The 56,954-nt window shown below is 64.5% G+C and carries 47 protein-coding genes and 1 riboswitch (1 of these 48 running past the window's edge); of the genes, 23 read left to right on the forward strand and 24 right to left on the reverse strand.

All coding sequences use genetic code 11. From position 1 onward, the window contains the following. The 4 genes from NGM28_RS02435 to NGM28_RS02450 all read left to right on the forward strand — a co-directional run. The coding region (locus tag NGM28_RS02435; protein WP_252088562.1) for a DUF4225 domain-containing protein at positions 1-396 on the forward strand (396 nt) is incomplete at its 5' end. Continuing rightward, the gene (locus tag NGM28_RS02440) at positions 393-680 is read left to right on the forward strand and encodes a hypothetical protein (protein WP_252088563.1); all 288 of its coding nucleotides are present in this window, start codon (positions 393-395) and stop codon (positions 678-680) included. The genes NGM28_RS02435 and NGM28_RS02440, both read left to right, overlap by 4 nt. A 437-nt stretch (positions 681-1,117) precedes the next feature. Beyond that, positions 1,118-1,405 (forward strand): hypothetical protein, encoded by a 288-nt coding sequence (locus NGM28_RS02445; RefSeq protein ID WP_252088564.1) that lies wholly within the window; start codon positions 1,118-1,120, stop codon positions 1,403-1,405. Between the two features lie 204 nt (positions 1,406-1,609). Continuing rightward, a complete protein-coding gene (locus NGM28_RS02450; protein WP_252088565.1) occupies positions 1,610-1,897 on the forward strand; it encodes a hypothetical protein in 288 nt (95 codons plus the stop codon). Between the two features lie 122 nt (positions 1,898-2,019). Here the strand turns inward: NGM28_RS02450 and NGM28_RS02455 are convergent, their stop codons facing one another. Next, positions 2,020-2,460 (reverse strand): hypothetical protein, encoded by a 441-nt coding sequence (locus tag NGM28_RS02455; RefSeq protein ID WP_252088566.1) that lies wholly within the window; start codon positions 2,458-2,460, stop codon positions 2,020-2,022. Between the two features lie 740 nt (positions 2,461-3,200). On the opposite strand from NGM28_RS02455, the gene NGM28_RS02460 reads away from it, so the two are divergent. Continuing rightward, on the forward strand, positions 3,201-3,464 hold the full coding sequence (locus tag NGM28_RS02460; RefSeq protein WP_252088567.1) for a hypothetical protein: 264 nt from the start codon (positions 3,201-3,203) through the stop codon (positions 3,462-3,464). A 427-nt stretch (positions 3,465-3,891) separates the two neighbouring features. Here the strand turns inward: NGM28_RS02460 and NGM28_RS02465 are convergent, their stop codons facing one another. The 8 genes from NGM28_RS02465 to NGM28_RS02500 form a co-directional block, all read right to left on the reverse strand. Beyond that, the gene (locus NGM28_RS02465) at positions 3,892-4,836 is read right to left on the reverse strand and encodes a carbohydrate kinase family protein (RefSeq protein WP_252088568.1); all 945 of its coding nucleotides are present in this window, start codon (positions 4,834-4,836) and stop codon (positions 3,892-3,894) included. Positions 4,837-4,869: 33 nt separating this feature from the next. Further along, complete coding sequence (gene xylB, locus NGM28_RS02470; protein WP_252088569.1) at positions 4,870-6,360, reverse strand: xylulokinase; 1,491 nt, start codon at positions 6,358-6,360, stop codon at positions 4,870-4,872. A 16-nt stretch (positions 6,361-6,376) separates the two neighbouring features. Next, a complete protein-coding gene (locus tag NGM28_RS02475; RefSeq protein WP_252088570.1) occupies positions 6,377-7,852 on the reverse strand; it encodes a mannitol dehydrogenase family protein in 1,476 nt (491 codons plus the stop codon). Positions 7,853-7,995: 143 nt separating this feature from the next. Continuing rightward, positions 7,996-9,108, reverse strand: coding sequence for an ABC transporter ATP-binding protein (locus NGM28_RS02480; RefSeq protein ID WP_252088571.1), 1,113 nt, complete (start codon positions 9,106-9,108; stop codon positions 7,996-7,998). Between the two features lie 176 nt (positions 9,109-9,284). After that, entirely contained in the window at positions 9,285-10,118 is an 834-nt protein-coding gene (locus NGM28_RS02485) for a carbohydrate ABC transporter permease (protein WP_028692024.1), read from the reverse strand. Between the two features lie 10 nt (positions 10,119-10,128). Beyond that, on the reverse strand, positions 10,129-11,052 hold the full coding sequence (locus NGM28_RS02490) for a carbohydrate ABC transporter permease (protein ID WP_252088572.1): 924 nt from the start codon (positions 11,050-11,052) through the stop codon (positions 10,129-10,131). 70 nt (positions 11,053-11,122) lie between these two features. Continuing rightward, positions 11,123-12,433 (reverse strand): ABC transporter substrate-binding protein, encoded by a 1,311-nt coding sequence (locus NGM28_RS02495; RefSeq protein WP_240063188.1) that lies wholly within the window; start codon positions 12,431-12,433, stop codon positions 11,123-11,125. Between the two features lie 263 nt (positions 12,434-12,696). Further along, positions 12,697-13,602 carry an AraC family transcriptional regulator gene (locus NGM28_RS02500; RefSeq protein ID WP_252088573.1) on the reverse strand — a complete coding sequence of 302 codons (906 nt, stop codon included), beginning with the start codon at positions 13,600-13,602 and terminating at the stop codon, positions 12,697-12,699. Between the two features lie 440 nt (positions 13,603-14,042). On the opposite strand from NGM28_RS02500, the gene NGM28_RS02505 reads away from it, so the two are divergent. After that, on the forward strand, positions 14,043-14,345 hold the full coding sequence (locus NGM28_RS02505) for a DUF3077 domain-containing protein (RefSeq protein WP_252088574.1): 303 nt from the start codon (positions 14,043-14,045) through the stop codon (positions 14,343-14,345). A 76-nt stretch (positions 14,346-14,421) separates the two neighbouring features. Here the strand turns inward: NGM28_RS02505 and NGM28_RS28775 are convergent, their stop codons facing one another. Beyond that, complete coding sequence (locus NGM28_RS28775) at positions 14,422-15,147, reverse strand: CPBP family intramembrane glutamic endopeptidase (protein ID WP_252088575.1); 726 nt, start codon at positions 15,145-15,147, stop codon at positions 14,422-14,424. 190 nt (positions 15,148-15,337) lie between these two features. Between NGM28_RS28775 and NGM28_RS02515 the strand changes: the two genes are divergently transcribed. Continuing rightward, on the forward strand, positions 15,338-15,823 hold the full coding sequence (locus tag NGM28_RS02515) for an Hcp family type VI secretion system effector (RefSeq protein ID WP_252088576.1): 486 nt from the start codon (positions 15,338-15,340) through the stop codon (positions 15,821-15,823). Then, entirely contained in the window at positions 15,820-16,533 is a 714-nt protein-coding gene (locus tag NGM28_RS02520) for a DUF4225 domain-containing protein (RefSeq protein ID WP_240063193.1), read from the forward strand. Before NGM28_RS02515 ends, NGM28_RS02520 begins: the two co-directional genes overlap by 4 nt. Before the next feature lie 630 nt (positions 16,534-17,163). On the opposite strand, the gene NGM28_RS02525 is transcribed toward NGM28_RS02520, so the two are convergent. Further along, a complete protein-coding gene (locus NGM28_RS02525) occupies positions 17,164-17,643 on the reverse strand; it encodes a GNAT family N-acetyltransferase (RefSeq protein ID WP_248919532.1) in 480 nt (159 codons plus the stop codon). 128 nt (positions 17,644-17,771) lie between these two features. Between NGM28_RS02525 and NGM28_RS02530 the strand changes: the two genes are divergently transcribed. The 4 genes from NGM28_RS02530 to NGM28_RS02545 all read left to right on the forward strand — a co-directional run bounded on the left by NGM28_RS02530 (position 17,772) and on the right by NGM28_RS02545 (position 22,098). Beyond that, positions 17,772-18,401, forward strand: a complete 630-nt coding sequence (locus NGM28_RS02530) for a LysE family translocator (RefSeq protein WP_213660486.1) — start codon at positions 17,772-17,774, stop codon at positions 18,399-18,401. Between the two features lie 17 nt (positions 18,402-18,418). Continuing rightward, entirely contained in the window at positions 18,419-19,291 is an 873-nt protein-coding gene (locus tag NGM28_RS02535; RefSeq protein WP_240063195.1) for an alpha/beta fold hydrolase, read from the forward strand. 190 nt (positions 19,292-19,481) lie between these two features. After that, a complete protein-coding gene (locus NGM28_RS02540) occupies positions 19,482-20,600 on the forward strand; it encodes an HlyD family secretion protein (RefSeq protein WP_252088577.1) in 1,119 nt (372 codons plus the stop codon). Then, positions 20,590-22,098, forward strand: coding sequence for an MDR family MFS transporter (locus tag NGM28_RS02545; protein WP_252088578.1), 1,509 nt, complete (start codon positions 20,590-20,592; stop codon positions 22,096-22,098). The genes NGM28_RS02540 and NGM28_RS02545 overlap by 11 nt, the downstream gene beginning before the upstream one ends. Positions 22,099-22,102: 4 nt before the next feature. Here the strand turns inward: NGM28_RS02545 and NGM28_RS02550 are convergent, their stop codons facing one another. From NGM28_RS02550 to NGM28_RS02570, 5 genes are all read right to left on the reverse strand, one after another. Continuing rightward, positions 22,103-22,768 (reverse strand): M24 family metallopeptidase, encoded by a 666-nt coding sequence (locus tag NGM28_RS02550; RefSeq protein WP_240063198.1) that lies wholly within the window; start codon positions 22,766-22,768, stop codon positions 22,103-22,105. A 51-nt stretch (positions 22,769-22,819) separates the two neighbouring features. Continuing rightward, positions 22,820-23,428, reverse strand: a complete 609-nt coding sequence (locus NGM28_RS02555; RefSeq protein WP_240063199.1) for a TetR family transcriptional regulator C-terminal domain-containing protein — start codon at positions 23,426-23,428, stop codon at positions 22,820-22,822. A gap of 106 nt (positions 23,429-23,534) precedes the next feature. Next, on the reverse strand, positions 23,535-24,452 hold the full coding sequence (locus NGM28_RS02560; RefSeq protein ID WP_252088579.1) for a pyridoxal-phosphate dependent enzyme: 918 nt from the start codon (positions 24,450-24,452) through the stop codon (positions 23,535-23,537). A gap of 16 nt (positions 24,453-24,468) precedes the next feature. Next, positions 24,469-25,161 carry a helix-turn-helix transcriptional regulator gene (locus NGM28_RS02565; RefSeq protein WP_252088580.1) on the reverse strand — a complete coding sequence of 231 codons (693 nt, stop codon included), beginning with the start codon at positions 25,159-25,161 and terminating at the stop codon, positions 24,469-24,471. Positions 25,162-25,411: 250 nt separating this feature from the next. Further along, positions 25,412-27,115 carry an amidase gene (locus NGM28_RS02570; protein WP_252088581.1) on the reverse strand — a complete coding sequence of 568 codons (1,704 nt, stop codon included), beginning with the start codon at positions 27,113-27,115 and terminating at the stop codon, positions 25,412-25,414. A 163-nt stretch (positions 27,116-27,278) separates the two neighbouring features. Between NGM28_RS02570 and NGM28_RS02575 the strand changes: the two genes are divergently transcribed. After that, the gene (locus tag NGM28_RS02575) at positions 27,279-28,724 is read left to right on the forward strand and encodes a restriction endonuclease (RefSeq protein WP_252088582.1); all 1,446 of its coding nucleotides are present in this window, start codon (positions 27,279-27,281) and stop codon (positions 28,722-28,724) included. Between the two features lie 9 nt (positions 28,725-28,733). Here the strand turns inward: NGM28_RS02575 and yghU are convergent, their stop codons facing one another. The 3 genes from yghU to NGM28_RS02590 form a co-directional block, all read right to left on the reverse strand. After that, positions 28,734-29,579: a glutathione-dependent disulfide-bond oxidoreductase gene (gene yghU, locus NGM28_RS02580; RefSeq protein WP_252088583.1), complete on the reverse strand. Its 846-nt coding sequence runs from the start codon at positions 29,577-29,579 to the stop codon at positions 28,734-28,736. 206 nt (positions 29,580-29,785) lie between these two features. Further along, positions 29,786-31,912: a TonB-dependent receptor gene (locus NGM28_RS02585; RefSeq protein WP_252088584.1), complete on the reverse strand. Its 2,127-nt coding sequence runs from the start codon at positions 31,910-31,912 to the stop codon at positions 29,786-29,788. A 109-nt stretch (positions 31,913-32,021) separates the two neighbouring features. Beyond that, positions 32,022-32,226: riboswitch (cobalamin riboswitch) on the reverse strand. A 76-nt stretch (positions 32,227-32,302) separates the two neighbouring features. Beyond that, positions 32,303-33,676, reverse strand: coding sequence for an MFS transporter (locus NGM28_RS02590; protein ID WP_240063207.1), 1,374 nt, complete (start codon positions 33,674-33,676; stop codon positions 32,303-32,305). 536 nt (positions 33,677-34,212) lie between these two features. On the opposite strand from NGM28_RS02590, the gene quiC reads away from it, so the two are divergent. The 6 genes from quiC to NGM28_RS02620 all read left to right on the forward strand — a co-directional run bounded on the left by quiC (position 34,213) and on the right by NGM28_RS02620 (position 43,122). Further along, positions 34,213-36,120 (forward strand): 3-dehydroshikimate dehydratase QuiC, encoded by a 1,908-nt coding sequence (gene quiC, locus NGM28_RS02595; RefSeq protein ID WP_252088585.1) that lies wholly within the window; start codon positions 34,213-34,215, stop codon positions 36,118-36,120. A gap of 338 nt (positions 36,121-36,458) precedes the next feature. After that, a complete protein-coding gene (locus NGM28_RS02600; RefSeq protein WP_240063209.1) occupies positions 36,459-37,121 on the forward strand; it encodes a TetR/AcrR family transcriptional regulator in 663 nt (220 codons plus the stop codon). A gap of 260 nt (positions 37,122-37,381) precedes the next feature. After that, on the forward strand, positions 37,382-39,559 hold the full coding sequence (locus tag NGM28_RS02605; protein WP_252088586.1) for an iron-containing redox enzyme family protein: 2,178 nt from the start codon (positions 37,382-37,384) through the stop codon (positions 39,557-39,559). After that, positions 39,556-40,173, forward strand: coding sequence for a LysE family translocator (locus tag NGM28_RS02610; protein WP_252088587.1), 618 nt, complete (start codon positions 39,556-39,558; stop codon positions 40,171-40,173). Before NGM28_RS02605 ends, NGM28_RS02610 begins: the two co-directional genes overlap by 4 nt. Further along, a complete protein-coding gene (locus NGM28_RS02615) occupies positions 40,170-42,002 on the forward strand; it encodes a carbamoyltransferase family protein (protein WP_252088588.1) in 1,833 nt (610 codons plus the stop codon). The genes NGM28_RS02610 and NGM28_RS02615 overlap by 4 nt, the downstream gene beginning before the upstream one ends. Further along, positions 41,989-43,122 (forward strand): SGNH/GDSL hydrolase family protein, encoded by a 1,134-nt coding sequence (locus NGM28_RS02620; RefSeq protein WP_240063213.1) that lies wholly within the window; start codon positions 41,989-41,991, stop codon positions 43,120-43,122. The genes NGM28_RS02615 and NGM28_RS02620 overlap by 14 nt, the downstream gene beginning before the upstream one ends. A 185-nt stretch (positions 43,123-43,307) precedes the next feature. Here the strand turns inward: NGM28_RS02620 and NGM28_RS02625 are convergent, their stop codons facing one another. Then, a complete protein-coding gene (locus NGM28_RS02625) occupies positions 43,308-44,156 on the reverse strand; it encodes a shikimate dehydrogenase (RefSeq protein WP_252088589.1) in 849 nt (282 codons plus the stop codon). Further along, complete coding sequence (gene aroQ / locus NGM28_RS02630) at positions 44,153-44,602, reverse strand: type II 3-dehydroquinate dehydratase (protein ID WP_240063215.1); 450 nt, start codon at positions 44,600-44,602, stop codon at positions 44,153-44,155. The genes NGM28_RS02625 and aroQ overlap by 4 nt, the downstream gene beginning before the upstream one ends. Positions 44,603-44,921: 319 nt before the next feature. Between aroQ and NGM28_RS02635 the strand changes: the two genes are divergently transcribed. The 4 genes from NGM28_RS02635 (at position 44,922) to NGM28_RS02650 (ending at position 53,135) form a co-directional block, all read left to right on the forward strand. Then, positions 44,922-46,136, forward strand: a complete 1,215-nt coding sequence (locus NGM28_RS02635) for a TolC family protein (RefSeq protein ID WP_240063216.1) — start codon at positions 44,922-44,924, stop codon at positions 46,134-46,136. Between the two features lie 118 nt (positions 46,137-46,254). Continuing rightward, positions 46,255-47,472, forward strand: coding sequence for an efflux RND transporter periplasmic adaptor subunit (locus NGM28_RS02640; RefSeq protein ID WP_252088590.1), 1,218 nt, complete (start codon positions 46,255-46,257; stop codon positions 47,470-47,472). A 15-nt stretch (positions 47,473-47,487) separates the two neighbouring features. Continuing rightward, a complete protein-coding gene (locus tag NGM28_RS02645; protein ID WP_252088591.1) occupies positions 47,488-50,643 on the forward strand; it encodes an efflux RND transporter permease subunit in 3,156 nt (1,051 codons plus the stop codon). A 317-nt stretch (positions 50,644-50,960) separates the two neighbouring features. Continuing rightward, the gene (locus NGM28_RS02650; RefSeq protein WP_252088592.1) at positions 50,961-53,135 is read left to right on the forward strand and encodes an ATP-binding protein; all 2,175 of its coding nucleotides are present in this window, start codon (positions 50,961-50,963) and stop codon (positions 53,133-53,135) included. A gap of 168 nt (positions 53,136-53,303) precedes the next feature. Here NGM28_RS02650 and NGM28_RS02655 read toward each other — a convergent pair whose 3' ends face one another. The 3 genes from NGM28_RS02655 to NGM28_RS02665 form a co-directional block, all read right to left on the reverse strand. After that, positions 53,304-55,475 (reverse strand): GAF domain-containing hybrid sensor histidine kinase/response regulator, encoded by a 2,172-nt coding sequence (locus NGM28_RS02655; protein WP_252088593.1) that lies wholly within the window; start codon positions 55,473-55,475, stop codon positions 53,304-53,306. A 227-nt stretch (positions 55,476-55,702) separates the two neighbouring features. Next, positions 55,703-56,266, reverse strand: a complete 564-nt coding sequence (locus NGM28_RS02660; protein ID WP_240063221.1) for an NUDIX hydrolase — start codon at positions 56,264-56,266, stop codon at positions 55,703-55,705. Positions 56,267-56,268: 2 nt separating this feature from the next. Beyond that, positions 56,269-56,954 carry the 3' portion of a GntR family transcriptional regulator gene (locus NGM28_RS02665; RefSeq protein ID WP_240063222.1) on the reverse strand. The gene runs 67 nt beyond the window's last position, so the window shows 686 of its 753 coding nt (coding positions 68-753); the start codon falls outside the window, past its right edge — the gene reads right to left on this strand; the stop codon is at positions 56,269-56,271.

Below are 56,954 nucleotides of genomic sequence, written 5' to 3' on the forward strand. Positions count from 1 at the left end.
TCCGGTATTTGTTATGGGTCGCTTGGGTTGTTGTGCGCAACTTTAGGATCTCCAATGATTGCACATGGAGGAAACAACATATATGAGAATGCCAGGGGGTTGTATGAAGGTCGCGATGATGTCGAAGGGCCGGTAAAAAAAGGCTACCGTGAAATCTCGAAAAGTTTGGGGTATACCGAGCGTGAAGGCACGCTAGCCTACTTGGCCACCGATGCGACGCTGTCGCTGAGGGCGTTGCTTCGTCCTGTTTTAAAAGCGGATGCATGGAGGCTCTACAAATACTATTCCGTTGATAAAGAGATGGCGGTGAAGCAGATGAGTAGATCTGCAGTTTTTATGGAGGGGCTTACAAATGGTGCGACCGCATACCAATTTAATGAAGAACTCAAGAAGTGAGTGTATTCGAGTTTGTGCTCGTGGTTCTTGTGGATGTGCCGGTGACGTTATTGCTTCGGCGATATTTATTTTCTGAAACGAGTGGTGTGTTTCGGGAAGTGCTAGCCCTTTTGTATGGCTTTGTAATGGGGGTGTTTTATGTGCTGCTTTTAAAAAATGACAAAACGTTTTTCGTGGTGATCGATTATGGTGATAATTTCTATCGAGACCTGATAGTGCAAAATGTTGGTGTGTTTATTATGGTTTTCTTTCACGCATGGTCTGTTTCGGTGCGCTACAAATGATCGGGCCTTGTAGGCGGGCTGACTTAGATGGTGAACGTGATGTCGGCGCGTTGACGCTTGATCAACTTGCCGGAGAGTATGGTAAGTGAGTTTGATAATGTTTTTTGTTTTTTCGGTGCTTGATATTTTTGTAAGTCTCAAGTGTTTTCGGCGAATCAGTGTCGATACCCCTGTGTGGAGGGTTAATGTGTCAGTGCTTTACTGCGTATTTCTGATTGCAAATTATATGTCGTTAATGCTTGGTAGAGGGTGGCTTGTTGTAGGCGGGTCAGAGGGGTTGGGAAGTTATCAGTTAATTGTCTTTTTTGTTTCTTTTGTTATGACGATTTTTCATCTTAGACTAATTTAGCTCGGAGTGTTGGGGTGGGTGTCGTGTCTGCTTTGGAAAACCTTGCAAGTGGTGCAGTTGCTTATCGGTTTAGTGAAGAAGCTAAGAGGTGAGTGTCTTTGAGTTTGTACTGGTGATTCTGGTGGATGTGCCGGTGACGCTATTGCTTCGGCGGTATTTATACTCTGAAAAGAGTAGTGTGTTTCAGGAAGTGCTAGCTCATTTGCATGGTTTTATAACGGGGGTGTTTTATATGCTGGTTTTGAAGGAGGATAAGACATTTTTCGTAGGGATTGACTATGGAGACAATTTTTATCGAGATCTCATAGTGCTGAATGCTGGTACGCTGATCATGGTTTTTTTTCATGCATGGACTATTTCTGTCCGTCATAAGTGATTCGGCCTTGTCAATAAATTTTTCTATGGCGGTGGGGGCTGGCTCTGTAGCAGATTTTGGCTTTCACCTCGCGAGGTGTTGATTGATCCGAGACTTTGGCAAAGGTTATTGGGAGAAGTGGTGGTGCGGTAGGTGAGTAAGTTTAGTGGTGTTGTGGGGTGGAAATAGTGTGGCCGCCTATCAGTTTTTTGATGAATATAAGAAATGAGCGTATTTGAGTTTGTGCTGCTGATTCTGGTAGATGTACCAACGACCCTCCTGCTCAGACGCTATTTGTATACCGAGGCGAGAACTGCATTTCGAGATACACTGGCCTGTCTTCATGCATTCCTGGTAGGGGCGCTCTACGTGACGTTCTTGAAAGACAACGAAACATTTTTCGTGGTGATCGATTACGGCGACAATTTTTACCGAGATTTGATAGTGCTTAATGTTGGGGCTGTAAGTATGATTTTTTTTCATGCATGGTCTATTACGATACGTCACAAATGATTGTGTCTTTGTGCGTGCTCTATACGGGTTGGTACTGAACCTGTGTGGCCCTTCCCGCATTTAGGTAGACGGGCTTCTCGCGAGTAAACCTACCTTGTGGAGGGCTGTGCTCTGAGGGGGAGCTAACTCCAAGAAGCGGACATTTGACGTGGTGCCATTTCTTTGGGGATTAATTTGCGAGGCTTGCGGTCACGATAATCTCGATGCTGCGATGGCTTATCGTCCAGCACGTAAGCAGTCCCTTCTAGTCGCAGTAAAGCACTGAGCGGCGCCAAGGCATGCCATTTTAAGGAAGTATGCAATAAATGAGCGTATTTGAGTTTGCCCTGGCTATTGTCGTGGATGTGCCAATCACGTTGCTGATCAGACGCTACTTGTGCTCCACGAAAAGCAGTGTGCTCCTTGTGATGCTGGCCTATATTCATGCGATTGTAATAGGCGGCTTCTATGTCACGCTTTTGAAGGGTGATGACGTGTTTTTTGTGAAAATCGACTATGGGGATTATTTCTTTCGTGACTTGATATTTGTCAATGTTGGGGTTTTTGTCATGGTCATGTTTCATGGCTGGTCTGTTTCTTCGCGCTATAAATAATGTTGTGCCTGTGGTTATGCTTGGCTTGGGCTGTTGGTGGGATTAGTGAGAAGTATATGGGGTGAGTGTTTTTCAATTGGAAGCTGAGTGTGTGCAAGAAATGAATCTGCTTTTGTTAGTGCTTTTTCTATGTGTGATGTTGTAATCAGGTTCTCGTGCGTGATTTTCCTTACTGCGGCAATGGTGTTTTTCATGTTTGAGCCTTGACTTCGAGGATGGTTGACTGAGCCAGTATTTTGGCCGTGACAGGATAGTGAGGGTGTGGTGACATTTTTCAGTTTTTTGTGATCGTGTTTTTGGATGTACTTTTCACCCTTTGGTTGCGGCGCTCGGTGTTCCTAGTGGAGAGGCGAGGTGTTTGGCAGTTATGCAGCTATCTATTTGCTTCGATCGTTGGAGGGTTCTACCTTATCGTCATAAATAATAGTTCGGGGATCCATGTTGAACTTGATTATGGCGATCATTTCTTGCGTGAACTGATGACGCTCCAAGGCGTTTGTCTGGCGATGATTCTGTTCCATGTCTGGGCTACTCGTTTGCGCTGATCGTATGAGCGCAAGCAGGGTCGCTGATCGTAAAAAGCATTGTGACGAAAGGTTCCACGGCGATACATCTAGCGGTGGTGATTTGTAAGATGAGTAAGGCTGCTTGGGGCGAAGGCATTAAGCCAATACACTCACCGCAAATGATCTATGTAAAGAGTGCAGTAAGTGACTATGACAGGTTTGCTATTCTTCATTGGCTTTGATGTCTTGTTCACCCTTTGCTTCGCCAAGCTTGTGCTCCGCAGGAGAGTGCTGGCAACGCTCATGAGCTTTTTTAGTATTGTGATGATGGCTATTTATCTGAAGCTGTTTGGTGGCTCGGGTTGGATCAATTACTCGTTTGACTACGGTGATGGGTTTGAGCGGGAGCTGAATGTCGTGATAGCTATAAGTGTTGCTATGATTTTGTTTCACGCTTGGTTTGTATAGGCTTTTTCATGTAGGCTCTAAAACTAGTCAATGCCCGGGGGTGTGGAACGTCATGAGCGTTCCTGCATCAGGAGGCGTTCAGTTGTTCTGGCTAGTTTGGAAACTGACATGAAATGTGTGATTGCTTTGACGTTGGTGCTTGCAGGTTGCGGCGGCACGCCAAGTTTTTATCAATACAACCACGAACGACAGTTTAATTGTGACATGGACCCGAACCGGCAGATGTGCGCCAGCCCAAGGGATATCAGCAGCCATGGTGAGAAGCGGTAACAGGCCGCGCCAGGGGCGCTTCAATAGACCATGGATGGGTAGAAGGCTCCTGTTGCGAATCGACGGTGTAGCCGGGGCGGGCACCGTGTCGTCTGCATCGCGGCTAAAGCCGCTCCTACGGGGGGCGCTAACTGAGGGATCTGTGTTGCAGCCGTTTTCAGGGGATCGAGGGAAGTTCACGTTCAAAGGGCAAATCCGGGCCTACCCGGGAGCAGGTAATCGCAGCGGCTCGGATTGCATGGGCCAGTATTGCGTCGACCGTTTCCCGGTCGAGCAGCACCACCCCTGCGGGGCTGTCCGCGCCAAGGCGCGCCAGATAGGCGAGCACGGCCGCTTGGAAGGTGTCGCCTGCGCCCACGGTGTCGTGAACGGGTAGCGAGGTCTCCGCCGGGCGCTGCCATGATCCGTGGGCACAGTGCACGCTGGCTCCATCGCCACCGTGGGTGACGAACACCAACCTGCACCGTTCGTTCAGCCAGCCACGGGCTACATCGCGTGCTTCTCGGCCTGGATAGAGCAGGGCGAGGTCTTCCTCACTGGCCTTGATCACATGCGCATGGCCAGCAAAGGCTTCCACCTGCCGCCGCCACAATGCCACATCCGGCTGCGGATTGAGCCGCACATTCGGATCGAGGCTGATCAGCCGCCGGTCGCGCTCGCGTTCTACCAGCGCCATCAGCGTATCGGCCACGGGCTGCACCACCAGGGTGTACGAGCCCACATGCAACCCCCGCACGCGCTCATCCAACACCGGCAGATGCTCCAGCATCACCTGCCGATCCGCACACCCGTCACCGCGAAACTGATACTGCGCCGAGCCATTGGCATCCAGCCCGACCATGGCCAGGGTGGTCGGCGCATCGCTGGTTACCACATAGCGGCAGTCCACCCGTTCCTCTTCCAGCACCCGGCGCAGCCGGGCACCGAGGTAGTCGCTGGACAACCCGCCGAACAACGCCGACGCCACGCCCAGCCGGCGCAGGCCGACGGCCACGTTGAACGGCGATCCGCCGGCAATCGCGGTAAACCCCAGCTCGCTGCTGCGGCTGCTGTTTTCCAGGCTGAAGACATCGAACAGGGTCTCGCCACACACCAGGTACATGCAGTTCTCCAATCCAAAAGATGAGGCCGACGCTCAGCGCGCCGGCAGATGATCCCGATACCGCCGATAAGCAACCTCGTACGCAGCTTGCTGCACAGGGCGGGGCAGGGTGCGGGTGCTTTCGTCCAGCGCCACGCAGCGCTTGCACAATGTCTTGAGGCTGTCGCCCCGAGCAAACTGCCGGCCCAGGCTCCAGGCGGCCTGGATCGCGGCACCCAGGGCGGCGGCTTCGGTTTGTTGGGGGCACACCACCGGCAAACCGAGCAGGTCGGCCAGCACCTGGCGCCACAGCGGGCTTTTCGCCGCGCCGCCGACCAGGCGGATTTCGCTGCTTGGCAGGCCGCTGGCGCGCAGCAGGTCGAGGCCATGGCGCAGGCTGAAGCAGGTGCCTTCGAGCACGGCGCGGCAGAGGTTGGCGCGGGTCAGGTTGGCGCTGGTCATGCCGTGCAGGCTGGCCGTGGCTTCGGGCAAGGCGGGCACGCGTTCGCCGTCGAAGAAGGGCAGCATCAGCAGGCCGTCGGCGCCGATCGGGGCTTGGGCGGCGAGCTCAGTGAAACGGTCGAGGTCGAGTTCCAGCAGGTCGCGCACCAGGGCGCAGGCGCTGGTGAGGTTCATGGTGCAGATCAATGGCAGCCAGCCGCCGCTGGAGGCGCAGAAGGTCGCCACTTCACCCTGGGCGCTGACGTGGGGCTGGTCGGCGTAGGCGGCCAGGGTGCCGGAGGTGCCGAGGCTCAGGGTGATCATGCCGGGGGCGATATTGCCGGTGCCGATGGCGCCGAGCATGTTGTCGCCGCCGCCAGTGGCCACCCAGGTCTGCGGGCTCAGGCCGAGTGCGGTGGCGGCCTGTTCACGCAGGGTGCCGAGGCAATCGCCGGATTCGACCAGCTCAGGTAGCGCAGCCAAAAGACGCTCGCCCGGCTCGATGTGCTGGAGTACATCAGGCGCCCAGGTCCGTCGGCGCACATCGTAGTAGCCGGTGCCGGAGGCGTCGCCGGGTTCACTGCAGGCGCGGCCGGTCAGCCAGTAATTCAGGTAGTCGTGGGGCAGCAGGATATGGGCGAGGCGGGCGAACAGGTCGGGATGTTGGCGCTTGGTCCACAGCAGCTTGGACAGGGTATAGCCCGGCGCGATCACCAGCCCGAGGCGTTCGAGCGAGCCTTGCGCGCCGCCAAGGGCATCCAGCAGTGCCTGGTTCTCGGGCGCGCTCTCGGTGTCGCACCAGAGCTTGGCCGGGCGCAGCACCTGGCCCTGGGCGTCGAGCATCACCAGGCCGTGTTGCTGGCCGGACACCGCCAGTGCGCGGATCGCCCGGCCATCCACGCCGGCTTCTCGCAATGCCACGGCCACCGCCGCGCGCAGGGCGTGCAGCCAGTCGGCGGGGTCCTGTTCACGCCTGCCATCACGACCTTGGGGTGGTGCGTGGGCGGCGCTGCCCAGGCCGAGCACCTGGCCGCTGCCGGCGTCCAGCACCAGGGCCTTGGTGCCCTGGGTGCCGCAGTCGATGCCGAGGAACAATCCGTCCATTTCGAAACACTCCGTGTCAGTCGCCGAGGACCTGGCGCAGGGTTTCACTCACGCCGACTTCGCGCAAGCTGTCATACAGGCGCTCGAAGGCGCTGACGAAAGCCTTGGACGCGGGGATAGCGCTGCCGAAGATCGCCTCGTCGCCCAGCACCCGGGCGGCCAGGCCGTCGCGCTGCACCACCCGGGCCTGGCAGTCGGCGGCGCGGGGGTCGGGGATGCTGTAGCGGTTGCCGTGTTCGTCTTCGCCGCGCAGGTACAGGGCCCAGGCGGCCACCACCAGGGCCACGCGCTCCAGCGGCTTGCCGTCGGCGATCAGGCGGTTGGCGGTGGGCACGATGAACTTGGGGAACTTCGACGAGCCGTCGGAGCACACGCGCTCCAGCTGGTCGGCGATGGCGCGGTTGGCGAAGCGTTCGCTGAGGCTTTGCTTGTAGCGCTCAAGATCGATGCCGGGTACCGGGGCCAGTTGCGGGGTCACGTCCTGGTCCATGAAGGTGCGCATGTAGCGGCGCAGCAGCGGGTCGGCGAGGGTTTCGTGGACGAAGCGGTAGCCTTGCAAAAAGCCCAGGTAGGTGAGGGCCAGGTGGCTGCCGTTGAGCAGCTTGATCTTCATTTCTTCATAGGGGGTGACGTCGCGAGTGAACTGCACCCCGACCTTTTCCCAAGCCGGGCGGTCGGCGACGAAGTTGTCTTCCACCACCCATTGCAAAAACGGCTCGCACACCACCGGCCAGGCATCGTCGACGCCGTGGCGTTCGCGCAGTTGCTGGCGGTGGGCGGGGCTGGTCATCGGGGTGATGCGATCGACCATGGCGTTGGGGAAGCTGACGTGGCTGGCGATCCAGCCGGCCAGGTCGGGGTCGAGGCGCAGGGCGAAGGCCAGCAGGGCCTTGCGGGCGACGTCGCCGTTGTGCGGGAGGTTGTCGCAGGACATCACGGTGAACGGGCCGGTGCCGGCAGTGCGGCGGCGGCGCAGGGCTTCGCAGAGGTAGCCGAAGACGCTTTGCGGGGATTGCGGGTTGGCCAGGTCGTGCTGGATTTGCGGCAGGTCGGCGCGGAACTCGCCGGTGCTGTCGTCGATGCAGTAGCCGCCTTCAGTGATGGTCAGCGAGACGATGCGGATATTGGGTTCGGTCAGTTTGGCCAGCAGGGGTTCGGCGCCGTCCTCGGCCAGCAGCATGCCGTTGATGGCGGCGATCACGCGCACCTTGGTGTCGGGCTGGTCACCCAGTTCGAACAGGGTGTAGAGGTGGTCCTGGCCGGCCAGGGCGTCGCGCATGGCGCGGTCTTCGTAGCGCAAGCCGACGCCGCAGATGGCCCAGTCGAGGCCTTCGCCGCAGTTCATCAGGGCGTCGGTGTAGGCGGCCTGATGGGCGCGGTGGAAGCCGCCGACGCCGATGTGGACGATGCCCTGGCGTAGTTGGGCGAGGTCGTAGCTGGGGCGGGCGACGGTGGGGGGGAGGTGGTGGAGGTTGGGGTGGTTCAGTTTCATCCGGGGGCATCCCTTTTGAAGTCATGTGTGGATCGTGTGATGGCGTTGGGGGGCTTGGCGGGAGCCTTGTAGCGTTCTTGGGATCGAGCGCCGCTGGTGCGGCGCTCGATCTGATAGGCGCCAAAACCCTCCCGCCGAACACTTCAGGCCACTTGCTGCAAACGCTTGTCGAGCGCCTGTCCATTACTGTCGAACAGGTGGCAATGAGCGGGATCGAAGCTCAGCTCCAACACCTCGCCAAACCCCGGCGCAAAGTCCCCACGCACCCGCACGGTCAGCATCTCCCCGGAGGCGGCGCGCACATGGCAATAGCTGTCGCTACCCAGCCGTTCGCTGACATCGGCAGTCACTTGCAATGAGCCTTGGGTACCTTGCCCGGCTCGGTCGATGTTCAGGTGCTCGGGACGAATCCCCAGCGTCACCTGGCTACCGGTATGCAACTCCCCGGCACACAACGGCAAGGCGATACGGGCACCGCACTCAAGCGCGACCTCGCACTGGTTGCCCTGGTTGCGGCTCAGATGCCCACGCAAGAAGCCCATCTTCGGCGTCCCCAGAAACCCCGCGACAAACAGGTTGGCCGGGTGGTGATACAGCTCCAGCGGCGAGCCGACCTGCTCGATGCGTCCGCCATTGAGTACCACCACCTTGTCGGCCAATGTCATCGCTTCAACCTGGTCATGGGTCACGTAGATCATGGTCGCCGCCAGCTCCTGGTGCAGGCGCGCCAGCTCCAGGCGCATCTGCACGCGCAGGGCGGCGTCGAGGTTGGACAGCGGTTCGTCGAACAGGAAAATTTTCGGATTGCGCACGATCGCCCGGCCGATCGCCACCCGCTGGCGCTGGCCGCCGGAGAGCTGGCGGGGCTTGCGTTCGAGCAGCGGTTGCAGCTCGAGGATGCGCGCGGCGTTGTCGACCTTGGCGGTGACTTCCTGCTTGCCGACACCGGCCAGGTCCAGGGCGAATGACAGGTTCTTGCGCACGGTCATGTGCGGGTACAGGGCGTAGGTCTGGAACACCATGGCCAGGTCGCGCTTGGCCGGGGCGGTGTCGGTGATGTCGGCGCCGTCGAGGGTGATGCTGCCGCCGCTGGCCTCTTCGAGGCCGGCGATCAGGCGCAGCAGGGTGGACTTGCCGCAGCCGGAGGGGCCGACGAACACCACGAACTCGCGGTCGCGCACGTCCAGGTCGATGCCCTTGATGATGGCGTGGCCATCGAAGCCTTTGTGCAGGTTGCGGATTTTCAGGTCAGCCATGGGGGTGTCCTTCAGGGGAATGGGGTAAGGCCTTTGGGAATGTGTGAAGGCTGCTGATGCCGGGACCGCTTCGCGGTCCTTTCGCGGCGCAAGGCCGCTCCTACAGGAGATCGCGCGCCCCTGTAGGAGCGGCCTTGTGCCGCGAAAGGGCTGCAAAGCAGCCCCGGATAGCGGAGTCATTTCACAGCCCCAAACGAAAGCCCACGCACCAACTGCTTCTGGCTGATCCAGCCAAAGATCAGGATCGGCGCGCAGGCCAGGGTCGAGACGGCCGAGAGCTTGGCCCAGAACAGCCCTTCAGGGCTCGAATAGGAAGCCACCAACGCCGTTAGCGGCGCGGCGGCGGACGAGGTCAGGTTCAGTGACCAGAACGCCTCGTTCCAGCACAGGATCAACGACAGCAGCAAGGTCGAGGCCAGCCCGCCGCGGGCGATCGGCAACAGCACGCGGACGATCTCCTGCCAGGTGCCGGCGCCGTCCAGCCGCGCGGCCTCGAGGATGTCCACGGGGATGTCCTTGAAGTAGGTGTACACCATCCACACCACGATCGGCAGGTTGATCAGGGTGTAGACGATGATCAGCGCCAGGCGCGAATCCAGCAGGCCGAACTGCTTGGCCAGCAGGTAGATCGGCATCAAGACGCCCACCGGCGGCAGCATCTTGGTCGACAGCATCCACAGCAGCGTGCGTTTGGTGTGGCGGGTCTCGAAGAAGGCCATCGAGTAGGCCGCCGGCACCGCGATCAGCATGCACAGCAGGGTCGCCGAGAACGAAATCAGCACCGAGTTCCAGGCGTAGGCGAAGTAGTCGCTGCGCTCGTTGATGTGCAGGTAGTTCTCCAGCGTCGGCGCGAAGAGGAACTGCGGCGGCGTGGCGAAGGCGTCCAGCTCGGTCTTGAAGCTGGTCAGCAGCATCCAGAAAATCGGGAAGAAGATCACCAGGGCGATGGCCCAGCACAGCAGGCCGAGCAGCGCGTTCTTCAGGGTGCGGGTTTGCTTGAGTGTCAGCATGGCGGGCTCCTCAGCTGCGCGCGGTGAGGTTCTTGCCGATCATGCGGACCAGCACGATGGCGGCGATATTGGCGATCAGCACGGCGATCAGGCCACCGGCAGAGGCCATCCCGACGTCGAACTGCAGCAGCGCCTGGTTGTAGATCAGGTAGGCGAGGTTGGTGGATTCGTAACCCGGGCCGCCGCTGGTGGTGGTGAAGATCTCGGCGAACACCGAGAGCAAAAAGATCGTCTCGATCATCACCACCACGGCAATGGGCCGGGCCAGGTGCGGCAGGGTCAGGTGCCAGAAGATCGCCAAGGGGCCTGCGCCATCCAGGCGCGCGGCTTCCTTCTGTTCCTGGTCCAGCGACTGCATGGCGGTCATCAAAATCAGGATGGCGAACGGCAGCCACTGCCACGACACGATCAGGATGATCGACAGCAGCGGGTAGTGCGCCAGCCAGTCCACCGGCTGCGCGCCGAACAAGCGCCACACGGCGGCGAGGATGCCCGACACCGGGTGGAAGATCAGGTTCTTCCACAGCAGCGCGCTGACCGTGGGCATGATGAAGAACGGCGAGATCAGCAACACCCGCACCACGCCGCGGCCCCAGAACTCGCCGGCCTCCAGCAGCGCGGCAATCAGCACGCCGAGCACTACGCTGATCGCCAGCACGCTGCCGACCAGGGTCAGGGTGTTGAGGGCGCCGGGCATGAAGCCGGCGTCGGTGACGAAGAAGCTGAAGTTCTCAAGGCCGACGAACGCGTTTTCGCCGGGATACAGCAGGTTGTAGCGGATCAGCGAGAAATACAGGGTCATGCCCAGGGGCACGACCATCCACAACAGCAGCAGCGCCACCGAAGGGCTGACCAGGAACCAGCCGGGGCCGACGCGGCGTTTGCCGGGGCGCGCGGTGGCGAGGCTCGGGGTGTCGAGGGCCGATGTGTTCATGGCGACTCCGTGTGCAGCGCAAAGGGGTGGTCACCGCGCCGGGGTTCGGCGCGGTAGGCGGCGGTATGGGCTACTTGGGGTAACCGGCGCGCTTCATCTCGCGTTCGGTGGACTGCTGGGCCGAGGCCAGCACCTGGTCCACTTTCATCTGCCCGGTCAGCGCGGCGGCGAACAGCTTGCCGACCTGGGTGCCGATGGCCTGGAACTCGGGGATGGTCACCAGTTGAATGCCCACGTAGGGCACGGGCTTGAGGGTGGGATGGTTGGGGTCGACGCGTTTGAGCGATTCCAGCGTGACCTTGGCGAACGGCGCGGCGGCCAGGTACGCGTCGCTGTAGGTCGAGGCGCGGGTGCCGGGCGGCACGTTGGCCACGCCTTCCTGCTCGGCCACCAGCTTGCCGTAGGCTTCGGAGGTGGCCCAGGTGGCGAAGGTCCTGGCTGCGTCCTTGGCCTTGGAACTGGTGGGGATCGCCAGCGCCCAGGAATACAGCCAGGTGGCACCCTTGTCGGTGACTTCCCTGGGGGCGAAGGTGAAGCCGACCTGGTCGGCGACCTTGCTCTGGGTCTTGTCGGTGACGAACGAGCCGGCGACGCTGGCATCGACCCACATCGCGCACTTGCCGCTGTTGAACAGCGCGAGGTTTTCGTTGAAGCCGTTGCTGGAGGCGCCGGGCGGGCCGTATTGCTTGAGGGTATTCACATAGAAATTCAGCGCGTTCTTCCACTCGCTGCCGCTGAACTCGGGTTTCCATTGCTCATCGAACCAGCGCGCGCCGAAGGCGTTGGCCACGGTGCCGATCAGCGCCATGTTCTCGCCCCAGCCGGCCTTGCCGCGCAGGCAAATGCCGTACTGGCCCTGGTCGGGGTGGTTGAGTTTGGCGGCGAACTCGCCGAGCTGGGTCCAGGTGGGTTGCTCGGGCATGCTCAGCCCGGCCTGCTGGAACAGGTCCTTGCGGTAGTAGGTGATCGAGGCTTCGGCGTAGAAGGGCAGGGCGTACAGGGTGCCGTTGGCCGACAGGCCGTTGCGCACCGAGGGGAACACGTCGTCGAGGTTGTAGTCGGCTGGCAGGTCGGTCATCGGTGCCAGCCAGCCCTTGGCGCCCCACAGCGCGGCTTCGTACATGCCGATGGTCAGCACGTCGAACTGGCCGCCCTGGGTGGCGATATCAGTGGTCAGGCGCTGGCGCAGCACGTTCTCTTCGAGGACCACCCACTTGAGCTGGATGCCCGGGTGCTGTTGCTCGAACACCTTGGCCAGGCGCTGCATGCGGATCATGTCGTTGTTGTTGACCGTGGCGATGGTCAGGGTTTCGCTGGCCTGGGCATGCAGCGGCAGGCTGAGGCAGGCGGCGGCCAGGCAGGCCTTGATCGAGTCGTTCATCGGTGAACTCCCCTTGGGGGCGGAAGACGTTATTGTTTTTGTGTCGCTCGCTGCTGATTACACCCGCGCACGGCGATGCCGACAAAGCCTCGCCTGCACCTTGGCTGATACTTTTTTGCGCTAACGGGTGGGGCCGCGCTATTGCGGCAGACACCACACTGTAGGAGCCAGCCTTGCTGGCGAAGCGGACGGTGCGGTGGTTGGCACCGGCTGTGCCGGTGTTCGCCGGCAAGGCCGGCTCCTACAGGAATCGCGCCATCTATTCAGGCGCGGTTCTGCTCGGTCAGGCGCTGGGCCACCAGGCTGCGGTAGTCGGAGGGGGTCATGCCCTTGAGCTGCAAAAAGCGCCGGTTGAAGTTCGACAGGTTGCTGAACCCTGACTCGAAGCACACCTCGGTCACCGGCAGCTCGCCCTTGGCCAGCAGCTCACAGGACTTGCTCACCCGCAGCCGGTTGACGAACTCGACGAAGCCACGCCCGGCGGCCTGCTTGAAGAAGCGTGAGAAGTAGGTAGGGGTCATGCCCAGGTGCTCGGCCACTTCGTTCTGGCTCAGGTCCTGGGCGTAGTGCTGGAAGATGTAGTCCACCGCCCGGTTGATACGCTCGACGTTGTGCTCGTCGGCCAGCTGCGAGGAGGTAACGGTGGACAGCAGCTGGTAATCGTCGCAGGCGGCCAGCTGCTCCATGAGGATAAAAAAGTATCCTAGCCGGGCCATGCCGCGGCTGTCGGCGATACGTTGCAGCAGGTGGCGGCTCTCGCGGATCAGTGCCGGGTCGCGAAATTCGATGCCATAGCGCGCCCGGGCCAGCAGCGGGGTGAGTTGGGTGAGCTCGGAGAACACCTGGCTGCCGTCCTCGAGCACTTCGTCGGTGAAGTTGACCAGCATGTCGCGCTTGCCCACCACCTCGTCGGGGCCGACCTGGCTGATCCAGTTGTGCGGCAGGTTGGGGCCTGTCAGAAACAGCGTGTCGGGGCCGAAGTTGCCGATGTAGTCGCCGATGAACACCTTGCCGGAACTGGCGACGATCAGGTGCAGCTCGTACTCCTTGTGGAAGTGCCAGCGCACCAGCGGGCTGGGGAAGCCGTGCTGGCGGTAGATCAGCGAGGCGCCTTCGTGGTCGTCCATCAACTCGTAGGACGGGTCGGTGACTTTGCTCGTTCTGGGCATGGCGGTGGCTGGGCCTGGGTGCGAGGTGCCATCGTAGCCTGAAGCGCTCAAGCAGAGGGAGCTGCCCTTGCGAGATTCTCCAACGCCAACGCCGCCCCTGTAGGAGCCGGCTTTGCCGGCGAACGGCCGCGCAGCTGTCCTCACTGACGAAATGACCTTGTTACCTGGGGCTTCCGCTGGCCATAACCCTCGCCAATGCTGTAGGTCCTACAGCCATTCTTCCGATGTTCGTGTAGTCCTTTTCCTAAAGGGGCCATTTCCCCCCTTTCGCCGTTGTCGCAGGTGGATACGCGCTTTAGTCTCGCCCTGCCCGCCGTGTTTCACCGTCCGGGGGCGGCCGGGCTTCTGGGCAGAACGCCGTGCAAGGATCGCGCGGTCTGGTCCGGGGGCCCTGGAGGGTGAAACGCGGCGGGCTCTTTCTTTTTCTTGGGGGTGAAGTCATGGACAAGGACGAGCAAGCGAAGGGCACTGGGGACCCGAAAATCATCAGCCTGGTCGAGCGCACCAAACGGCGTTCGGTGCGCGACTGGGTGCAGGCGATCCCAGGGTTGCCGACGGAGGACGTGCTGCAGGAAACATCCATCATCCTGGGCTGCATCACCGGGCTGACGTACCAGGCATTGAGCAAGCCGAAAGAGGCACAGACGCTGATGCGCGCCACGTACTACCTCAGTGGCATGGCCAAGGCGATGATCGATGGGCAATTGCCGGGCAACCAGGCTGGCAAGGGTGAGCGCGAGTGATGATGCCAAGCCCGCAGTAAAAACAGTTCACACCCGCCGCTTCCGACTCGTTCGCAAGCGGCTTTTTCATGCCTGGTCAGCGGGTCGCCTGGAACAGGGCGTGGCAGGCGAGGGCGGTCACCGAAGCGCTGGCATGCACCAGCATCGGCACCAGCAGGCCGCCACTGGCGATGCGGGTGACAGCCAGAATGACGCCAACGGCGAACATCAGCACCAGGGTGATCAGGTTCTGGTACTGGCTGTGGATGGCGGCGAACAGCAGCGCGCTTCCAAGGATGGCGGTGTACTTGAGGAGCTGGCCGCGCTCCCAGGGCAGCAGGCGTATGAGGAAGTGGCGGAACAGCAGCTCTTCGGTCAGCGGCGGGAACAGCGCCACGCTCAGGCTGAGCAGGATGATCTGGCGCTTATCCAGGCCATCGAAGAACGTCACCATGAACGGCTCTTCCGGTATGTCGAAGGCCTTCATGCTGGCGATGCACAGGGCGTAGGCGGCAACGATGGCCAGGACGCCATTGAGCAACGGGCGTCTGAAGCTATGGCCTGCGAAGGTGCGCACGATGCCTTGCTTGCGGTTTTGCAGGCAGAACAGCAGGAGCAGGGCGATGCCGGCATAGCCGATGCCCAGCATTAGGGTCTGGTTGTCGAGGGTGAAGGTTGCACTTTGCAGCGCGGCCTGGACCCCCGCCAGCATGTTCCCAAGCACATAAAGTGCGATGGCCAGCAGCAGCAGGCCGATGCGTTTGAAGAGGTGGTAGTCGGGTTGGGAGGCGAATGCGGGATTGGGCGTGGTTGCGGCGTGCACGGAACGGTCCTTGTCGAAGGTTGGCCGCGCATGATGATGGGCTGGGGGCGGGAGATCAACGTGCGCCGTGGTGGATGCAACTGGGATAAACATCCTGTGTAGAAACGGGCCGGCAATTTCAGACGCAGCTGGCATACACGGCGGGGTCGAGCCCGTAGCCTGCATGCTTGGTCAACAAGGAGTCGACCCCTTGGCTTATTACGGCTACATGCGCATCACCGGCAAGCTTCAAGGCCTGATTTCGGCAGGCTGCGGTTCCCAGGCGTCCATCGGTAACAAGTGCCAGGCGGGGCACGGCGACGAGATCATGGTGCTCTCGTTCAATCACAGCCTCTCCAACCCCATCAATGCCATACGCAGTACCCACCATCCGGTAATCGTCACCAAACTCGTCGACAAGGCCTCGCCCCTGCTTGGCCAGGCGGTGGATGGTCGGGAGGTGGTCGACTGCGATATCCACTTCTATCGCATGCACCCGGCAGGGCACCGGGAAAAGTACTTCTCCGTCAGGCTCGAGGACGCGTTGATCGTGACTCAGGACATCGACGTACCCCATGCGGTGCTGATGACGGATCAGGAAACCGAAGAGCGGCTGTACATCCGCTATCGCACCATCAGCTGGATTCATCACGCGGCCGGTACCAGTGGGCACGCCTCGTGGGGGGAGCAGTCATGAAGCAGAAGGATGAATTTGACCTGCGGCTGGATGAAGCGTTCTGGGAGGTCAATGCAACGGCCTCTCGATTGATTAGTTATGGTTGTGGTGTCAGCGCTCGGCATTTGCAGGACCGGCGGTTGCGGATGCAGTTCAATCGGGAGCTGGCGTATTACGCAAAGCGGGTGGTGGAAGATGTTTATGAGCGAAGAGTCAGTCCGGATGAAGGGTTGGAGTCCCTTAAAAAAGAAAGTGTATATATCCAATCTCAAAATCGTCGCATTCTGATGCAGGCCATGGGTGTAGTGGGGGGTGTCGGTCAGGTACTGACAGGTGCGGGTATCTGCTATGGGTCAGCGGGGTTGTTATGTGCATTCGGCGGGAGCTCTCTACTTGCGCATGGGGCGAACAATATTTATGAGAATTCCAGGGGCCTCTATGAGGAGCGTGAGAATGTTCGAGGTCCTGTAAGGGCGGCCTATCAGAGTGCTTCAAAAGCCCTGGGTTATGGCGAACGTGGGGGAGATATAGCTTATCTGGGTAGTGATATGGCTTTGTCAATAGGTATACTTTTTAGGCCTGTGCTGCGACCTGACGCTTGGCGGCTATTCAAATATTATCGGGTGGATAAAGAAGCGGCTGTCCGACAGATGAGCAAGGGCGGGGTTTTCATTGAGGGAGCAGTGAACGGAAATACGGGATACCAGCTTTATGATGAGTACAAAGAGTGACGTGGTTTAGTTTGTGTATGCTTGTCTTGGTTGATGTTGGTGTCTCCCGTTTCTTGTGGCGGCGCTCTCTAAGTACTAGGGTGGTTGGAGTTTTATCTAACCTTTATGGTATGGCAATGAGCGCAATTTATGTGGGGGTCTTTGGTGGGAAGGGGGTGGTGGTATTTTCGTTTGATTATGGGGCAGGCTTTGTGTGGAATTTCTATGCGGTGATGACGGTATGTGTGGGCATGATTATTTTTCATGTTTTCCATGTTAGGTGAGTGTGGGGTGTGACATCTATACAGCTGGAGGAAATTTCAATGTTCGAATACGTCGTTTTTGTGATCTTCAGCTTGTTGATGACTGCCTTTCATCGCTGGACAATATGGTAGGGGTAATACCTAATACGTGTGCTGCATGGCACCGGCTATGCCGGTGATCGCGGGGCAAGCCCGCTCCTACAGGGTGGCGCAGGCCGGGAAGGCTGCGTTGTCACGTGGAGAACAGAGCCCTCTGTAGGAGCGGCTTTAGCCGCGATGCAGGCAACGCGGTGTCAGGCACCCGCCTTGCGGGTGATCGCGGCTAAAGCCGCTCCTACAGAAATCGTGAAAAATCAGATGGATACGATTATTCCGCGACCCGCATGCATCACCCTTCGGCAAACTGCCGCAACCGCTCGCCATCCAACCGGTAGCGCACCCATTCATCCTGCGGCTGCGCCCCCAGCGACTGGTAGAAGCCGATCGCCGGCTCGTTCCAGTCCAGCACGCTCCACTCCAGGCGCCCGCAGTTGTTCGCCAGCGCCTCGCGGGCGATGTGCCGCAGCAGCTTGCGACCGGCGCCGTCACCGCGTTGCTCGGGCGTCACGTAGAGGTCTTCCAGGTAAATACCATTGCGCCCCAGCCAAGTGGAATAGCTGTAGAAGTACACGGCAAAGCCAATGGCCTGGCCATCGCGCTCGCACATCAGGCTGCGCACGGTGCTGCCTTCGTCGAACAGGCTGTGCTCGATATCGGTGAGGGTCGCCACCACTTCGTGGCGTGCGCGTTCGTAGTCGGCCAGTTCGGTGATGAAGGCAAGAATCTGCTGGGCGTCGCCGCGCACCGCAGGGCGGATGGTCAGGCTCATGGCGTGTCTTCCTTGTAAAAGGCTACGGACCGTATCAGTAATGTGTATCTGTGCAATTTTCACAAACTGTACCGGTCGAGTTTCGCCGGGCTCCGTTAGTGTGGCCACACGATAACCAGAAAACGGAAATGCCCGCCATGCTTGCCTCTCTCGACCTGCTCAGCGCCTTCGTGCTGTTCGCCTTCGTCTCGTCCATCACCCCCGGCCCGAACAACACCATGTTGCTGGCCTCGGGGGTGAATTTCGGGGTGCGTCGCACCATCCCCCATGCGTTGGGGATCAGTGTCGGGTTCATGGTGCTGGTGCTGGCGGTGGGCCTGGGGCTGGGCGAGGTGTTCAAGGCCTGGCCGCCGCTGTACAGCATCCTGCGCTATGCGGGCGCCGCGTACCTGTTGTACCTGGCCTGGAAGATCGCCACCTCCGGGCCGATGTCCGGTGATACGGCCAGTGGCCGCAAACCGCTGGGTTTCTGGGGCGCGGCGGCGTTCCAGTGGGTCAACCCCAAGGCCTGGGTGATGGCGGTGGGGGCGATCACCACCTACACACCGGCCCAGGGTTATGTGTACAACGTCATCGTCATCGCGGCGGTGTTCGCCCTGGTGAACCTGCCTAGCGTGGGGATCTGGGTGATGTTCGGCAGTGCGCTGCGCAACCTGTTGCGCAACCCGCGCGCGGTGGTGCTGTTCAATGTCCTGATGGCCGTGTTGCTGGTGATTTCACTGTATCCGCTGCTGTTTGTAGAATCGGCGTTTTCCTGAAGCAATGAGTGCAGTCGATGGAGTTGATTCCCTGGTCCCATGAATGCGCCGAAGGCTTCACCTTGCGCGGCTGGCGCACACCACCGAGTGGCCGGCCGCTGTTGCACTTCCTGCATGGCAATGGTTTCTGCAGCCTGGCCTACCAGCCGCTGCTGATGCGCCTGGGCGAGCATTTCGACCTGTGGCTGAGTGATGTCCAGGGCCATGGCGACAGCGACCATGGTGGGGTGTTCCGCGGCTGGAACCGTACCGCCGCGCTGGCGGTGGAGGCGTTCGCAACCGAGCGTGGCGAATATGGCGAGGTGCCTCGGTATGCCGTGGGGCACAGCTTCGGTGGGGTGCTCACCGGGCTGATCCTGGCGGCCGAACCAGGGCTGTTCCAGCGTGCGGTGTTGCTCGACCCGGTGCTGTTCAGCCGCGGCATGATCGGCATGATGGGGGCGGCGGCGATGGTCGGCCTACACCGTCGCCACACCCTGGCGCGCAAGGCCGCGACCCGGCGCAGCCACTGGCCGGACCGCGAAGCGGCGCTGGCGTCGTTGCAGGGCCGGGGGATCTTCAAGGGCTGGAGCGATGCGGCCTTGCAGGCCTATGTGGAGCATGCCATCGGCGATTGCGGCGAGGGCGTGGTGCTCAAGTGCCGGCCCAGCCGCGAAGTGGAGATCTTCAGTTCGTTCCCCGAGCGCATGTGGCAGAGCCTGACGCGTATCCAGACCCCGACGCGGATCCTCTACGGTGAACACACCTATCCCTTCGTGCCGCATTCGGTGCGGCGGTTGGCCAGCCTCAATGCCCAGGTGACCGCACAGCAAGTGGCGGGCGGGCATTGCTTCATGCAGGAGGACCCGGCCGCCGCAGCAGAGCAGATAGTGGCGTTCCTGCAAGCGTGATCCCAAGTTCGGCGCCGCACCTGTAGGAGCCGGCTTTGCCGGCGAAGGGGCCAGTACAGTCAGCCCCCATGGATCAGATAATGAATTGAGCAGACTGCTGTCCATTTCGCGACGATTGCCTGCCGATTCGCGTGCGAACGACAGGCGCAGATTCCTTACGCTGGCGCTCCCCCAATGGAAGGAGCCCAGCATGAACCAGGCGGTCAGCCCAGACCCACAGCCCACCCTCGAACAATCCCCTGCCCGGCGCCGGCAACGCTGGCTGCGTTTCGGCCTGTCGCTGCTGGCCTACGGCGGCCACTGGTGGCTGGACGGGCGCTTCCTGGAGCAGACCGACGACGCCTATGTACGCGCCGACTGGGCGCCGATCAGCGCGCGGGTCAGCGGCTATGTGGCCGAGGTGGCGGTGGCCGACAATGCCACGGTCAAGGCTGGCGACCTGCTGGTACGCCTGGACGCACGCGACTTCCACGATCACCTGCGCAAGGCCGAGGCGCGCCTGGCGGTGAGCGAGGCGGCCGTGCAGGTGCAGCGCATGCGCTTGCACACCTTCGCCGCCGAACAGGACGAGCAGGTCCAGGCCATCGCCCGCGCCGAAGCCGAGCGGGGTGGCAGCCGGGGCGAGGCGCAACGCGCCGCTGCGGACTGGCAACGCTACCAACGCCTGGCCGAATGGCAGGCCGCCAGCGTGCAGCGCATGGAACAGGCCCGCGCCACAAGCATCCAGGCCCACGCCCTGCAACGCGCCGCCGATGCCGAACTTGCCCGCCAGCAGGCGCGCAAGGCGGTGCTGGCCCAACAAGGGCGGCAGCTGGAGGCCGAACTGGTGCAGCGCCAGGCCGACCTCGACCAGGCCCGCGCCGAGGCTGCGCTGGCCCGCAGTGCCCTGGCCGATACCGAGATCCGTGCACCGTTCGATGGCGTGGTGGGGCAGCGCAAGGTGCGCCAGCAGCAGTACGTCACGCCCGGCCTGCCACTGCTGGCGGTGGTGCCGGTGACGCAGGCCTACGTGGTCGCCAACTTCAAGGAAACCCAGCTGGCCCATCTGCGCCCGGGGCAGCCGGTCACGCTTGAGGTGGACACCTTCGGCCAGCACTGGCGGGGCACGGTGGACAGCCTGTCGCCGGGCTCCGGCGCGGTATTCGCCTTGCTGCCGCCGGACAACGCCACCGGCAACTTCACCAAGATCGTCCAGCGCTTCCCGGTGCGTATCCACCTCGACCCAGCCGCCGACGACGCGCCCGGCTTGCTGCCCGGCATGTCGGTGATCGCCACCGTGGATACCCGGCAGGCACGCCATGAGCGCTGAGGAGAAGGTCGGCGCGCGCGCCTGGGTGGCGGTGATCGGTGGCTTGTTCGGCTGCTTCATGGCGGGCATGAACGTGCATGTCACCAGCGCCGCCTTGCCCGAGATCGAGGGCGCGCTGGGCGCGAGCTTCGAGGAGGGCTCGTGGATCTCCACCGCCTACCTGGTGGCCGAGATCAGCATGATTCCGTTGACGGCCTGGCTGGTGCGGGTGTTTTCGCTGCGCCGGGTGATGCTGATGGGCTCGGCGATCTTCCTGGTCAGCTCGGTGAGTTGCGCGCTGGCCCCCAGCCTGGAGGCGATGATCGCATTGCGGCTGATCCAGGGGGCGTCCGGGGCGGTGCTGATTCCGCTGTCGATGCAGCTGATCATCACCGAGCTGCCGGCCAGCCGAATCCCGCTGGGGATGGCGCTGTTCAGCCTGGCCAACAGCGTGGCCCAGGCTGCCGGCCCGTCGATCGGTGGCTGGCTCACCGACATGTATTCCTGGCGATGGATCTTCCTCCTGCAGTTGCCGCCCGGCGTGGCGCTGCTGGCGGCGGTGGCCTGGTCGATCAAGGGCCAGGCCGGCGACCGCAGCGCCCTGCGTCAGGCCGACTGGCTGGGCATCGCGGCCATGGCGCTGGGCCTGGGGGCGTTGCAGGTGGTGCTGGAGGAGGGCGGGCGCAAGGACTGGTTTGATTCGCGATTCATCGTCACGTTCAGCGTCGTCGCGGTGCTCGCCCTGGCGTTGTTCATCCAGCGCCAGCTGTGGGGCGCGCGGCCGTTCATCAACCTGCGCCTGCTGGGCAGCTACAACTTTGGTGTCTCCAGCCTGGCCATGGCGGTGTTTGGCGCGGCGACCTTCGGCCTGGTGTTCCTGGTGCCCAACTACCTGTCGCTGGTGCAGGGCTACAGCGCCAGCGAAATCGGCAAGAGCCTGATCGCCTATGGCCTGGTCCAACTGTTGCTGGCGCCCTTGTTGCCGCGGTTGATGCGCTGGCTCAACGCCAAGCTGCTGGTGGCCAGCGGGTTCGCGATCATGGCCCTGGGCTGCTGGCTGGGGTCGCAACTGACGGTGGATTCGGGCAGCAATGTGATCATTCCCTCGACCGTGGTGCGTGGCATCGGCCAGCCGTTGATCATGGTGGCGCTGTCGGTGCTGGCGGTGAAGGGGCTGGACAAGGCCCAGGCGGGCTCCGCCTCGGCGTTGATCTCCATGTTGCGCAACCTGGGCGGTGCGTTGGGCACGGCGTTGCTGACGCAACTGGTGTCGCAGCGTGAGCGCTTTCATTCGGTGCGGGTGGGGGAGGGGCTGACACTGTTCGATGCCGCGCTGCAGGCGCGCCTGCCGGGGGGCATGGTCGACCCGCAGTCGCCCGAGGTGATGCAGACCCTGGCACTGATCGACCGCAGCGTGCGCGAGCAGGCCTACCTGATGGCCTACTCGGATGCCTTCTACCTGTCGTGCGTGGCGTTGCTGGGGTGCGCTTTGGCGGCGTTGCTGCTGCGCAACCGTTAGGGTTTCAGGCCAGCAGGTCCTCGTGGAAGGCGCCATAGGCATGTTCGGGATGAGCGATCTGGATTTCCAGGATCCACAGCCCGTCATGGGGTTCGCCGGTGAAGTCGCCGAGGTCGCCGGCGCGGTAGATGGCGTGGGGGAAGTCGCTGACCCGGTGGCCCTTGATATCCATGTTCAGGCGCCAACCCATGGCCTCGGCGCGGGTGGCGGCGAACCGGTAGAGCTCGACGCCGCTGGTGCGGGTCTGGCGCCAGTAGGCCTCGACTTCCTGGAACAGCTCCCTGGCCGCTGCGGCGCACGCGGCCATCTGTGGATCGTTGCCGGTGACGAAGGTGGCGCCGGCGTCACCTTCGTGGCCTTCCCAGACCACGCCCATGTCGATGAAGAAGATATCGTGCTCGCCCAGCACCGGGTCGCCATCGGAGCGTTGTTTGAAGGTCTTCAGCGTGTTTGTGCCGAAGCGGATGTGCGTCGGGTGCCAGATACGCTGCATGCCCAGCTCGGCCAGCACCTGCTGGGCCAGTTCGCGGGCCTGGGACTCGCGCATGCCGGGGTGGATGCCCTGGGCGATGCGCTCCACCGCCTGCCAGGTCATGGCTTGCGCATGCTTCATCAGCGCCAGCTGGTAGGGGGCGCCTACGGCTTCCTTGGCGGCGTTGGCTGGGGTCATGCCTGCACTCCTTGTGATGTCCGTCGTTATTTGTTTTGAATATAGCGATGGCTACGGAATGTGTCCTGCTTCGGTGGGGTCGGGCTGCAGCCCACGCAGGAGCATGGCGGTCATGGCGCGTGTCGAGGTTGGGGTCGGCTTGTGCGCGCCGCCGGCGAACGCGGCGAAGCGAAAGGCCGCCAGGGGCGCGGACCAGAGGAACAGCAGCAGGTGCTCGGGCGCGGTGCGGGCGATCAGGCCGCGATCCATCCAGGTGCTCAGGCAGGCCAGGCTCTGCCGCGCGCTGTGGCGCATGTCTTCGGTGCGCTGGCTCGACAGGTGATGGGCGCCATGCAGCAGCTCGCGCAGCCACACCCGCGCGGCATGCGGGTGGCGCCGGGCGACAGCCGCCTTGGCCTTGAGGTAGCGGGGCAGGGCCTGCTCGGGGCTGGTGTCGGGGGTCAGGGCCTGGGAGGCGCGCAGCAAAGGCTCCATGACCGTGTCCAGGACGGCGGCATACAGCGTGTGCTTGGTGCGAAAGTAATAGAACACGTTGGCCCGGGGCAGGCCCGCGCGGGTGGCGATGTCGTCGACGCGGGAGGCATTGAAACCGTGGAGGGCGAACTCTTCGCTGGCGGCGTCGAGGATCAGTTGCAGGTTGCGGTCGCGGATACTGGGCATGGCAGGCAGGGACTTCTGAATCGCTATGTTAAAAAGTATATAGTGATACGGGGTAGCCCTGCACCCATCGAATTCACGCCGGGCCTTCGGCCCGGCTTGAAAGGGTTCAGCTTGCCTGGTCGAGCCAGGCGTGGATCTGCTCCAGGGTGGCGGTGGCGCCACCGCAGACGATGACCAGCACATTGCCGTGGGCAGGCAGTGCCTCGGGGTGGTTCAGCAGGGCCAGCGCCGCGCCGCAAGCGGGTTCGACCAGCAGCCGGTGGTCGAACAGGAACCGCTCGCACGCCTCCAGCGCCTCGCGATCACTGACCAGATGGCTGTGCAGCGGATGGTTGCGCGCGCAGGCCAGCGCCTGTTCGGCCACGCGCTTGGCGCCCAGCGACGTGGCCACCGAGGTGATGCCTGGCAGCTCCACGGTGTGCCCGGCGGCGATGGCCGCGTGCAGCGAGGCGGCGCCTGTGGTTTCCACGGCGAGCACCGGCACATCGTGCCAGCCGTTGCGTTCAAGGCCCTCGACCACACCGCTGAGCAAGCCGCCACCGCCGACCGAGAGCACCACTGCGTCAGGCTTGAAGCCTGCCGCCGCCACTTCGTCGATCATGCTGGCATGGCCCTGCCACAGCAGCGGGTCGTCGAAGGGGTGGATGAAGGCGTCGCCTGGGCCGATCAGCGTCTGCGCATGGGCGTTGGCTTCCTGCCATGAACCGCCCTGGACCACCACCGTGGCGTCTTCGAGGCGCAGCAGTGCCTTGGCCCGCTCGGTGGTGGTCTCGGGCACCACCACGGTAACCGGTACACCCAGCTTGCGCCCGGCGTAGGCCACCGCCAGCCCGGCGTTGCCACCGGACGAGGAGACGAAATGGCGGGCGCCCCGGGCATGGTGCGTTTCGCAGGCATGGCCGACGCCGCGCAGCTTGAACGAACCGCATGGCTGCAAGGCTTCGAGCTTGAGCCAGACAGGGCGACCGGCGGCCAGCGACAGTGAACGGGACTCGATCAATGGGGTGGCGATGTGCAAGGGCATGGGAGGCTCCGTGGCGTCAGTCGCGGGCAGCCGGCACATGTTCGCCGCGCAGCTGCTCCAGGTAGTTGTAGATGGTGTAGCGGGTCACGCCGAGGGCTTCGGCGGCTTTCTCCACGCCGCCCTTGACGATGAACAGGCCGCGCTCCTGCATCACGCGCACGGCCTCGACCTTGGCCTGTTTGTTCATCCGGCCCTGGCCGCTGCGCTGCAGCGAGGCCTGGATGATCTCGGCCATCAGCACGCTCATGTCGGCGGGTTCGCTGACGGTGGGCGGCGCAGGCATGGCACCGAGGGGCTGGAAGTGCTGGAGGAAGGCCATGGCCGCCTCGAGGCCGGTGACGTCGGTGTTCACGCACAGGCTCGCGAAGGGGTGGCCGTGGCGGTCACGGAAGATTGCCGTGGCGCTGCGCAAGGTGCGGCCCTTCAGGGTGGTGGGGTAGTCGGGCAGCACCACCGGTTCACAGCCCTGCTGGTCGGCGGAAGCCTGCATCAGGGCCTTGAAGCCCTGGTCCTGCTCGGGGGCGGCGAGAATCGGGCTGCCGACCTGGCGCCCGGAAAGGTGGCCGTTGACGATGGCCACCACGGAGCGTTCCGGGTGGTCGAGGTCGTGCAGGAGGATTTCCAGGTTGCGCGGGGCGACACTGCCCAGGGCTTGGAGGGTGGCCTTGAGGACGGTGAGGGTGAGTTGGCGTTCTTGGGTGGGGGTCATGGCATCATGCAAGTATCAACATAAAGTTGATATTTGCATGATTTGTTGATTTTTTCCAGTTTGCTCGCACCCTATTGACCACGGCCCTCAAGACTTGCGCGATTCTTGTAGGAGCGGCCTTGTGCCGCGAAAGGGCCGCACAGCGGCCCCGGCGATCGTTGCCTAAACACCGAATCTGGGGCTGCTACGCAGCCCTTTCGCGGCACAAGGCCGCTCCTACAGGGTTTGGCCAACACTTTAGCCGTGTGAATCAGCCCAGCTTGGGGGTGCGGGGCGGGATCATGCGGCGCGAGCCGGTCGACTCGAAGGCGGCGGCGAATTTCAACAGATTGTTGTCGCTGTACGCGCGGCCCGCGAAGGTCAGGCCCACCGGCATGCCGATATCGGCCATCACGCCCATGGGCACGGTCACGGTTGGTACGCCCAGGTGACGGATCGCCAGGTTACCGTTGGCCACCCAGATGCCGTTGCTCCAGGCGATGTCCGCCGATTCGGGGTTGACGTCGGCGTCGGCCGGGCCCACGTCGGCCACGGTCGGGAACAGCACCGCGTCCAGGCCCTTTTCGTCCATCCAGTCTTCCAGGTCTTGCTTGCGGGTCTGTTCCAGGCCACGCAGGCCGTCAGGCACGGTAGCGATCTGGTCCCAGGCCTTGAGCCCGCGCTTGGCCATGTTGACGTACTCGTCCATGCCGGCGGCCAGGTCGTCCTCACGGTTGGGCAGGGTGCCCGGGTCGTGGGGGAAGATCTGCGGGCCGTCGACATCGGCCAGGCGGTTGAGCTTGGGGTCGTCGTTGGCGCGCAGGAAGTCGTCGAAGGCCCAGCCGGACAGCTCCCACAGTTCGTCATGCAGGAATTCCTTGCTGACGATGCCGCGGTTGTACACGGTCGGCGCGCCGGGGCGGTCGCCCTCGCAGTTGGAGACCAGCGGGAAGTCGGTCTCGACCACTTCGGCGCCGGCCGCTTCCAGCGCCTGGCGCGCCTGTTGCCACAGGTCGATCACGCTGGCGCGGGTGTGGATGCGCTGGCCGGTCGGGCCGCCAATGCCGGGCTTCTCGGAAGTACCGGCTTCGGCGTCGGCGTTGATATACATGCGTGGCACGCCGAAACGCTTGCCCTTGAGCGAGTCGGCGTTCGCCGCCAAATCCAGGTACGAAGCCGGGCGCACGCTGGAGGCGGCCGGGATCGGCACCCAAGGCTGCAGGCGCCACAGGTCGCCGCGCTTGTCGGCGTCGTCGGCCACCACCACGTCCAGGATTTCCAGCAGGTCGGCCATGGTCCGCGCGTAGGGCACGACCACGTCCATGGTCGGGGTCAGCGGCCAGTTGCCGCGCACCGAGATTACCCCGCGCGACGGGGTGTAGGCGCACAGGCCGTTGTTCGAAGCCGGGCCACGGCCACTGGACCAGGTTTCCTCGGCCAGGCCGAAGGCGCTGTAGCTGGCGGCGGTGGCGGTACCGGCACCGTTGGAGGAGCCGGAGGCGAACGGTGCGGTCAGGTAGTTGGCGTTGTACGGGCTTTCGGCGCGGCCATAGACGCCGCGCTGCATGCCGCCGTTGGCCATGGGCGGCATGTTGGTCTTGCCCAGGCAGATGGCGCCGCCGGCACGCAGGCGCTCGACGGTGAAGGCGTCGCGTTGGGCGACCAGGTCCTTGAACGCCGGGCTGCCGGAGGCGGCGGTCAGGCCCTTGACCAGGTAGCTGTCCTTGGCGGTGTAGGGGATGCCGTCCAGCGGGCCGAGGGTCTGGCCTCGGGCGCGACGGGCATCGGAGGCCTCGGCCTCGTTGAGCGCTTCAGGGTTGCGTACCACCACGGCGTTGAGGGCGGTGGCGGTGTCGGCTCCATCGTAGGCGTCGATGCGGGCCAGGTAGGCCTTCACCAGCTCGACCGCAGTGGTGCGGCCAGACGCGAGCGCGTCGCGCAGCTCGGCAATGGAAACCTCGGTTACCTCGATCATGCTGTCACCAGTTGTGCAGGTGGAAATCATGGCGGCGAGTGTAGCAAGAAGGTCTCGTCGGGCGCAGGCATGCAGCGGGGAAATGGCTCTATGCACCGTGGCATTGCTGGTGTTTGGCAAAACCGGGATCCTGTGTGGCCAAGAGCCACGCCACGGAGCCTGAATGAGCAAGCACGAATCGATCTGCCTCGACTTCACCGAGATCCCGCCATCGCGGCCGCCTTCTTCGGACGTGAGTGCGTTCGAGAAATTTGCCCGCGAATTCTTCGTGACGCTGTTCGATGCGCAGGTGATCAAGACGGTGGGGCGCGGGGCTGACAACGGTGCGGACCTGGTGCTGAAGGTGGGCGACGAGCGTTGGCTGGTCAGTTGCAAGCACTACCAGGGTGTCAGTGTCCCTCGCAGTGCAGAAGCGTCGCCACTGGGTGACATGCAGCAGTGGGGCTGCCAGCGGTTCATCGGCTTCTATCTGCCGGAGGCTTCGGACGGGCTGGTGACCCGATTGCGGCAGACCGAAGAAAACTGCCCTGAATTCCGTCACGAAATCTTCGATAACAGAGTCATCGAGCGCCACCTGATCTCCGGTACCAGCGCGGATGGCTGGTTGCTGGCCAAGCGCTGGTTTCCCAGAAGTTATGCGAAGATCAGCAGGTCGTTGGTCTATCCGATCACCCATTATGACCACGGGGACATCATCAGCGAGCCGGGTAGTACCCGCATCGAAGGCATCCCTACGCGAATCTGGTTCAACAAAGACAATCCCGTCGCCGCGCAGGAAGCTGCGCAGGAACTCATTGCCCACGCCAATGAGCTGGAGTCGGGGCGTGCCTATTCCAGTCTATTCCTTGAACACATACGCAATTTTGCCTTGATGTGCCCAGGTGCTTTTTTGCGTTACTCGGGAACTGAAGACAAGGACGTGAACATCCGGGGGCTGGCGCCGAGCTGGGACATGGCGCTGGTGAGGCGACTGTGCCTTGGGCAAAACCGCCATGCGCTGGAAAACCTGTGTCTGGTCTGGTCAATGTGGAGCCATGGTTTGGCCTGTCGAGTCTATCGTTTCGCCCGCTATTGGCTGGATGGAGATATCGACGCACACCAGGCGCAGGAGATGATGCATGTCGAGGCGCTTGAGGCCCTGCTAGCGGTCTGTGAACAGGACACGCTGATTCAGTCAAAGGCCAGGCGCCTGGATCACGACTTGAGCTTCGCCCACGTGGCGGCCTGTGGGCGGACCCTCGAGCGCGGCTACTACGCGGCACTGATGTGCTTCAGCCCTGGCAGGTTGTATGGCTGGCTGTCACGGGAGAGGGCACTGGTACGGTCAGCGATCCGGCATGGGGAGCAGGATCTGTTGCAGCCCGCGCTCTGGGCTGTTGCGCAAACCTACGACATGAGCGACTGGCACTATATCGTCCAGAAGTCCCCGACGCTGGAGGAGCTGCTGGTGTCTATCAACTACATCGACCATGACTACCTGACCCGGGTCAGGGCCCAGGCAGCAGGCCTACGCTGCCTGAGCGAACCGCTGCTGTCAGTCTGGCAACCTGCTGGCAGTGTTGACCGGCAGTTGGCCATGGCGTTGGGCTTCATGCCGGATCAAGACTGACACTGTGGTTCAGAGGGCCGTGATGTCCTTCGCCGAGTGCCTCTCTGGTACTTGGCTGGCTTCATCACCCCAGGTGCGGTTGACCCGTGTCCCTCGCAGCACCGCAGGGCGCTGGGCGATGGTTTCGGCCCAGCGTTGCACATGCGGGTACTCGTGCACCGCCAGGAACTCGGCCGCGCCGTACAGGTTGCCGCGCACCAGCTGGCCATACCACGGCCATACGGCGATGTCGGCGATGCTGTATTCGTCACCGCCCAGGTAGGCGCTTTCGGCCAGGCGGCGGTCGAGCACATCGAGCTGGCGCTTGGCTTCCATGGTGAAGCGGTTGATGGCGTACTCGAATTTTTCCGGCGCATACACGTAGAAATGGCCGAAACCGCCGCCCAGGTAGGGCGCCGAGCCCATCTGCCAGAACAGCCAGTTGAGGGTTTCCGTACGGGCGGCCAGCGATTTGGGCACAAAGGCGCCGAACTTCTCGGCCAGGTACAGCAGGATCGAGCCGGACTCGAACACCCGTACCGGCGGCTCGACACTGCGGTCGAGCAGGGCGGGGATCTTCGAGTTGGGGTTGACCCCGACGAAGCCGCTGCCGAACTGGTCGCCTTCGCCGATACGGATCAGCCAGGCGTCGTATTCGGCGCCCGTGTGGCCGAGGGCCAGCAACTCTTCGAGCAGGATGGTCACCTTCACGCCGTTGGGCGTGGCCAGCGAGTACAACTGCAGCGGGTGCTTGCCCACGGGCAGGTCCTTGTCGTGGGTCGGGCCGGCCACCGGACGATTGATGCTGGCGAACTGGCCGCCTGAAGGCGCTTCGTGGGTCCAGACCTTGGGCGGGACGTAAGGGTGCTTGCTCATGCGTGAAACTCCTTGAGGCTCGATACGGGCACATACACGTGTTGACTCGCATCTATGCCATGGGTTCGGCGCAAAGGGCAAATGCAATGGGCGCGGGCGCGTGGTGCAACTTAGGGCCGGTTCGCCAGCAAGGCTGGCTCCTACAGGGGGCGGTAGGAGCCAGCCTTGCTGGCGAACACCGGCAAGGCCGGTGCCAGGCAGAGGGGTCAGAAACTGTAGTCGACCGTGGCGAAGTACGAGCGCGGCGCGCCCAGCAACCACTGCTCGCCGCTATGGGCCGAGACCACATAGTCGCGGTTGAACAGGTTGTTCACCTGCAGGCCGAGGCGCACGTCCGGCAGCACCTGCCAGCCGAGGTTGGCATCCACCACGGTATAGCCCGGCACGGACTGTTCATTGTCGACGCTGGCATAGCGCTCATCGACATAACGCAGGCCCACGCCAGCATCCACCGTCTGGCCGAAACCCTTGCTCAGCCACAGGTTGGCGGTGCGCCGCGGCACGTTGGCGGGGCGGTTGCCGGCACGGTCCATCACCCCTTGCGAGGTGCTCTGCAGGTACTCGTCGTACTTGGCCCGCACCAGCGCGGCGTTGGCCGACAGCTGCCACTGGTTGCCCAGCGCCAGTTCCAGCGAGGCTTCCAGGCCGTCGGAAGTCTGCTGCCCGGCCTGCTGCTGGGTCTTGCTGGCCGGGTCGTAGACCAGCAGCTTCTTCTTGACGATGTGATAGGCCGCCAGGGTCCATTCGCCCTGGCCTTCCCAGAAGCGCTGCTTGATACCGAGCTCGGTCTGCTTCGCCTCGGTGAGGTCGAAGTCCATCTGCTTCTGGCTGAGGCTGATCAGGTTGCCGACGCCGTCCTCGCTGGTGGAGTACTGCCCATAGACCGAAAGGTCGTCGCTGAGCGCATAGACCAGCCCGGCGCGCCAGTTGCCGCCGCGCAGGCTGACGTCGCTGCGCGAGCCATCGACCAGGTTGTCACGGTCGATGTGGTTCTGGTCGCGGCGCACGCCGGTGACCAGCGACAGGCGCTCGGTCAGCTGGGTGCGGTTTTCCGCGAACAGGGCGACGGTGTGGGTGCTGGACAGGGTCTGCGGGCGCAGCGGCGAGGCGCTGTGGAACCCACCCGGTGCCGGGCGCCACGGGTCGACCAGGTCGACGCCGTCGTCGTTGTAGGGCGAATTGCTGTCGACGTTGAAGCGGATCTTGTTGTACTCGACACCGACCACGGTCTTGCTGGCCAGGCCGAACAGCCTTTGGTCGAAGGTGAAGCTCTGGCGGTCGCCGAACTGCTCCTGGTTGTGCTTGATCTCCAGGTAGCTGCCCCGTTGCAGCAGGCCGTCATCGGCGCTCCAGGTGTAGTCCTCGGCGTTGCGCCAGTGGCGGCGGCTCTTGATGTAGTACAGCTGGTTACTGGCCGAGACCGTGTCGCTGAGGGTCCAGTCGGTGGTCAGGCGCGTCCATTCGTCGTGGTAGCGCTGCACATCGTTGCGCACGTTGTAGTTCTTCTTGCGCAGGCTGTCGCGGTAGTGGCCGTCGATCAGCGGCGTGCCGTAGTAGTTGGCGGGCTCGGCGTCGCCGCGCTCGTGGGCGAGGGTGAAACTCAGGTCGTCGCTGGCATCGAAGCGCAGGGCGGCGCTGAGCGACAGGTTGCGCGAGTCGGTGCGGTCGACCCAGCCGTTGCCTTCCTGCTTGTTGAGCGTGACCCGGTAGCTCAGGCGCTCGCTCAGGCCGCCGCCGCTATCCAGGCCCAGTTGCTGGCGGTCCCAGGAACCGTAGCCCAGGCGCAGGTGGTTGTGGATTTCGCCGGCGAAGGGTTTTTTCGGGATCACGTTGACCACCGCGCCGGTGGCGCCTTCGCCGTACAACACCGAGGCCGGGCCGCGCAGCACGTCGATGCGCTCGACCATCCATGGGTCGACCGGGAAGGTCAGGGTGCCGGCGCCGGTGTACAGCCGCGCGCCGTCGAACAGTGTCATCACCGAACCCTGGCCGCTGAAACCGCGGGCCGACAGGCCGGTGCCGCCATCGCCGGGAGTGCCGATGAAGGTGATGCCCGGGGAGCGGGTCACGGCGTCCTGCACGGTGAGGTTGTTGCGTTGCAGAATCTGCTCGGCGGTGATGCTGCTGGTGCTGGCCGGGGTTTCCAGGGCGCTGAGGTTCAGCCGTGAACCGGCCTGGGTCGGGGTGGCCAGGTCGATGGCCGAGGGTTCGCGGGTCTCGGTGACCGCCGTGGAGGGCAGGGTGAGCGGGGCACCCTCGTGGTCGTCGGCCAGGGCCGGGAGCGAGACAGCCAGGCAGGCTGCCAGGGTGTGTAGCTTGTTGAATCGGGACATGTCGTTCCACTGCTGCAGGAATGAATGGATCCCGGTGGAAAACACGCAAAGGCGAACCGCATACGCAGGCGCGCACGCGATGACCGGCCTGCGCCCGCCCACCGCGGGTTGCCAAGTAAGGCTTCAGGCCGGTCTCCGGGCTTGCGAGGGTCGTGAAGCCTTCACCTTCCCATGCGTGTGCACAGTGGTCTGTCGAAGGGTTCGCTCGCTTACCGTTGCGGGGGCAGCGCCGGACTTGTCGTGAAAACGACTCACCGGCTTCCCGTTTCACCCTGCGCGCGGCGGCGCAGGACACCTGAAACTGGCGCGCATCTGACCATCGAACGAGGGGGGAGTCAATCATCTGGAGGGGCAGACCTGTCCGTGTGCGACAGGCCTGGCCCGGGGCGTTCAATGCCCGAACGCTTTCAGGCTGCCCTTGCGATTGGCTTCATAGGCTTCCTGCGCCATGGGCGTTGCCTGCGGGTTGCCCAGGTCTTCCATGGCCAGCCGGTGGGTTTCCGGCGCCAGGTACGCCGCGAACGCGCACACGCAGGTGATGAAGAACGCCAGCCCGCCGACCACCAGCGGGATATTGTCCGAACCCGGAGGCGCCACGGTGGCGAACAGCGCCGGCAGCATGGCGGTGAGCATGGTGCCGACGTTCTGTGCGATGGCCATGGCCGAGACCCGGTAGCGGGTCTGGAACAGCTCGGGGTAGAAGCTTGGGAACACCGCGTTGTAGCCCTGGTAGACCATGCCCCACATGACGATCGAGGCGGCGAAGGCCAGCGGCACGTTCTGAATGCTGATCGCATACAGGTAGACGAACGCCAGCAGGCCCGAGCCCAGGCAGCCGGCGATCATGGTCGGGCGGCGGCCGATCCGGTCGGAGAGGTTGCCGACGAAGGGGATCACCAGCACCGCGACGATATTGCCCACCACCGGGATCCACAGGTACACGCTCTTGTCGAAGCCGACGCCGTAGGCCGGTTGCACCGCGTAGGCCGCGCCGAAGATGGTGGCGACCACCGGGATCACGTTCATCAATGCCATGAACATCACCAGTACCATGTGCTTCCAGCTGTGGCGGAAGGCTTCGCTGATCGGCGACTTGGCGACCTTGTCCTGCTGCTCTTCCTGGACGAAGGCCGGGGTTTCGTGGACCTCCTTGCGGATGATGAAGCCGGCCACCAGCACCAGCGCACTCATCAGGAACGGGATGCGCCAGCCCCATTCGTTGAAGGCCTCGCTCGGCATGAAGTAGGCCAGCGGCAGGAACACCGCCGCCGCCATCACCTGGCCGGCCTGCACGCCTTGCAGCGTGTAGCTGGCGTAGTAGCCACGGCGGCCGAACGGCGCGTGCTCCATGATCATCGAGCTGGCCCCGGAGATCTCGCCGGCCACGGCGAAGCCCTGGACCAGGCGCAGCAGCACCAGCAGCGCCGGGGCGAGCAGGCCGATGTCGTGGTAGGTGGGCAGCAGGCCCACGGCCATGGTCGACAGGCCCATCAGGAACATGCACAGCAGCAGCACGTTCTTGCGCCCGCGGGTGTCGCCCCAGTGGCCGAGCACGAAGGCGCCCACCGGGCGGGCCAGGTAGCCGACGCCGTAGGTGGCCAGCGAGGCGATGATGGCCATCTTCGGGTCGGTGGAGGGGAAGAAGATCTGCGGGAAGATCAGTGCCGCGGCCTGGGCGTAGATGAAGAAGTCGTAGTACTCGAGGGCAGAGCCGATCCATCCGCTGGCGGTGGCTTTCTTGGCTTGGGAGCTTGAGCGGGCCATGTTGTCTCCGTTGTGCTTGTCGGTGGCCGAAAGGTCAGCGCGCACGGGGCGCGTGAACCGGGGGGCGATAAGGAGAAGACGAACATGGCGGTGCGGATCGCAGGGCGAGGAACGTGAGCATAGGTCGGTACCCGTTTTATTGAACTTATTATGTGGTGACGTTGGGCGGTGCGGCGCAGGACCCGCCGAACGACCGGCGTGGCAGCGAGAAAGGCCGGCGGGGGCCTGCGACTGGTGTTCATGGTTGTTCACGGGGGTGGGTGAATCAATTCGCCGGAACGGGTTTTGTTCGGTAATCGAACGAAAACTAACTATTCCGTACAAAGTTCGTTGCCGGGGTGACTTTACCTGCGAATAATCGAGCTTGCCAGGCCGATTGATGCGTTATCGGCACGGACCCTATCGCCTCTGTAGGAGCGGCTTCAGCCGCGATGCAGGCGCCGCGGTGCCTGGCATCCGCTTCGCGGATGATCGCGGCTGAAGCCGCTCCTACAGGGGGGCGCAGCCCAAAGCCTCCTACAACAAGGAACACCAGCATGCAGCGTTCGATTGCCACCGTGTCCCTCAGCGGCACCCTGCCGGAAAAGCTCGAAGCCATCGCCGCCGCGGGTTTCGACGGCGTCGAGATCTTCGAGAACGACCTGCTGTACTACGCCGGCAGCCCGCGCGAGGTGCGTCAGATGTGCGCCGACCTCGGTATCGCCATCACCTTGTTCCAGCCCTTCCGTGACTTCGAAGGCTGCCGCCGCGACCGCCTGCACAAACAGCTCGACCGCGCCGAGCGCAAGTTCGACCTGATGCAGGAGCTGGGCACCGACCTGGTGCTGGTGTGCAGCAACGTGCAGCCCGACGCCCTGGGCGACGAACAACTGCTGGTGGACGACCTGCGCCTGCTCGCCGAGCATGCCGGTGATCGTGGCCTGCGTATCGGCTACGAGGCCCTGGCCTGGGGCCGTCATGTCAGCACTTATCAGCAGGCCTGGAACCTGGTGCGCCAGGCTGATCACCCGGCGCTGGGGTTGATCCTCGACAGCTTCCACACCCTGTCGCTCAAGGGCGACCCCCGGGCCATCCGCGATATCCCTGGCGACAAGATCTTCTTCGTGCAGATGGCCGACGCGCCGATCCTGGCCATGGATGTGCTGGAGTGGAGCCGGCATTTTCGCTGTTTCCCGGGGCAGGGCGAGCTGAACCTGGCCGGCTTCCTCGCACCGATACTCGCCACCGGCTATCGCGGCCCGCTGTCGCTGGAGATCTTCAACGACGGTTTCCGCGCGGCGCCGCCCCGGCAGAATGCCGCGGACGGCTTGCGTTCGCTGCTGTACCTGGAGGAGAAGACCCGTCGCCAGCTCGAGCGCGAAGCGCGGCAGGTGGAGCCCGGCGTGCTGTTCGCGCCGCCCGCGGCCAGCGTCTACGACGGCGTGGAGTTTCTTGAGTTCGCGGTCGACGAGGCGGTGGGCGCGCGGCTCGGGGTGTGGCTCAAGCGCCTGGGTTTCGCCGAGGCAGGCGAGCATCGCAGCAAGGCGGTACGCCTGCTGCGCCAGGGTGATATCAACATCGTGCTCAATGCCGAACCCTATTCCTTCGCCCACAACTTCTTCGAGGCCCATGGGCCGTCGCTGTGCGCCACCGCCCTGCGGGTGAAGGACGGCCAGGCGGCCTTGCAGCGCGCCACCGCCTACCGGGGCCAGCCGTTCCGTGGCCTGGTCGGCCCTAACGAACGGCAGATCCCGGCGGTGCGCGCGCCGGATGGCAGCCTGCTGTACCTGGTGGAGCAGGAAGCCCACGGCCAGACCATCTACGACAGCGATTTCCACCTGGCGCCCGGCGCGCAGGGCACGGGGGGGCTGCAACGGATCGATCACATGGCCCTGGCCCTGCCGGCCGAGGCGCTGGACAGCTGGGTGCTGTTCTACAAGAGCCTGTTCGATTTCACCGCCGATGACGAGGTGGTGCTCCCCGACCCCTACGGCCTGGTCAAGAGCCGCGCGCTGCGCAGCCCGTGTGGCACGTTGCGGGTGCCGCTGAACATCTCCGAGAACCGCAACACCGCCATCGCCCATGCGCTGTCCAGTTACCGGGGTTCGGGGGTGCACCATATCGCCTTCGACTGCGACGACATCTTCCGCGAAGTGGTGCGGGCCAAGGAGGCCGGGGTGCCGCTGCTGGAAATCCCGCTGAACTACTACGACGACCTGGCGGCGCGGTTCGAGTTCGACGACGAGTTCCTCAGCGAGCTGGCGTACTACAACGTGCTGTACGACCGCGACGCCCAGGGCGGTGAGTTGTTCCACGTGTACACCGAGCCGTTCGAGGAGCGTTTCTTCTTCGAGATCATCCAGCGCAAGGGCGGCTATGCCGGGTATGGCGCGGCCAATGTCGCGGTGCGCCTGGCGGCGATGGCCAAGCGGCGCAGCGGGGTGGGGCGCAAACCGGTGTTGTAGGGAACATGAATATTTGCCTGCTGTGGCCCTTTCGCGGGTAAACCCGCTCCCACCTCAAGCACGATCCCTGTAGGAGCGGCCTTGTGCCGCGAAAGGGCTGCGTAGCGGCCCCAGGATTCAGTGTCGAGCAGAGATCGCCGGGGCCGCTCTGCGGCCCTTTCGCGGCACAAGGCCGCTCCTACAGGTACAGCGCCGAATTCAATACCTGTAAAGCGGGTTTGCCCGCGAAAGGGCATGCACGGCCATCGATCCTGACCACCCCACCAACACCGCGCTTCCCTGCACCGCCCGGCTCACGGATAATCCCCCGGATTCCTCTAACGAGCCTGTGAGTCGGTATGCGTGATTCGGTAGCCAAGCCTGAAGTCGAAGGGGCGCGCAAGACGCGCAAGAACAACCCGGAGAAGACCCGCGAGAACATCCTCCAGGCCGCCATCACCGAGTTCGTCCAGCAGGGCCTGGCCGGTGCCCGGGTCGACGCCATCGCCGAGCGCACCGCCACCTCCAAGCGCATGATCTACTACTACTTCGGCAGCAAGGAGCAGCTCTACGTCGAGTGCCTGGTCAAGCTCTACGGCGACATCCGCAAGACCGAACAGCGCCTGGACCTCGAGTCGCTGCCCGCCGAACAGGCGATCCGCCGCCTGGTGGAGTTCACCTTCGACCACCACGACCACAACGTCGATTTCGTGCGTATCGTCTGCACCGAGAACATCCACTACGGCGAGTACGTCAAGCAGTCGCCGGTGATCCGCGAGATGAGCAGCCTGGTACTCGAATCCCTCGGCCGCACCCTGCAGCGCGGCGTGGAGGAGGGCGTGTTCCGCCCGGGCATCGAGGTGATCGACCTGCACATGCTGATGAGTTCGTTCTGCTTCTACCGGGTGTCCAACCGCCACACCTTCGGCGACATCTTCCAGATCGACCTGGCCGACGAGCAGATCAAGCTGCGCCACAAGCAGATGATCGGTGACGCGGTGATGGGCTACATCAAGGCCTGACCTGGCAGCACTGCAGCATTAGCGAGGCTCATGCTTTTCGCCAATGCAGCCCGTTTTACATTTTCATGACCACTGCCCAGAATTCCCCTCGCAAAACGTTATAAGCATATTCCCTCGTATCAGGAAGATGCTTCGCATCAAGGACGATGCACTCTTCACACAGGTCTTCGGCCGCCAGCCTACGCGATAGCCTCGCGCGGCCCGGCCTGGCCTGGGTGAGGTCTGTCCTCAGGCCATCATGAAGAGGAGGGGCTGGCGCAATGGCCAACCTGGCGCAGGAAGTGCCTGCGTTCACCGCACCCAGCTTTCTGGCGATCACGCCGACAGCGCTCGGGCAGGTGCGACTGAACGCCCGGCAATGGTTCTTCAGACTGGTCAACCAGGAAGAGCGGCATGGCTTGCTGGAGCTGGTCTGGACGCAGGTGACGCAGCGCCTCGAGGCGCATCGCGACACGGGCACGCTGCAAGCGGCCGCCATCGACCAGCCATCGCGAGCGCTCCACGAGGGCCTGCGGGCCCACTATCCCGCGCTGATCCCCGATAACGCGCGCAAACGTCACTTCTATTGCCAGCACGCCCCCTTGTTCAAGGTGATGGGGGGCTGGCTCGACGGTGTGACCTCGATCGCCCATGCCTGGCGAGCGGACAGCGGCCAGTTGCTCAAGATCCATGCGCTGATGGTCGGTGGCGGTTATCCGCAGCGTAGCCAGAGCCGACTGTTCGACCAGGCGGCGCAACGTGTGGGCATGGCCGTGGCCGAGGTGTTCAGCCATCGCTTCTGCGACGATCCCGCCATCGAAGACGCGGCATTCGAACTGCCGGTCTTCCTGCTGGCCCTGGCCTGTTTCCCACAGGCATTCCATGCCGAGACGCTGGGCGTCAACCTGGCCCTGTGCGACTACGTCGACCAGCTCAATGCCCTGCGCGAGGGCGACACCGCGCTGTTCGGGCAGCCCCAGGCAACGGCCTACCATGGCATGGCCGTGTCCGCGCTCGATCTCTTCCTGCAACGGGCATCGTTGGCCGATAGCGCCCGGGTCGGCACGGGCTACCGTTGCGCACTGGCGATGATCGAAACCCACGAGCGGCACGTGGCCCAGGTGCTGGCCGATCCGCAGCGCTTCAATGAACACGCCGCCATGGTGGCCCTCATCGACCGGCTGGGGCGCCATGGGTGTGGTTACCACCAGCGCGGGCAACTGGCGGGCGAGCCCATCGACCAATGGCTGGCGCCGGAGACGTTCTGCCCCCATGCCACGGTCAAGGCACTGGCCGATTCGCGCTATGTCCGTCCAGGCCAGCCGGCGCGCAGCGCGTTGCTGAACATCATCGGCAAGCCCACCGGCAGCATGTTCGGGGTGTTCTCCGGCGACGACATCGCGGTGGTCGAGCGATGGATCTCGACGCTGGCAACCACCGCCGAGCGCCCGACGGCAAGCACCGAGGGCACCTCGCCCCCGCCCGAGGCTGTGACCTTGTGCGACCAGGCATTGGCCCAGGCCAACCGGCTCGCCTTGAGAAAGTACCGGCACCTGCCGCTGCGGGCCTTGTATCCCTTGTTCCTGCAGATCGACCAGGCACCCGACGCCTTGCCCGCGGCCCGGGCCTTTGCCGATGCCTGGCTGGCGCGGCACCGGCTTGGCCTGCGCCGCGAAGGCCTGCCGTTCAGCCCATACCGCCATGAAGCCCTGGCGCAATGGCTGGAGGCGCAGCATGCGCGGCAGGTGCAGAGCTATCGCCCCTTGGTCGGCGCGCCCGAGGAAACCCGGGAGGACATCGTCGCCGACGCCTTGAGCCTGGCCCCCCTGACCCTGATCGACGGCGCCTGGCTGCGCCAGGTAGTGGCCCCGGCCAGCGTCACCACGCCGATCGGCGCCTTGCTCTACCGCACGCTGATCGACGAACTGGGGCAGGGCGACAGCGCGCTGCACCACGGCAACATCTACCAGCAACTGCTGGCGAGCATGGGCCAGGACGTGGGCAGCTTCGTCGAGCCGGGCTTCGCCGCGGCGCGCCATTTCGAGGACGACGACCTGCGGGTGCCGGTGTTCTGGCTGGCCATCTCGCTGTTCCCGCAGCGCTACCAACCGGAAACCCTGGGCTTGAACCTGGCCATGGAGCTGTCGGGCGTCGGTGGCGAGTACCGGCGCTCCGCCGACGTCCTGCGCCACTACGGTTTCAGCTCGCTGTTCACCGACCTGCACAACACCATCGACAACGTGGTCAGTGGCCACACCGCCTGGGCCATCGAGGCGATTCGCCAGCACCTGGACGATGCCCTGCAGCGCGGCGGCGAGCAGGAGCAGGCGCGGCACTGGGAGCGGATCTGGGTGGGCTATCGCGCCCTGAGCCCGCCGTCGGGGTCGCCGTTGCAGTGGCTCAAGGACCGCTTGCACAGCATTCGCCACACATTCACTCAACGACGAGGTGCGCCATGACGTACGGCTTTCTCTCCTTTCTGCTGGCAGTCCTGATCATCAACGCGTCCCCCGGGCCGGCCATGCTGTACGTGATGAACCAGTCACTGCGCCACGGCGTGCGCACAGGGCTCAAGGCCGCCGCCGGGGTCGAGTTCGGGGTGTTCTTCTATGTGCTGCTGGCGGCGTTCGGCCTGATGCTGATCTTCAAGGAAGTGCCGTTGCTGTACCGCATCGTCCAGGTGGCCGGCGCCCTGTACCTGCTGTACCTGGCCTACACCTGCTGGCCACGGCGCACCGCGGCCGGTGCCAGCGCCAGTGGTGAAGGTACGCCGCCGCCTGCGCGTTTCGCCTTCGGCAAGGGCGTGCTGATCAACCTGTCCAACCCCAAGATCGGCCTGTTCTTCGTCAGCCTGCTGCCGCAGTTCGTGCCGGCCGACGCCCAGCCGGACTGGCTGTACTTCCTGATCTACGGCCTGGTGTTCAACATCGGCGGCATCCTGGTGAACATGACCGTGGGCCTGGCCGCCCATAACCTGCGGGCGTTCATCCAGCGCAGCTCGTGGTTCGACTACGTGCCACCGGTGCTGTTCCTGGCCATCGCGGTACTGACCCTGACACGGGAGTTCGCATGACTTACATCCTCGGGCTATCGGCCTTCTACCACGACAGCGCGGTCACTTTGGTCAAGGACGGGCAGATCGTCTGCGCCTTGCAGGAAGAGCGCTTTTCCCGGATCAAGCAGGACCGCGGTTTCCCCCGGCATGCGGTGCGCGCCTGCTTGGAGCACGCCGGCATCAGCCTGGGCGATGTCGCCTGGCTGGCCTACTACGAAGACCCGGAGGTGAAGTTCGAGCGCATCTGCACCACCTACAAGCGCAACTTCCCCCGTGGCGCGCTGGCCTTCGCCCAGCAGTACACCAGTTTTGCCGCGCGCCGGGACATCAAGGGCATAATCAACACCGAACTGCAGGGGCTGTTCCCGGACCAGCCGCTGCCGGCGATCTTCATCAGCCAGCACCACCTGAGCCACGCCGCGTCGGCGTTCTACCCGTCGCCGTATCAAGAGGCTGCGGTGCTGTGCGTGGACGGGGTCGGCGAGTGGTCGACCACCACGGCCTGGCAGGGCAAGGGCAGCCAGCTCGAGCCGCTGTTCGAGGTGCGCTTCCCGCACTCGCTGGGCCTGCTCTATTCGGCGTTCACCTACTACTGCGGCTTCAAGGTCGACTCCGGCGAGTACAAGCTGATGGGGCTGGCGCCCTATGGCGAGCCGCGCTTCGTCGACACCATCCTCGAGCACCTGATCACCCTCGAGGAGGACGGCAGCTTCAGCCTCAACCGCAAGTACTTCGACTATGAAGTCGGTGAGCGGATGATCAGCACGGCGTTCGAGACCCTGTTCGGCGCGCCGGCCCGTGAGCCGGAAAGCCCCATCGGCCAGCGCGAGATGGACCTGGCAGCGTCGATCCAGGTGGTCACCGAGCGCGTCATGCTGGCCCTGGCGCGGCGCATCAAGGCACAGACCCAGGCCGACTACCTGTGCCTGGCCGGTGGCGTGGCGCTCAACTGCGTCGCCAACGGCAAACTCCTGCGTTCGGGGCTGTTCAAGGGCCTGTTCGTCCAGCCGGCTTCGGGCGATTCGGGCGGCTCGCTGGGCGCCGCGCTGCATTGCCATTACCAGACCAGCCAAGTGGCGCGCGAGGCCAACGGTGTGGACGACGCCATGCAGGGCGCCTACCTGGGCAATGCCTACGACAGCTCGCAGATCGAACGCACCCTCAGCCACCACGGCGCGCCATACCAGAAGCTCGACCGGGCCGCGTTGCTCGCCGCCACCGCCCGGCACCTGGCCGAGGACAAGGTGGTGGGCTGGTTCCAGGGGCGCATGGAGTTCGGCCCGCGCTCGCTGGGCGCGCGCTCGATCCTCGGCAACCCGCGTTCGGCGACGATGCAGAGCGTGATGAACCTGAAGATCAAGAACCGTGAGTCGTTCCGCCCGTTCGCCCCGGCGGTGCTGGCCGAGCAGGCCGGGCAGTGGTTCGAGCTGGACACGCCGTCGCCCTACATGCTGATCGTCGCCCCGGTGCATGGGCAAAAGCGCCTGGCCGGGCTGGACGAGCGCGGCTACAGCGGCATCGAAAAGCTGCAACTGGTGCGCTCGCAGATCCCGGCGGTGACCCACGTCGACTGTTCGGCCCGGGTGCAGACGGTGGACGGGCGCCACAACCCGCTGTTCCGCGACCTGCTGGCCAGCTTTGCCGAGCTCACCGGCTGCCCGGTGCTGATCAACACCTCGTTCAACGTGCGCGGCGAGCCCATCGTCGAAAGCCCGGAGGATGCCTACCGCTGTTTCATGCGCACCGAAATGGATTGCCTGGTGCTTGGCGACTACCTGCTGCTCAAGGCCGAGCAGCCGCGCTGGCACGAAGTGGCCGACTGGAGAAGCCAATATGCACTCGACTGAAAAGCCTGCACTGAGCCACCACGAGGCCGTGCAGGAGGTGTACCGCTGGACGCCGCAGATCCGCGACTACGACCGCTTCATGCACATCGGCGCGCGCTGGGTGCCGTACACCATGTACTTCCACGAGAAAATGTTCCGCTCGCCGACCATCAACACCGATGCCCTGGGCTTTCGCTACACCGAGTTCGACGGCAAGCGCCATTCAGTGGCCGAGCGCCCGTTGGCGGGCAAGGTCAACCTGCTGGTAGGCGGCTCCACCGCATTGGGCGTGGGCTCGACCCACGACGGCGCCACGGTGGCTTCGTACCTGAGCGCGATCACCGGCGAGGTGTGGCTGAATTTCGCCGGGCGCGGCTATAACGCCACGCAGGAACTGCTGATGTACCTGATGCAGCAGAAACGTATCGGCGAGGTCGGCCATGTGGTGGTGTTCAGCGGCATCAACACCCTGGCCCTGGAGGGCATTCCCGACGCCTTCGCCAGCGACCATGGGCGCTACTACTACTCGTTCGAATTCCAGCACTACATGAACAAGTTCAACGAGGACATGAAGCGCAAGAAGAACACCTTCGGCGGCGCCGGTGGCGAATCGCTGTTCAAGCGCTGGAAGAACGCCCTGTTCGACGAGAACCCGGCAGACGAAGTGATCACCGACGAAGGCGTCTCGCTCGACGAACGCCTGGAGCGGGCGGCCCTGGCGATCACCGACGCGCTGAAGCAATGGCGGTTGTTGCTGGCCGGCCATGGCGCCAGCCTGAGCTTCGTCCTGCAGCCGCTGGCGCATTGGTGCCGGGAGCGCCTGACGGCTGAAGAAGCGGCGGTGTTCCACGCCATCGACAGTTGCCCGAACAACTTTTACCGCCTGTTCAGCGGTGTGCTTGGCAAGGAGGTGCATGCACCGTTCTTCCAGCATATCCAGGCCAGCGCCGACGGCATTCCCTGCCTGGACATGAACGTGATGCTCAAGTCCAGCCCCGTCTTCGAGGAAACGCTGTTCGTGGACCGCGTCCACTTCAACGACCTCGGCAACCAGCAACTCGCTCAATTGATCAGTGACGAACTCGGCCTTTACCAGGAGAAAAGCCATGAGCCTCATTCGCAAGCTGTTAAGCCTGTTTAAGCGCAAGAAGAAACGCGGCGGGTCGATCTACCCGCTGCGCTAGCTGTAGGAGCGGCCTTGTGACGCGAAAGGGCCGCAGAGCGGCCCCGGCGATCTTTGCTGAAGCTAAGATCCTGGGGCTGCTTCGCAGCCCTTTCGCGGCACAAGGCCGCTCCTACAGGGGGCGTATTGAACCCAAACCATGTTCAGCCCAGGCTGGCGAAATGCGCCTGCATGCGCCCGGCATCGGCCGGGCGACCGCTGAACAGCTCGAACGCCTTGACTGCCTGGAACACCGCCATGGTGCCGCCATCCAGGGTCCGGCAACCCAGAGCCCGGGCCTGGCGCAGCAGTTCGGTCTCCAGCGGGAAATAGATGATCTCCGCCACCCACAGGCGTGCCTGCAACAGCTGCGCAGGCAACGGCATGCCCGGCAGCTTGGCCATGCCCACCGGGGTGGTGTTGACCAACCCATCGGCTTCGGCCATCGCGCTTGCCAGGTCCTGGCCGAGCACCGCGCATCCGGCACCAAAACGCTGCGCCAGATTGGCCACCAGGGCCTGGCCACGTGCTGCGTCCACCTCGAACAGCACCAGCCTTTCGACGCCTTCAGCCAGCAGGGCATGGGCCACCGCCGAGCCCGCGCCGCCCGCGCCCAATTGCACCACCTGGCGCCGCTCGACATCCGGCAGGCCACGCCGGAAACCTTCGGCAAAGCCCAGGCAATCGGTGTTGTGGCCAATCCGCCGACCCTCGCGCAGCACCACGGTATTGACTGCGCCGATGCCCCGGGCCTCCTCCGACAGTTCATCGAGCAACGGCAGGACCGCCTGCTTGAACGGGAAGGTGACGTTAAGCCCGGTGAAGCCGGTGCGCTGGGCGGCGTCGAGCAGTTGGGGCAGGGCGCTGTCGTCCACCCCCAGCTGGTCGGCGTCGATCAGCCGGTAGAGGTAGCGCAGCGCCTGGGCGTCGCCTTCGGCCTCATGCAGCGCGGGCGTGCGCGAGGCCTGGATGCCGCGGCCGATCAGGCCGGCGAGAATGCCGGGAGCGCTCATGCCGCCTGCTCCTTGAACAACCCGCTGAAGTAGCCGAGGGCCATGGCGTAGCCCTGGCTGCCGAGGCCGCAGATCACGCCGACGGCGATGCTGGAGACGAACGACAGGTGGCGGAACGGCTCGCGTTTGTGCACGTTGGACAGGTGCACTTCGATCACCGGCAACTCGGTGGCAACCAGCGCGTCGCGGATGGCCACCGAGGTATGGGTCCAGGCGGCGGGGTTGATCAGGATGCCGTGGCAGCGGCCACGGGCGGCGTGGATCCAGTCGATCAGCTCGCCTTCGTGGTTGGTCTGGCGGAACTCCAGTTCCAGGCCCAGCTCGTGGGCGCTGGCGGCGCACCGGTTGGCCAGGTCGGCGAGGGTTTCGTGGCCGTACTGGGCGGGTTCGCGGGAGCCCAACAGGTTCAGGTTGGGGCCGTTGAGCACGAGGATTCGGGGTGTCATGGCGGGGCATCGCTTTGTTGTTTTTGGATGTTCCGATTTATGTACTACCTGGTTAGTTTCGTCAAATGAGCTGGTCCATAAAACGGGCGATTATCGAACGCCTGCACGCGGTCCTGTGCTGTAGGAGCCAGCTTGCTGGCGAACCGGGCCAACACCGAACCACCGTGTCCACTCGGTTCGCCAGCAAGCTGGCTCCTACAGGGGAGGGTGTGCACCTTGATTACAGAATTGTAATTTTCCCGCCACCGCCCCGATAACCACCCCTCCCTAGAGTCCCACGCCAAAGCATTCCGCCGCTTTGTCGACGAGGACCCACGCCGTGCCCATCCCCCGCAAGATCGCCTTGCTCTGCCTGCTCCTGGCCGGCCCCGCCGGTGCCCAGGGCCTGAGCCTGGAACAGGCGCTCGACGCCGCCTACGCCCGCAACCCGGACCTCGCCGCCGTCGGCCGCGAAATCGGCATCGCCGAGGGCGAGCGTCGCCAGGCCGGGCTGATCCCCAACCCCGAGCTGTCCTGGGAGGTCGAGGACACCCGCCGCGACACCAGCACCACCACCGTCACCCTCAGCCAGGCCCTGGAACTGGGCGGTAAGCGCGGCGCGCGCATCGATGTCGCCGAGGCCGGCCAGGCGGTCGCCCGGCTGGAACTGGAGCGCCAGCGCAATGGCCTGCGCGCCGACGTGATCCAGGCCTTCCACGCCGCCCTGCGCGCACAGACCGCGCTGGAGCTGGCGCAGCAGTCGCAGGCGCTGACCGAGCGCGGCCTGCGGGTGGTGGAAGGGCGGGTCAAGGCGGGCCAGTCCTCGCCGGTGGAGGCCACCCGCGCCCAGGTGCAACTGGCCCAGGCCCAGGCGGCGGTGCGCCGCGCGCAGACCGAACGTGGCGTCGCCTGGCAGTCGCTGGCACGGCTGACCGGCAGCGCGCAGACAAGCTTCGACCGGCTCGATGCCACGACCCTTTCACCGGGGCCGGCGCCCAAGCCCGAGCCGCTGCTGGCCAAGGTCGAACAGACCGCCGACTGGCGCCTGGCCGCGGCGCAGATCGAGCGCGGCGAAGCGAGCCTGGGTTCGGAGAAGGCCCAGCGCATTCCCAACCTGACCGTCAGCGTCGGCAGCCAGTACAGCCGCGAGGACCGCGAGCGGGTCAATGTGGTGGGGCTGTCGATGCCGCTGCCGTTGTTCGACCGCAACCAGGGCAACGTGCTGGCCGCCGCCCGCCGCGCCGACCAGGCCCGCGACCTGCGCAACGCCGTGGAGCTGCGCCTGCGCAGCGATACCCGCAGCGCCCTGGAGCAGTGGGCCACCGCCATGGGCGAGGTACAGGCCTACGACCGCACCATCCTGCCCGCCGCCCAGCAGGCGGTGGACACCGCCACCCGTGGTTTCGAGATGGGCAAGTTCGCCTTCCTCGATGTGCTCGATGCGCAGCGCACGCTGATCGAGGCACGTGGCTTGTACCTGGAAGCCTTGGCGTCGGCGACCGATGCGCGGGCGCAGGTGGAGCGGATTTACGGTGATCTGGCAGTAGACCGGTGATGCATTCGTTCGCCGGCAAGCCGGCTCCTACCGAACCCGTAGGAGCCGGCTTGCCGGCGAAAGGGCCGCGCAGCGGCCCCGGCGATTCGACTGACGACCCTTTCCAGCAGGAACGACAATGACCAACCCACGCAAACTCGCCATCCTCGCCGCCGCCATTGCCGCCCTCGGCCTTGGCGGCCTGGCCTGGACCGGCACCCTCGGCCAGGCCTCCAGCGGCCAGGCCCAGCACGACGACCATGGCCACGCCGAAGAGCAGGATGACGGTCACGGCCACGACGCCGCCGAAGGCGAGGGCGAAAGCCACGGCGAGGAAGAGGGCAAGCTGCACCTCAGCGCCGAGCAGATCCAGGCCGCCGGCGTGCAGCTGAGCACCGCCGGCCCGCAGACCCTGGGCACCGCCATCAGCTTCCCCGGCGAGATCCGCTTCGACGAAGACCGCACCGCCCACGTGGTGCCCCGCGTGCCGGGCGTGGTCGAGTCGGTGCACGCCGAGCTGGGCCAGGCGGTCAAGCGCGGCCAGGTGCTGGCGGTGATCGCCAGCCAGCAGATCTCCGAGCTGCGCAGCGAGCAGCAGGCTGCGCAGCGTCGCCTGGAGCTGGCGCGGCTGACCTTCGAGCGCGAGAAGCAGCTGTGGCAGGAACGCATCAGCGCCGAGCAGGACTACCTGCAAGCCCGCCAGGCCCTGCAGGAGGCCGAGATCGCCGCCGCCAACGCCGGGCAGAAGGTTGCCGCCGTGGCCCCGGCCGGCAAGGGCAACCGCTATGAACTGCGCGCGCCGTTCGACGCGGTGGTGGTGGAGAAGCACCTGACCGTGGGCGAGGTGGTGGACGAGACCAGCAACGCCTTCACCCTGTCCGACCTGAGCCGGGTCTGGGCCACCTTCGCCGTCGCCCCGCGTGACCTGGACAAAGTGGTCAGCGGCCGTGGCGTCACCGTCAGCGCGCCGGACCTCGGCGCCCAGGTCGAGGGCAAGGTCAACTACGTCGGCAGCCTGCTTGGTGAGCAGAACCGCGCTGCCACCGTGCGCGCCACCCTGGCCAACCCCAACGGCGCCTGGCGCCCGGGGCTGTTCGTGAATATCGCGGTCACCGTCGAGCGTTTCGACGCCGCCGTGGTGGTGCCGGAAAGCGCCTTGCAGACCTGGGAGGAGCAGACCGTGGTGTTCGTGCGCAACGACGAAGGTTTCGAGGCCCGCCCGGTCAAGCCCGGGCGCCGCGACAACGGCCAGGTTGAAATTCGCGAGGGGCTGGCCGCCGGCGCCGTGGTGGCTGCCGCCGGCAGCTTCGTCCTCAAGTCCGAGCTGGGCAAAGGCTCGGCCGCGCACAGCCACTGACCGGGAACGCCTGACATGTTCGAACGCCTGATCCAATTCGCCATCGAGCAGCGCCTGGTGGTGATGCTCGCCGTCGTGCTGATGGCCGCCGTGGGCATCCACAGCTACCAGAAACTGCCCATCGACGCCGTGCCCGACATCACCAACGTGCAGGTGCAGATCAACACCGCCGCGCCCGGCTATTCACCGCTGGAAACCGAGCAACGCATCACCTTCGCCATCGAGACCGCCATGGCCGGCCTGCCGGGCCTCAAGCAGACCCGCTCGCTGTCGCGTTCGGGTTTGTCGCAGGTGACGGTGATCTTCGATGACGGCACCGACATCTTCTTCGCCCGGCAACTGGTCAACGAGCGCCTGCAGGTGGCGCGCGAACAGTTGCCCGAGGGTATCGAGGCGGCCATGGGGCCGATCTCCACCGGCCTTGGCGAGATCTTCCTGTGGACGGTCGAGGCCAAGGAGGGGGCGCTCAAGGACGACGGCACGCCCTACACCGCCACCGACCTGCGGGTAATCCAGGACTGGATCATCAAGCCGCAGCTGCGCAACGTGCCGGGCGTCGCCGAGGTCAACAGCATCGGTGGCCACGCCAAGCAGTACCTGGTCGCCCCCGACCCCAAGCGCCTGGCGGCCTACAAGCTCACCCTCAACGACCTGATCGCCGCGCTGGAGCGCAACAACGCCAACGTCGGTGCCGGCTACATCGAGCGCAACGGCGAGCAACTGCTGATCCGCGCCCCGGGCCAGGTGGCCTCGGCCGAGGACATCGCCAACATCGTCATCTCCAGCGTCGACGGTGCGCCGATCCGCGTCAGCCATGTCGCCCAGGTCGGCCTGGGCCAGGAGCTGCGTTCCGGCGCGGCCACCGAGAACGGCCGCGAAGTGGTGCTGGGCACCGTGTTCATGCTGATCGGCGAGAACAGCCGCACGGTGTCCCAGGCCGTGGCGGCCAAGCTCGAGGAGATCAACCGCAGCCTGCCCAAGGGCGTGGTGGCGATCACCGTGTACGACCGCACCAACCTGGTGGAAAAAGCCATCGCCACGGTGAAGAAGAACCTCATCGAAGGCGCGATCCTGGTGATCGCCGTGCTGTTCCTGTTCCTGGGCAACATCCGTGCGGCGCTGATCACCGCCATGGTCATTCCGCTGTCGATGCTGTTCACCTTCACCGGCATGTTCAGCAACAAGGTCAGCGCCAACCTGATGAGCCTCGGGGCGCTGGACTTCGGCATCATCGTCGACGGCGCGGTGGTGATCGTCGAGAACGCCATCCGCCGCCTGGCCCATGCCCAGCAGCACCACGGCCGCATGCTGACCCGCTCCGAGCGCTTCCACGAAGTGTTCGCCGCCGCCCGCGAGGCGCGCCGGCCGCTGATCTACGGGCAACTGATCATCATGGTGGTGTACCTGCCGATCTTTGCCCTGACCGGTGTCGAGGGCAAGATGTTCCACCCCATGGCCTTCACCGTGGTGATGGCGTTGCTGGGGGCGATGATCCTCTCGGTGACCTTCGTGCCGGCGGCGCTCGCGCTGTTCGTCACCGGCAAGGTGAAAGAGGAGGAGGGCGTGGTCATGCGCACCGCCCGCCGCCGCTACGCGCCGGTGCTGGACTGGGTGCTGGCGCGCCGCAACCTGGCTTTCGCCGGCGCCGCCACCCTGGTGCTGTTGTCGGGCGTGCTGGCCAGCCGCATGGGCAGCGAGTTCATCCCCAGCCTCAGCGAGGGCGACTTCGCCCTGCAGGCCCTGCGCGTGCCGGGCACCAGCCTGTCGCAGTCGGTGGAGATGCAGCAGCGCCTGGAGAAGACCATCATCGACCAGGTGCCGGAAGTGGAGCGGGTATTCGCCCGCACCGGTACCGCCGAAATCGCCTCCGACCCGATGCCGCCGAACATCTCCGACGCCTATGTGATGCTCAAGCCCCGCGACCAGTGGCAGGACCCGAGCAAGCCGCGCGATGAGCTGATCGCCGAAGTGCAACGCGCCGCGGCCAGCGTGCCAGGTAGCAACTACGAGCTGTCGCAGCCGATCCAGCTGCGTTTCAACGAGTTGATTTCCGGGGTGCGCAGCGATGTCGCGGTGAAGGTGTTCGGCGACGACATGGAGGTGCTCAACCGCACCGCCGCGCAGATCGCCACGCGCTTGCAGGGCGTACCGGGTGCCTCGGAAGTGAAGGTCGAGCAGACCACCGGCCTGCCGGTGCTGACCATCGATATCGACCGCGACAAGGCCGCCCGCCATGGCCTGAACGTCGGCGACGTGCAGGACGCCATCGCCATTGCAGTGGGTGGGCGCACGGCGGGCACCCTGTATGAAGGCGACCGCCGCTTCGACATGGTGGTGCGCCTGTCGGAGACCTTGCGTACCGATGTCGACGGCTTGTCCAGCCTGCTGATTCCGGTGCCGGCCAGTGCCAGCAACGGCGCCGCGCAGATCGGTTTCATCCCGCTGTCGCAGGTGGCCACGCTGAATCTGCAGCTGGGCCCCAACCAGGTTAGCCGCGAGGACGGCAAGCGTGTGGTGGTGGTCAGTGCCAACGTGCGCGGGCGTGACCTGGGTTCGTTCGTCGAGGAAGCGTCGCAGGCCTTGATCGACCAGGTACCGATCCCGCCGGGCTACTGGACCCGCTGGGGCGGTCAGTTCGAGCAGTTGCAGTCGGCGGCCGAGCGCCTGCGGGTGGTGGTGCCGGTGTCATTGCTGCTGGTGATGGCGCTGCTGCTGATGATGTTCAACAACCTCAAGGATGGCCTGCTGGTGTTCACCGGTATTCCCTTCGCCCTGACCGGTGGGGTGCTGGCGCTGTGGCTGCGGGACATCCCGTTGTCGATCTCGGCGGGCGTGGGCTTCATCGCGCTGTCGGGAGTGGCGGTGCTCAACGGCCTGGTGATGATCGCCTTCATCCGCAACCTGCGTGAAGAAGGGCGCGGCCTGCGCGCGGCGGTCGAGGAGGGCGCGCTGACCCGCCTGCGGCCGGTGCTGATGACGGCGCTGGTGGCGTCGCTGGGCTTCATCCCCATGGCCCTGGCCACCGGTACCGGTGCCGAGGTGCAGCGGCCGCTGGCGACGGTGGTGATCGGCGGCATCCTGTCGTCGACGGCGCTGACCTTGCTGGTGTTGCCGGCGCTGTACCAGTGGGCGCATCGGCGCGAAGAACTGGACGAGCCGCAGGGCCACTGAGGTCCAGCATGAGCTCGAGCGCCGCCCCCACGGCGCTTGAGCTGTGCCCTGTAGGAGCCGGCCTTGCCGGCGAACAGGTCTCACCTCTACCGCACAGTGCCTGGTTCTTGTGCTGGATGTGCCGGCCCTTTCGCCGGCAAAGCCGGCTCCTACAGGGCGGGGTGTCAGGCAGCCTTGGCGCTGCGCATGCCGGCCGAAGGGCGTCGTTGAACGCTTTGTTCGCTCGACAAGCGAATTGATTGGAACGTCTGGCGCCGGCTGATTTCATACGCTGTGAAGGATGGCAATCTGACAGGATCGACCATGGCCTGCACGACATGAAATCAGCCCGGCACTCTCCCGCCAAATGCCGCGATCCCGCGGCGAACTTCCTGTTCCACGGCGGCGTGGTCAGTGGCCTGCTGCAAGCCATGGACTGGTCCGCCTCACCCCTGGGCCAGCCGGTTGACTGGTCGCCCGGCCTCAAGTCGGTCACCGCCACGTTGCTCTCGGCCCAGGCGCAGATCGTGCTGTTCTGGGGGCCGCAGTACATCGCCCTGTACAACGACGCCTACTTTCCGACCATCGGCAACAAGCACCCCGGCGCGCTGGGGCGGCCCGGGCAGGAGCACTGGGGCGAGCTGTGGGACGACCTGGAACCCTTGCTGCGTGGCGTGCGCGAGACGGGCGACACGTTCGCGGCGAAAGACCGGCCGTTCTACATCGAGCGCACTGGCGCGGGCGAGACGGTCTATTTCGATGTGTCCTATTCCGCCGTGCGCGAGGCCGACGGCGGGGTGGGCGGGGTGTTGTGCATCGTCACCGATACGACTGAGCGGGTGCGCTTCGAGCGTCGCCAGGCATTCCTCCTGGAACTGCGCCAGGCCTTGCCCGAACTGGGCGACGCCGAGCATATCGAAGGGCATGCCACGCGCCGGTTGGCGCAAGAACTGGGCGCCGCGCGGGTCTGCTTCGGCGAGCACCTGGGCGACGGCGAGCGCTTTCGCGTCGCCCACGAATGGGCCGATGGCGTGCCCTCGCTGCTGGGCGACTTCCCCTTCTCGGACTTCGACCCGAACCTGTACGGGGCGATGCAGGCCGGGCATGTCGCCCGGCACCGCTACCAGCAGGACGAGCCGCGCCCGTTCAACCTGGAGGGGCTGTGCGCCGCGCTGCACGTGCCGCTGCTGCGCGCCGAGCGCCTGGAGGCGATGCTGATCGTGCATTTCCATGGCGCGCACCCGGTGCTGGATGATGAATGCCTGTTGGCCGAAGAAGCCGCCGAGCAGACCTGGACGGCCATCACCCATGCCCGGGCCGAACGCGCCCTGCATGTGCTCAACGAATGCCTGGAGGAGCGCGTGGCGACCATGCTGGCTCAGCGCGAGGCGGGCCTGCAGCAACTGCATGAAGCGCACAAGATGGAGATGATCGGCCAGCTCACCGGCGGGATCGCCCACGACCTCAACAACATGCTCACGCCAATCATCGCTTCCCTGGAGCTGCTGCGCCGCCACCCCGAGCCGGCCCGGGGCGACCGCCTGATCGATGGCGGCCTGCAGGCGGCGGAGCGGGCGCGCAACCTGGTCGGGCGCCTGCTCAGCTTCGCCCGGCGCCAGACCCTCAAGCCGCAGGTGGTGTCGCTGGCGCTGCTGGTCGACGACATGCGTGAGCTGATGGCGCGTTCGCTGGGGCCGACCATCGCCGTGCAGGTGCGTATCGACGCGGCGTTGCCGCAGGTCTTGGTCGACCCTCATCAACTGGAACTGGCCCTGCTCAACCTGGTGGTCAATGCCCGCGATGCCATGACCGAAGGTGGGCGCCTGAGCATCGTCGCCGGCCTGGATGACGACCGTAAGGGACCTGGCCGGCCTGTCGGACTGGCTGCGGGCCGCCAGGTGTGGCTTCAGGTGGCCGATACCGGCAGCGGCATGAGTGCGGACGTGTTGAAGCACTGCACCGAGCCGTTCTACACGACCAAGGGCGTGGGCAAGGGCATCGGCCTGGGGTTGCCGATGGTTCAGGGCTTGGCGGTACAGTCTGGCGGTGGCTTTGGCATTCGCTCACGGCCGCAGAAGGGGACCGAAGCGACCTTGTGGCTGCCCGTCAGTGACACCGAGGCAGCCGCTGTCAGGGCTGTCGAGTCACCACGCCCGCAGCGGCCGACCCGGGTGTTGCTGGTGGAGGACGAGCCGTTGGTACGCCAGGCTACCGGGCTGCAGCTGTGTGAGTTGGGGTATGAGGTCACCGAGGCGGATGGGGCGGCCCAGGCGCAGGTGTTGCTGGATGGCGGGCTGTGCCCGGATGTGCTGTTGACCGACCATGTCATGGCCGGGATGACAGGGGTGCGGTTTGCCCGGCAGGTGCGTGAGCGGTTCGCGGATTTGCCGGTGTTGGTGATTACCGGGTACGCCAATCTCACTCCCCGCGAGTTGCACGGGTTCGAGGTGCTGCGCAAGCCGTTCCGCCAGGAGGAACTGGCGCGCAGCCTGGCGCGGTTGTTGGGGAGATAAGGTGCCTGGCGAGAGAGTTGCAGCGCCTATCAGATCGGGCACCGCTCGCGGATGAATCCGCTCCTACATCGTTTGCATCGTCTGTAGGAGCGGATTCATCCGCGATGCGCCGCCACGGCGGCGCTCGATCGCAAGCGCCCTGCAAGGTAACCGCCTTGCGCCCATGACTCACCCCCCACCCAGCACCGCCCCCAGCATCTGGCACACCTGTTCGGCCGAATACGGCTTGGCCAGGAACGCGAACCCCTGGTGCCCTTCCTCGGCAATCGCCTCGCTGTAGCCGGAGGTAAGAATCACCGGCAGTCCGGGATGACTCTGGCGCAACTGGCGCGCCAGCGCCAATCCGCCCATGCCGGGCATCACCACATCGGAAAATACCGCGTCGAACGGCACCCGCGCATCGCCGATCTGCGCCAGGGCCTGCTCGGCACTGGTCGCCCAGCTGATCTGGTAGCCATGGTCGCGCAGGATCTGCGCGGCGAAGCTGCCGACATCGGAATTGTCCTCGACCACCAGGATCCGCCGCCGTTCGCCATGGGCGGGCAACACCGCGCCGACAACGCTGGGCTCCACCTGGGCCAGGGCCACCTGGGGCAGGTAGAGGGTGAAGGTCGTACCCTGACCCTCGACACTGCTGACCTTCACATCGCCACCGGACTGCTTGGCGAAACCGAACACCTGCGACAGCCCCAGCCCGGTGCCCTGGCCGGAGGCCTTGGTGGTGAAGAACGGGTCGAAGATGCGTTCGAGCAGGTGCGGGGCGATGCCCACGCCGCTGTCGATCACCGAGATCGCCACGAACGGCCCGGCCTGGTCGTGTGCCCCGGGCATGGCCTGGTCGGCCTCCAGGCGCAGGCACAGGGTGCCTTCGCCGGCCATGGCATCGCGGCCGTTGATCATCAGGTTGATCACCGCGGTTTCCAGCTGGCCCAGGTCGGCGTGGACGTGGCAGGGCACCTCGGGCAGTTCCAGCTTTACCTCGATGCGCGCACTGGTGGCGGTGTCGAGCATGTCGGCCATGGCTTCGAGCCTGGGGCCGGCTTCGAACACCTGGGGGCTCAGGGCCTGGCGGCGGGCGAAGGCCAGCAGTTGCCCGGTGAGCTTGGCGCCGCGGTCGACGGTGTCGGCCACGGTCTTGAAGTAGCGGGCGCGGCGGGTCTCGTCGAGGTCGGGGCGCTGCAGGAAGTGGATCGAGGAGCGGATGATGGTCAGCAGGTTGTTGAAATCGTGGGCCACGCCGCCGGTGAGCTGGCCGATGGCTTCGAGCTTTTGCGCCTGACGTAGCACGGCCTCGGTGTGCTGCAGTTGGCGGGTGCGTTCCTCGACGCGTTGTTCGAGCGTCGTGTTGAGCGCCTCGAGCGCCGCGAACGCCTCGCGCACTTCGGCATGGGCCTGGACCCGCTGGATGTGTGCCCAGCAGCGTTCGGTCACTTCGCCGAGCAGCATCTGGTCGTAGTGGGTCCAGCCACGTGGCAACTTGTCATGAATGGCCATCAGCGCGGTCAGGCGGCCTTCCTTGATCAGCGGCATGCAGATGGTCGCGGTGATACCGATGGCCTGGAAGGTCGCCGCGGCCTTGGCCGGCAATTGCATGAGGTTGTCGTCGAGCACCAGCGGCAGGCCCGCACGCAGGCGGCTGACCGCCAGCTCACCGAAATCGGCCAGGCGGTAATGGCCCAGTAGCCGTGGTGAGCCGGGCGCCACCCAGTCGCCGCAGATGGTGAAGCCGTCCTGGTCGGCGGCCATGACCGCATAGGCGCAACTGGAAAGTTGCAGGTGCTCGCCTAGCAAACGTGTGGTGGTGGCCATGATCCGCTCGGCATCGTTGGCGTTGGCAATGGCGCGGCCCAGGCTGTCGAGGAACTTCAGGCGGTGGTTGGCGACCACGTTGGTGGTGGTCTCGGTAACCGTGTCGAGCATGCCGACGACCTTGCCCTCATGGTCGCGGATGGGGCTGTAGCAGAAGGTGAAGTAGGCACGCTCAGGGTTGCCGTGGCGCTCGATCAGCAGCGGGAAGTCCTCGATGTACACCGCTTCGCCGGCCAGTGCCCGCTCGGCCAGGTGGCTGATCTCGCTCCAGGCTTCCTGCCACACCTCGCTGAACGGGCGGCCCAGGGCGAAAGGTTTCTCGCCGAGGATGGCGCTGAAGGCGTCGTTGTGCAGGGTGGTCAGTTGGTCGCCCCACAGCACGGCCTGGGGGAAGCGCGAGGCCAGGCACAGGGCGACGGCAGTGCGCAGCACGTCGGGCCAGGTGTCCAGCGGGCCGAGTGGAGTCGCCGCCCAGTCGTGGGTGCGGATGCGTTCGGCCATCAGCCCGCCGCCGTCCAGCCATTTCGCCATGAGGTTTGCCGGTCCATTTGCGTGAGAGCATCAGGGTGCACCGTGAGGCGGCGCTTGGCGAGGGTTTTGTTTCGGGATTTTTGCCTACCCCTGTAGGAGCGGCCTTGTGCCGCGAAAGGGCTGCGCAGCGGCCCCGGGATTTCGACGTTGCGCAAAGATCGCCGGGGCCGCTTTGCGGCCCTTTCGCGGCACAAGGCCGCTCCTACATTGGTTGCGTGGCACAGGGCTCAGCGAATGAAATGCACCTTCCCGGTATCGTCGTTGCCCATGTAGATCCCGTACACCCCGGCCTGGCGTTCGAGGATGTAGCGCTCGAGGATCTGCCGGATCGCCGGGTAGTAGATCTCGTCCCAGGGGATCTCGTCCGGCGCGAAAAAGCGGTAGGCCAGCGTCTCTGCCCCGTACTGCCCGGTCTCCTCGGTGGCGATGGCGCGGAAGATGATGTACACCTCGCTGATCGTCGGCACGCTGAAGATCGAGTAGGGCGAGACGATCTCGCCGCGCACGCCGCTCTCTTCCCACACCTCGCGCAGGGCCGCCTGCTCGGTGGTCTCGCCGGCCTCCATGAAGCCGGCCGGCAAGGTCCAGGTGCCAGGGCGCGGCGGGATCGCGCGCTGGCACAGCAGGTACTTGCCGTCGCGCTCGATGATGCAGCCGGCGATGATCTTCGGATTGACGTAGTGCACAAAGCCGCAGGCGGTGCAGTGCAGGCGCTCGTGGGTGTCGCCGGTGGGAACGCCCCGGGCCAGTTGCGTGGTGCAGTGCGGGCAGTAGCGCGGGGCGGTGGGCATGGTCAGCGGCCTATGCGAGGGTCCTTGAGGGGCAGGGGTTCGACGATTTCGCGGACCTTGGCGTTGTCGTCCTGTTTCTGGCGCAGGTAGTCCAGGGCCACCTTGGCAGCGGCGCGCACATGGTCGACCGAGGCCTGGTGGGCGGCTTGCGGGTCGCCGCTCTTGATCGCCTCGACGATCTTCTCCATTTCGCGGTTGCTGGCGCCACGGCGGTTTTCCTGGGATACCGAGGTCGCGCGCAGGTAGCTGATGCGCGCCTGCAACTGGCGCAGCTGCTGGGCGGCAACCTGGTTGCCGGAGCCTTCGAGCAGCACGTCGTAGAAACCCTGCACCGAGTCCAGCACCTGGGCCAGTTCGCCGTCTTCCAGCGCCTCGCGGTTGACCTCCAGGGCGCGCTCCAGGGCACGGATGTCCTTTGATTTGGCGTTGAGGGTGAACAGTTGGACGATCAGGCCTTCGAGCACGCAGCGCAGCTCGTAGATGTCGCGGGCGTCTTCCAGGGTGATGATGGCCACGCGCGGGCCCTTGGCGTCGGCGAACTCGACCAGGCCTTCGGACTCCAGGTGGCGCAGGGCCTCGCGCACGGAGGTGCGGCTGACGCCGAGGCGCTCGCAGAGGTCGCGCTCGACCAGGCGGTCGCCAGGCAGCAGGTGGAAGTTCATGATCGCGCCGCGCAGCTTGTCGAGCA

Source organism: Pseudomonas sp. MWU13-3659, from assembly GCF_023757525.1.
In the GTDB taxonomy this organism is placed as follows: domain Bacteria; phylum Pseudomonadota; class Gammaproteobacteria; order Pseudomonadales; family Pseudomonadaceae; genus Aquipseudomonas; species Aquipseudomonas entomophila_E.

Coding starts and splice junctions, on each gene's coding strand:
- NGM28_RS02450 (WP_252088565.1), top strand. CDS start 1,610: ATGAGCGTATTTGAGTTTGTGCTGCTGATTCTGGTAGATGTACCAACG.
- NGM28_RS02455 (WP_252088566.1), bottom strand. CDS start 2,460: ATGAAACATGACCATGACAAAAACCCCAACATTGACAAATATCAAGTC.
- NGM28_RS02465 (WP_252088568.1), bottom strand. CDS start 4,836: ATGTACCTGGTGTGTGGCGAGACCCTGTTCGATGTCTTCAGCCTGGAA.
- xylB (WP_252088569.1), bottom strand. CDS start 6,360: ATGGACGGATTGTTCCTCGGCATCGACTGCGGCACCCAGGGCACCAAG.
- NGM28_RS02475 (WP_252088570.1), bottom strand. CDS start 7,852: ATGAAACTGAACCACCCCAACCTCCACCACCTCCCCCCCACCGTCGCC.
- NGM28_RS02480 (WP_252088571.1), bottom strand. CDS start 9,108: ATGGCTGACCTGAAAATCCGCAACCTGCACAAAGGCTTCGATGGCCAC.
- NGM28_RS02485 (WP_028692024.1), bottom strand. CDS start 10,118: ATGCTGACACTCAAGCAAACCCGCACCCTGAAGAACGCGCTGCTCGGC.
- NGM28_RS02490 (WP_252088572.1), bottom strand. CDS start 11,052: ATGAACACATCGGCCCTCGACACCCCGAGCCTCGCCACCGCGCGCCCC.
- NGM28_RS02495 (WP_240063188.1), bottom strand. CDS start 12,433: ATGAACGACTCGATCAAGGCCTGCCTGGCCGCCGCCTGCCTCAGCCTG.
- NGM28_RS02500 (WP_252088573.1), bottom strand. CDS start 13,602: ATGCCCAGAACGAGCAAAGTCACCGACCCGTCCTACGAGTTGATGGAC.
- NGM28_RS02505 (WP_252088574.1), top strand. CDS start 14,043: ATGGACAAGGACGAGCAAGCGAAGGGCACTGGGGACCCGAAAATCATC.
- NGM28_RS02520 (WP_240063193.1), top strand. CDS start 15,820: ATGAAGCAGAAGGATGAATTTGACCTGCGGCTGGATGAAGCGTTCTGG.
- NGM28_RS02525 (WP_248919532.1), bottom strand. CDS start 17,643: ATGAGCCTGACCATCCGCCCTGCGGTGCGCGGCGACGCCCAGCAGATT.
- NGM28_RS02530 (WP_213660486.1), top strand. CDS start 17,772: ATGCCCGCCATGCTTGCCTCTCTCGACCTGCTCAGCGCCTTCGTGCTG.
- NGM28_RS02535 (WP_240063195.1), top strand. CDS start 18,419: ATGGAGTTGATTCCCTGGTCCCATGAATGCGCCGAAGGCTTCACCTTG.
- NGM28_RS02540 (WP_252088577.1), top strand. CDS start 19,482: ATGAACCAGGCGGTCAGCCCAGACCCACAGCCCACCCTCGAACAATCC.
- NGM28_RS02545 (WP_252088578.1), top strand. CDS start 20,590: ATGAGCGCTGAGGAGAAGGTCGGCGCGCGCGCCTGGGTGGCGGTGATC.
- NGM28_RS02550 (WP_240063198.1), bottom strand. CDS start 22,768: ATGACCCCAGCCAACGCCGCCAAGGAAGCCGTAGGCGCCCCCTACCAG.
- NGM28_RS02555 (WP_240063199.1), bottom strand. CDS start 23,428: ATGCCCAGTATCCGCGACCGCAACCTGCAACTGATCCTCGACGCCGCC.
- NGM28_RS02560 (WP_252088579.1), bottom strand. CDS start 24,452: ATGCCCTTGCACATCGCCACCCCATTGATCGAGTCCCGTTCACTGTCG.
- NGM28_RS02565 (WP_252088580.1), bottom strand. CDS start 25,161: ATGACCCCCACCCAAGAACGCCAACTCACCCTCACCGTCCTCAAGGCC.
- NGM28_RS02570 (WP_252088581.1), bottom strand. CDS start 27,115: ATGATCGAGGTAACCGAGGTTTCCATTGCCGAGCTGCGCGACGCGCTC.
- NGM28_RS02575 (WP_252088582.1), top strand. CDS start 27,279: ATGAGCAAGCACGAATCGATCTGCCTCGACTTCACCGAGATCCCGCCA.
- yghU (WP_252088583.1), bottom strand. CDS start 29,579: ATGAGCAAGCACCCTTACGTCCCGCCCAAGGTCTGGACCCACGAAGCG.
- NGM28_RS02585 (WP_252088584.1), bottom strand. CDS start 31,912: ATGTCCCGATTCAACAAGCTACACACCCTGGCAGCCTGCCTGGCTGTC.
- NGM28_RS02590 (WP_240063207.1), bottom strand. CDS start 33,676: ATGGCCCGCTCAAGCTCCCAAGCCAAGAAAGCCACCGCCAGCGGATGG.
- quiC (WP_252088585.1), top strand. CDS start 34,213: ATGCAGCGTTCGATTGCCACCGTGTCCCTCAGCGGCACCCTGCCGGAA.
- NGM28_RS02600 (WP_240063209.1), top strand. CDS start 36,459: ATGCGTGATTCGGTAGCCAAGCCTGAAGTCGAAGGGGCGCGCAAGACG.
- NGM28_RS02605 (WP_252088586.1), top strand. CDS start 37,382: ATGGCCAACCTGGCGCAGGAAGTGCCTGCGTTCACCGCACCCAGCTTT.
- NGM28_RS02610 (WP_252088587.1), top strand. CDS start 39,556: ATGACGTACGGCTTTCTCTCCTTTCTGCTGGCAGTCCTGATCATCAAC.
- NGM28_RS02615 (WP_252088588.1), top strand. CDS start 40,170: ATGACTTACATCCTCGGGCTATCGGCCTTCTACCACGACAGCGCGGTC.
- NGM28_RS02620 (WP_240063213.1), top strand. CDS start 41,989: ATGCACTCGACTGAAAAGCCTGCACTGAGCCACCACGAGGCCGTGCAG.
- NGM28_RS02625 (WP_252088589.1), bottom strand. CDS start 44,156: ATGAGCGCTCCCGGCATTCTCGCCGGCCTGATCGGCCGCGGCATCCAG.
- aroQ (WP_240063215.1), bottom strand. CDS start 44,602: ATGACACCCCGAATCCTCGTGCTCAACGGCCCCAACCTGAACCTGTTG.
- NGM28_RS02640 (WP_252088590.1), top strand. CDS start 46,255: ATGACCAACCCACGCAAACTCGCCATCCTCGCCGCCGCCATTGCCGCC.
- NGM28_RS02645 (WP_252088591.1), top strand. CDS start 47,488: ATGTTCGAACGCCTGATCCAATTCGCCATCGAGCAGCGCCTGGTGGTG.
- NGM28_RS02650 (WP_252088592.1), top strand. CDS start 50,961: ATGAAATCAGCCCGGCACTCTCCCGCCAAATGCCGCGATCCCGCGGCG.
- NGM28_RS02655 (WP_252088593.1), bottom strand. CDS start 55,475: ATGGCGAAATGGCTGGACGGCGGCGGGCTGATGGCCGAACGCATCCGC.
- NGM28_RS02660 (WP_240063221.1), bottom strand. CDS start 56,266: ATGCCCACCGCCCCGCGCTACTGCCCGCACTGCACCACGCAACTGGCC.